The organism is Rhizobium sp. 21-4511-3d, from assembly GCF_053522545.1.
The window spans coordinates 1-57538 of the sequence record NZ_JBNWCF010000018.1 but is presented as its reverse complement, the minus strand read 5'-3'; the positions used below and the strand labels follow the sequence as shown (position 1 = coordinate 57538).

Below are 57538 nucleotides of genomic sequence, written 5' to 3'. Positions count from 1 at the left end.
CAAAGCCCTCGCGCCCGAACATCCCGGCTTCCGTCGCGGTTCCAGTGGCGGCCACGGCAAGCACCGAGCCGATGCCGCTCTCGGGGAAATAGACGTGCTCTAGCTTCTTGCGCGGTTCGGCGATCCGGAATGCACTCGTCAGTCTTACGGGTTCGAGATAAGGTTCAAGCAGACCGAAATCCTCTGCTGTCAGTGCCCTTAGCATTTTATTTCTCAGGTCGCTTTGCTTTACCATATCCGCCGGTCTCATTGTTGGCATCAGTTTGACGATGCCGATCCTGTCTATCATCCGGAGAAATTGGGGTTCGCCAGCCGAACGGCAAGGTGCGGAGAAGTCCCTCCAACCAAGGGCCCCCGGGAGGTATTGGGCCAACGAAAGTTTGCAGCTGCCCCCGGGGACCGCCGCACATAAAGCACCGACAGCATCAGATGGCCTCACCTGGGCGCCTCAAATCCAGGCAAGGAGCCTATAATTTGCGCGGCAAATCAGGAGAATGAACGTGCCCATCCAAACGGCAAAAAATTATCCTGATCAGGCACTTGATCATTTTCCGCACTGCAACATCTGCGCGAGAAACGCCTTTCTCTCCACCGTCGTCGACGCGCTGGGGCGGGCCCCGTATCTTACAGGAGTGTGCAGAATGGAATATGTCGAGCCGAGGAACGTAACCAGCGATGCTTTAACGCGGGTTTGGTCCGTCGCCGAATTTTGCGACCGGCATCGCATCGACGACAGGGAGCGGCAGCGGCTGTTGGGACTGTTCGGATCTTTTGCAACTGCAAGCGAATTGCTTCACAACGCTCGGCGCGAACCCAAATTCAGATAATCGCACGCTCGATCGACGGCTTTCAGGTCTGCCGTGTTGCTCACCTTATCATCGCCGTCCCAGGCATTTTCGCCATTTTCACAGTTTCGTGTGCTGGGAACAACGTCTGGCGACGACCGTTCGCCTTTCGTTGACCTTTGAAGGATCCGAGAATGAAGACAATTGCAAAACCATTGCTACTTGCTGCCCTCAGCGGCGCACTGACCGTGACGACGATGTTTCCCGCTGCGGCGATGCCGGTTCCGGTTGTGAAGCAGACACAGATCAGCAACCTAGAAGACGTCCAATTTCGCCGCCCCGTGAGGCGTGGATGGTATAACGGACATCGCGGTTATCGCTCGTACCACCGAGGCTATCGCCGCCATAGCGACGGTTTCTGGTACCCGCTTGCCGCTTTCGGTGCCGGGGCAATCATCGGCGGCGCTCTCGCGGCGCCCCGAGCCTATGCAGGTTCCAGCCGCCATGTGCAGTGGTGCTCGGAGCGCTACCGCACCTATCGTGCATCCGACAACACCTACGTGCCGCGCGCTGGCGTGCGCGCCGAATGCATTTCCCCGTACAACTAGTGCCAAAGGAGGCCGCCTGACACCAGGCGGCCTTTCTTGCCTCAGGGCCTGCAGGAGATCCTGAACCCTGAGCTCTCTGGCTACGTTTTCAACACACTGTCCAAGCGGACGACGTTGGCTGATTGGGCGATCCTTGATCGCTCCGCCGCCAGGGCTGCTGCCAGGTCTTCGGTCCGAAACGGTTTGGCGACGACCGGCCGCGTCACTTCGGCTCCTGATTCCAGCTTGTCGCTGTAACCGGTCATCAACACGACAGGAAGGCGGGGATGGCTGTGTCCAATCGTTTCGGCAAGCTCGATCCCGGACATCTGCGGCATCATGATGTCGCTGACGATGGCTTCGACTTCTGGATGACGATCAAGGATTTCGAGCGCCTCAGCGCCTCGCCCGGCCGTGAAGATCGTCGCGACGAGACCTTCCAGCCCCAGACGGACCGACTCAAGCGATGCGGGCGTGTCGTCGACAATCAGGATGACTTTGGCGAGTTCTGCCGATGAAGGCTTATTCTGTCTGGAGGTCTTTGGCGCATCGGATTTCGGCAGAAGGAGTGTGAAGGCGCTGCCATGTCCGAGCAGGCTGGAGACCTTGACCGCGCCTCCGGCTGCCAAGGCGAAACTATGAACTTGAGTGAGCCCGAGACCGGCCTGGCCGTTTTCCTTTGTCGAGAAGAAGGGCTCGAACACCCGCACCAGGTTTGCCGCGTCGACGCCCTTGCCTGCGTCTGTGACAGTCAGCGCCACGAAGGCGCCACGAAGCCGCGCATCTTCCAGGCCGGCCTCGGCGACATTCCTGGCCGAGATCGTCACCCTTCCTCCATCCCGCATCGCTTCCCTGGCATTGGTCAGGAGGTTGATAAGGGCAATCTCAAGCCCGGCCGGATCCACGTGAACGGGCCAGAGGTCATCATGGAGTTCAAAATCCAGCGTGACCGTGTCATTAAGAGCCTGGCGAAGAAGCGGTTTGATGGTGGCGAGTTTCTCGTCGAGTTCGACATGCGTCGCACCCTGGTTGGATCGCCTGGAAAATGACAAAAGGCGTTGGGTGATCGCCTTGCCTTTGGTGACGCCGTCGGCCATGTGGCCGAGCAAAAGCGTAACGCGCTGCTCGTCGCCTCTGCGCCGCTTGATGCCTTCGACCCCCGACTGGAAGACCATCAGGAGATTGTTAAAGTCATGAGCAGCCTGCCCCGTAAGCTTGCCGAGTGCGTCCATTCGCTGCCAGTTGGCCATGCTCTCGCGTTCGCGATTTCGCGCATCGATTTCCCGCAGCAGCAGGAATGCCGCAGCGCCTGACAGCAACAGCGTCACGCATGCGCCAGCAATCAGCAGCATCCAGGCCTTGTTGGCCAGTCGATCATATTCTTCGGCGGGGATGCCGACCCTCACGCGCCAGGGTGTCTCTGCAAGTCGTGCCTCGGCAGCCCTGAGGGTCCCCCCGGACGCCAACACTGCGTTGCCGAAGCTGCTGCCGGTAAAACGTGCGAATTCGTCACCGGGCCTGCCTGAGAGTGCGGGCGCGCCGGTCGAGGCAACCAGCCGGTCTTGCCCATCGACGATCCATGCCGGCCAGGTGCCGGGAAGACCGGTCGCGGCCAACAGCTCGGTAACGGTCTGCGGGCCGATCACCGCGGAAAGCACAGCCTGAAGCTTGCCTCTTCTTTCGATGGGGACCCGGATAGCGAAAGCCGCCCTGCCCTTCGGACCGACAACGACGTTCCCAATGACCGGCTCGCCTGTCTTGAGTAGCCTTTCGTAACTCTCGACATCAACAATACGCCGGCTTGCCGATGCATCCAGGGGCGGAAGCGAGAGAACGACATTACCGTCCTGGTCTGATACGCGGATCTGCTGCCATCCCGGCACCCGTTCACGCAGCCGGCGCGCCGTCTCTGCAAAGCTTGAGCGAGAAACCGGAAGATCGAACCTTGGCGAGTCGGCGATCACTGACAGGAGCTGTATCTGGGTATTGAGCTCGCGCTGGACCGTCGCGGCGATCGTGTCGGCCCGTAACCGAACGTCATCATCGAGCGACCGTCGTTGCTCGGTCACGAAGAACCACTCCATTCCCGCGGCCAGGATGATGACCGGTATGAGGGAGGCGCTGAGGAGAAGGAGCGCTGGCCGGACTTTGTTCAAGCGATTTCCCAGATGTTATTCGGCAACGGTTATGACATATGCGAGCAAGCCAAACTTGCAAGCGGGGGCAGACTGCGGACTGCCGCCTGCATTGCCGGCTATTTTATCAGGCCTGACGCAGGAATTTCGAGTGAAATCGAAACGCCGTCGCCGGCCCATTTTCGCTCGATTGCCGCATTCAGACCTTTGAGCGCGGCTCTTTCAAGCGTCGTCCCGAAGCCTTCCCGATCCGTCGGACCAGTCATCTCGGGCGAGCCTTGCTCGACCCACATGAGATGAAGGACACCCTCGGACATAGAAACGTCGATCGAAAGCTGTCCCGAGGGCGTGGAAAGCGCGCCATACTTGGCGGCATTCGTCGTCAGCTCATGGAGAAGGAGCGCGAGCGAGGTCAGCGCGTTACCGCGCAGCGGAGCGTCCGCTCCGCTGATCGCGATATTGGCTTTCTGCCTGTTTTCATGGGGAGCAACGATCGCTTCCAGGAGCGCCTTTACGGTTGTATCAGCCCAGCTGATCCCGTCGCCGCTTCCAAGTTCGGGCAGCGTCAGGTCATGAGCGCTGGCAAGTGCCTGTATGCGCGACCTGAGGTCGCTCTCGAGGTCGGCGGCGCTGGTGGCCGACCGGGCGCTGAGCGAGATCAGCCCGGCCGTGATGCTGAACAGGTTCTTGACCCGGTGATTGATCTCCCGCAACAGCACGTCCTTGTGCCCGGCTGCTTGCCTGAGAGCCTCGGCCTGAAGGGCGAGCTCGTCCCTTTGCGCTGCCAGCTGTTGTCGCTGACGATAGAGTTCGACGAAAACCTCGGCCTTGCTGCGCAGGATGTCTGGCTCGATGGGCTTTTGGATAAAGTCGACCGCTCCGGCCTCGTAGCCCCGAAACCGGCGCTGTCCGTCTGTCGTACCAGCGGTCACGAAGATAATCGGGATGCGCCGGGTCCTTTCGTTTCCACGCATCAGCTCGGCGAGCTCGAAGCCGTTAAGGCCCGGCATCTGCACGTCGACCAGCGCCAGCGCTACATCGTTTTGCAGCAGGATCTCCAGCGCCTGGTCGCCTGATCGGGCCTTGAGAAGCAGGAGGTCGTCGCGCCGCAGCAGCGCCTCTAGGGAAAGCAAATTTTCCTCAAGATCGTCGACGAGGAGAAATGGGACGGGCGCCAACAAGTGATCTAAACCTCTTTTAAAAATTCGCCGATCGCTGCAATCGACATGACATGCGCCGCTGGACACATTGCGATAGCTGCTTCAGGCATGGCGGATGCGAAAGCCGTAAGCGGGTCCTGGATGAGGGCGATCCCGCCGGCAGCGCCGACCGCCTGCAAACCCTTTGCGCCGTCATGGTTGGCGCCGGTCAGCACGATTGCAATAAGAGACGGCCCATAGGCATCGGCAGCGCTCTCGAACAGAACGTCGATGGACGGCCTGGAAAACAGGACCGGCTCATCGCTCGATAGTGACACGGTCTTATCGAATTCAACGAGGAGATGGTAGTCGGGCGGCGCAAAATAGATCGTGCCTGGCTCTATCGGCTGCTTGTCCTCGGCCTCCTCGACGCGCAGGCTGCATTTGGCGCGGAAGAGTTCGGCCATGACGCTGCGCTTGTCCGGCGGGAGGTGAACAACCACTAGGATCGGGATAGGGAAGCTGACAGGCAGGAGCGGCAGTATCGCCGAAAGCGCCTCAAGTGCACCTGCCGACGCTCCGATTACCACGGCTTGCGGCCTGATCGCGCTCATTCTCCCTGCCTTTGGTAGATCTTCTCCTCACGGACGAAGTCTCTGAAGGCACCAGATTGAGGCGAGAAGCGCAGGCTCTCCTTGGCACCAAGCCCCAAAAAACCCTTGCGGGCGAGCGAGTCCTTGAAGAGGCCAAGTGCCCTGTCCTGTAGGTTTCGATCGAAATAGATGAGGACGTTGCGGCAGGAGATGAGGTGCATCTCGGCAAAAACGGCATCGGTTACCAGACTATGGTCCGCGAATACGACATTGCGGCGCAATGTCCTGTCGAAGGTGACCCGGCCGTAGGCTGCCTGGTAATAATCCGAAAGCGAGGACTTTCCCCCGGACTTGCGGTGGTTTTCGGTAAAGAGGGGGACGCGGTCCAAGGGATAGACGCCTGCTTCCGCCGTTTTCAACGCGTCCTGGTTGATGTCGGTGGCGTAAAACAGCGTGCGCTCTTCCAGCCCCTCTTCCCTAAAAAGGATGACCATGGAGTAGAGCTCCTCACCGCCGCTGCAGCCGGCAACCCATAGCTTGATCGATGGATAGGTGCGCAGATGTGGAACGACCTTTTCCCGGATTGCCCTGAAATAGGAGGGATCGCGAAACATCTCGCTCACCTGTACCGTCAGGTAGCGCAGGAGTTGCCCGACCATTTCCGGATCATGAAGTAGGCTTTCCTGCATGGCTGAGAAAGTCGCCAGCCCGAGCTGCTCGCGCGCCTGCTTCAGGCGCCGCTTGATGGAGGCAAAGGCATAACTGCGGAAATCGTAGTGGTACTTCAGAAACAGGGCTTCGAGCAGCAACCTGATCTCGATGTCCTCGACCTTCTCGGGGATCGGTACAAGCGTCATTTCGGCATCCAGACCCGTACCAGCGACAGAAGCTTCGCGACGTCGAGCGGCTTTGCCATATAGTCATTTGCGCCCGCTTCGATGCAGCGCTCTTGGTCGTCCGGCATAGCCTTCGCCGTAAGCGTAATGATCGGCAGTTTCTTCCAAGCGGCATTCTTGCGGATCTCGCGGGTCGCCGTCAGGCCGTCCATGACCGGCATCATCACATCCATCAGCACCAGGTCGATGCCGCCATCGGCTTGCGCTGCGGATTTTTCCAGAGCTTCGAGCGCTTCCCGGCCGTTGCGTGCAATCTCGATTATCGCTCCCCGCGGTTCCAGGATATTGGTGAGAGCATAGACGTTGCGCACATCGTCCTCGACAACGAGGATCCGCCGGCCTTCAAGAAGCGCGTCCCTGTGCCTCGCCTGACGGATCATTTTTTGCCGTTCGGCCGGCAGTTCGGAGATCACCTGGTGCAGGAAGAGGCTCACTTCATCGAGCAGCCGCTCGGGGGATTTCGCACCCTTGATGATGATCGACTTGGAATAGCGCCTGAGCTTCTGCTCGTCGTCCGCGGACAACTCACGACCGGTATAAACGATGACCGGCGGGAATGCGTAGGCGCTCTCCTGGCTCAAGGTCTCCAGGAGGGAATATCCGGACGCATCGGGGAGCGTCAGATCCATGACCATGCAATCGAACGTCTCCTGCCTTAGCCGGTCGAGGCATTCGGCCGCCGTACTTGCTGTCACCGTCTCGACGTCGTGCGAGGCGAGCAGTCGCGCAACAGCCTCGCGCTGCACCGGATCATCCTCGACGATCAGGACGCGACGAACACCCTGGGACAACCGGGCTTCGAACTTCTGGAGCACATCGACAAGCTGATCACGATTGACGGGCTTGATCAAGTAACCGACCGCGCCGAGTGAATAGGCGGTTTCAAGATGGTCGCTGCCGGATACGACGTGGATCGGTATATGGCGTGTCTGAACGTCCTGCTTTAACCGGTCGAGCACCGCAAGCCCTGATTGATCCGGCAACCCGATGTCAAGGACGATGGCACTCGGCTTCAAGTCCTTTGCAAGCGTCACCGCTTCCTCGGCAGTTCCGGCAACGATGGTCTGGAAGCCCATTTCCCGCGACAGATCACGGACGATCGATGCAAAGGCATCATCGTCCTCGACGACCAGCAGGACACGCTTTGTCTCGTCGAGCGAATGGCGGTCGTCCTCGACGCGGCGGATCGGCCTTTGGGGCGCCGCGGGAGGCTCCCTGACAGCGGCAATGATCGGTTCAACGGCTGTGGCGGGACGCATATCGCGCGGTGTCACCTTCGCCGGATCGTATTGTTCGGGCAGGGTCACCGTGAACGTGCTCCCCTTTCCGAGCGTGCTCTCCAAATCGATCGCTCCGCCAAGAAGCCTGACAAGCTGACGCGAGATCGACAGCCCAAGCCCGGTGCCGCCAAACCGGCGGCTGATCGTGCCGTCGGCCTGGTGAAAGGCATCGAAGACTGTATGCTGCTGCTCGCTGGCGATCCCGATCCCCGTATCGGAAACGGAAAACGTCACCTGCCCGCCCGCCGCGCGGCGGATTGACAGCGATACCTGCCCGTCCTCGGTGAACTTTATCGCATTTGAAAGCAAGTTCTTGAGCACCTGTTCAAGGCGTTGCGGATCGGTCTCGATGACGGCAGGGCAGGCGCTGTCGACCTCGATGGCGAAGGCAAGCGCCTTGTCTGCAGCCAACGGCTGGAAGACCTGCCGGAGGTTGCCGGCCAGCCGTTCAAGCGTGACCGTCTCGGGCCTGATCTCGACATGTCCGGCCTCGATCTTCGAAAGGTCGAGGATGTCGTTGATCAGGTTCAACAGGTCGTTGCCAGAGGACTGGATCGTGCGTGCGTACTTGACCTGCTCCTCGGTCAGATTGTCCTGCGGATTGTCGGCAAGAAGCTTCGCCAGAATGAGCGAGGAGTTGAGTGGGGTGCGCAGTTCATGCGACATGTTTGCAAGGAAGTCAGACTTGTACTGGCTCGCCTGCTCAAGTTCGCGCGCTTTCAGACCGACGGCGACATTGGCGCGTTCCAGCTCGTCGCGCTGGGTTTCCAGTTGCTGGGCCTGCTCTTCGAGCTGGGAATTCGTCTGTTCGAGCTCGACCTGTTGCTGCTCCAGCCGCGACTGCTGTTCCTTCAGCGCCCGGCTTTGCTCCTCCAGTTCCTCGTTCGAAACCCGCAGTTCCTCGCTTTGGGTCTGAAGCTCTTCGGACTGGCGCTGTGTCTCTTCAAGGAGATCCTGCAATTCGCTGCGGTATGTGGCCGACCTGACGGCAATGGAAACGGCTTCGGATGCCCGTTCCAGGAGGGCGACGATCCGTTCGTCGACCGGGTGCAGGAAGCCGAGTTCGATCACGGAATTGACGGCGCCATCGACGCTTCCTGGCAGAATTACCAGGTGCTTTGGTTTGTGTGCACCGAGAGCGGAACTGAAGGTGAGGTAGCCGTCCGGGACATTATCGACAACGATTGCCCTGTTTTCGGCAGCCGCCTGACCGAGCAGCCCCTCTCTCAACCTGAATTGCGAGCGAATGCTGGCGGCGTCACCCACGCCGTAGAGCGCCTGTCTCTGGAAGGTGTCGCCGCCGCCAGAAAAGATGGCGCCGGCCACTGCGCCGGAGTAGCGGGCAAGATAATCCAGGATGCTGTTGCCTAGTTTGGCGATCTCCTGATCGCCCATCATCGCACTGGCAAGCCCGACCTCACCGGACTGCAGCCACTGATCCCGGCGTCGCGCAAGCGTGGCCCTGCGAACCAGAAAGCCGATCGTCGCTGTCAGGACCAGGCCGAGAGCAACGGCAAAAACCGTGCTCAACAAAGCGCGTTGCTGTGCCTGTTTCATTTCCACGAAGCGCTTCAGGCGTATGTCAGCTTCTGCGCCTGATATGGCAGCGATCTGAGCGCGGATCGCGTCCATCTCCTGCTTGCCGCTGTCGGCGTTGACAACCGCAAGCGCTGCTTCGAGACCTTGAGAACGGCGCAGATCGATCGTCTGGGCAAGTTCGGAAAGCTTCGCATCGACATGCTGTTTCAACGTCGCCAGTCTCTGGCTCTGCCCGGGATTGGCTCCCGTGAGTTCGCCGATCCTATCGAGCTGCCGCGGGATCGCGCGCAGCGCCTCATTGTAAGGTGCGAGGTAGGTCTCGGTGTTTGTCAGGAGGAAGCCGCGCTGGCCGGTCTCTGCATCCTGTATCTGCGATAGCAACTCGTCGAGCGCAACGATGGCCACATGCGTCTGGACAACCCGTTCGTTCCCATCCTCCAGTGCCTGCAGATTGAAGAACGATACGAACCCGTTGAGAAGGAAGAAGAGCACTGCGCCTGCCAGACCAAGAGCGACAGCAGGGTCGAGACCGAGCGTTGGTTTCGATCGATCCGGCATACGCGCATCAGTCATTCTAACCTCATTGGCATTCGCGGGGCATTCTTGTCATGACGGGAGGCACCCGGAAGACCCCTCGCCCGGACACGCGACGAAATCTAACGGCAGATCTCGTCTGTGGAAGATGCACGCGCAAATATTTCTTGCCAGGCACACAGATTTTTTCCAATCCGCAAGTGCGTTGGCGCACACTCTGCGCCGCAGCCCGGGCTACGCGCCACCAGGGGCCGGTGATCTCATGAAACGAAAGGCTGTCTGGGGCCTGGCACCCGGTAATAGGGTGGACCGCGACGCGAGCGACTAGGCGACGACTGGCAGACCGGCGATCAACTTGTCGAGGGTGATCGGATACTGCCTGACGCGGATGCCTGTCGCGTTAAAGATTGCATTGGCGACGGCCGCCGATACACCGCACAAGCCGAGTTCTCCGACGCCCTTGGCCTTCATCGGTGATGACATCGGATCTGTCTCGTCCATGAAAATGACGTCCTGATGAGGAATGTCGGCGTGAACCGGCACTTCGTAGCTCGCCAGATCATGATTGACGAAAAAGCCGCGACGTGTGTCGACTGCGAGCTCCTCGGTCAATGCGGCGCCGGCCCCCATGGTCATTGCGCCGATGACCTGGCTTCGAGCTGTGATAGGGTTGAGGATCCGCCCGGCGGCACAAACGGCAAGCATACGACGGATCCGCGTCTCCCCGGTAAAGGCATCGACCCCAAGCTCGACGAAATGAGCCCCAAAGGTCGATTGCTGATGCGTCTTGGCGAGGTCACCCCATTCCATCGTATCTTCGCCAACCAAACCGTCTCCCGCTGCCTCCGCGAGCGCCACCGTGCGATTGCCGGACCGGACCTGGCCGTTCTCGAACACCACGTCATCGGAGTTGAAACCGAGTTTGCTCGCCACGGCCTCGCGCAACTTCACGCAGGCCGCATAGACGCCTGACGTCGATGAGTTGGCGCCGAACTGCCCCCCGGATCCAGCGGACACCGGGAACTGTGAGTCTCCCAATCGGACTCTGACCCTGCCGATCCCGACACCCATCATTTCCGCGGCCGTCTGCGCTATGATCGTATAGCTTCCGGTGCCGATATCGGTCATGTCGGTCTCGACCGTCACGATGCCGTCGCTATCCAGTTTCACCCGCGCGCCCGACGGCATGACGAGATTGTTGCGGAAGGCAGCTGCGACGCCCATCCCGACAAGCCAGTTTCCCTCCCGGCGCGAAGCTGTCGCGGGGCGCCTGTGCCACCCGAAGCGCTCGGCTCCCAGGGCCAGGCAGCCGATCAGATTGCGATGAGAGAACGGTCTATCGGGATGTTCCGGATCGACCTGAGTATCGTTGACCATGCGAAATTGGACTGGGTCCATTGCGAGCTTCACGGCCATTTCGTCGATTGCAATCTCCAAGGCCATGAGGCCTGGCGCTTCACCGGGAGCGCGCATGGCATTGCCTTCTGGCAGATCGAGCGCGGCAAGCCGCATGGCAGTCATGCGGTTGGCTCCAGCGTAGAGCAGCCTTGTCTGATTGACCGCAGTTTCGGGGCCGCCACCTTTGAGATCGCCGGACCAGCTCTCGTGGGCGATCGCGGTAATCTTACCATCGCGCTCGGCGCCGATGCGGATCCGCTGGATGGTTGCTGGCCGGTGGGTCGTATTGTTGGGCATCAACGGGCGTGGGAGAGCAACCTTTACCGGGCGACCAACCTCCCTTGCCGCGAAGGCGGCGAGGACGGCGTCAGCGCGCAGGAACAGCTTGCCACCAAAACCGCCACCGACGAAGGTTGACATAAGGTGAACCTTTTCCTTGTCCACGCCGAGCGTCGTTGCGAGGTCGCTCCGCCACCAGTCGATCATTTGGCTCGACGTCCAGACGGTGAGCTGGTCTCCGTCCCATGAGGCGACCGACGCATGTGGCTCCATCATCGAATGGGACTGGTCTGGTGTGGTATAGGTTTCATTGAGGCTGACGGGTGCCGATCGGAACGCCCCTTCGAAGTCGCCAACTGCGGTATCCGGTTCAGTAGACTCGTCGGGCTTTTGTGCCGACGCCATAGCAGCCCGCAGGTCAAAGGTACCGGCCTCCGCTTCATAGTCGATTTTCAGGTCAGTGGCAGCCGCGCGCGCCTGTTCAAATGTCTCGGCGACCACCACGGCGACAGCCTGATGATAATGTTGAATCTCGGCGCCGCCAAAGAGCGTGGCGGTGTTGTACTTGCCCTTGTCGAGGTCACCCACATCGAGCGTCGTGACGATGCCGAGCACACCGGGCGCCTTGCGTGCGTCGCTGGCGTCGATCGCCCGGACCTTACCCTTGGCGATCGCTGCGCCAACGGGGTATCCATACGCGTAAGGCGCGTTCGGCTCGTTCCACTCATAGGCATAAATCGCCTTACCCGTGGTCTTCAGCTCGCCGTCAATCCTTATGGTCGGCTTGCTCACCACCTTGAGCTGGTCGATCGGATTGGTGGTTGCCGGCTTGTCGAACTGCATGATTATCCCCTTGCCTGCGCAATGACGGCTGCGAGCGCTCGCTCTACCAGCTCGAGCTTGAAGCGGTTCTGTTCGGTCGGGCGGGCATCTGCCATCAAGGCGGCGGCAGCGGCTTTGGCTCCGTTTTTGAGTTCCTTGTCCCCGTCCTCGACACGCCATGGCTTATGGGCGACGCCACCGGCGGCGACGCGACCGCTGCCATCGGGCTGAATGACGGCACCGATCGAAACAAGCGCAAATGCGTAGGATGCACGGTCTCTGACCTTCCTGTAGATGTGGGCGCCGCCGGCTGGAGCCGGCAGGACAACGCTTGTGATCAACTCGCCGGGCTCGAGAACGGTTTCGATGTGGGGCGTCTCGCCCGGAAGCCTATAAAATTCACCGATTGGTATTGCGCGCGCCGAGCCATCTGCCTTGACGGTCTCGACGACAGCGTCGAGCGCGCGCATTGCGATCGCCATGTCGCTCGGATGCGTGGCAATGCAGGCATTGCTGATGCCAACGACTGCATGCTGGCGGGTGAAGCCGCCTATCGCCGAACAGCCGCTACCGGGCTGGCGCTTGTTGCAGGGCTGGTGCGGATCGTAGAAATAGGGACAGCGCGTGCGCTGCAAGAGGTTGCCTGCGGTGGTTGCCTTATTTCGAAGCTGACCGGATGCTCCTGCCAACAGCGCTCGCGACAGAAGAGCGTAATCGCGACGCACGACCTCGTGTGAGGCTAGTGCGGTGTTGCGTACCAGCGCTCCGATCCGAAGACCGCCTGCCTCCGTCGGCTGAATCTCATCGAGCCCAAGTCCGTTGACGTCGATCAGATGGGCGGGACGTTCAATCTGAAGCTTCATCAAATCGAGCAGATTGGTCCCGCCGGCAATGAATTTCGCCTCCGGATTTTCCGCAGCCGCCCTTGCAGCGGACGATGCAGAGCTAGCGCGCTCATAGGTGAACGGTCTCATGGGTTGATCCCTCCGACCTCTTCGATCGCTTCCAGGATATTGGAATAGGCACCGCAGCGGCAGATGTTGCCACTCATGCGCTCGCGAATCTCCGCATCAGTAGGGCGGGGTGGTCTCGTCAGCTCTTCGGTGACGTGGCTTGGGATGCCGGCCCGGATCTCTTCAAGTACGGCGACAGCCGAGCAGATCTGGCCAGGCGTGCAGTACCCACATTGAAAGCCATCATGTTTGAGGAATGCGGCCTGCATCGGATGGAGTTGACCGGGTCTCCCCAGTCCCTCGATTGTCGTGATATCGTCGCCCTCGTGCATCACGGCGAGCGTAAGACAGGCATTGATACGCTGGCCACCGACATGCACGGTGCAGGCGCCGCACTGCCCATGATCGCAACCCTTTTTTGTCCCGGTGAGGTGCAGATGTTCGCGCAGCAGGTCGAGAAGCGTCGTCCGGTTGTCAACGTCAAGCTCATGCCGCTCGCCATTGATGGTGAGTGACACAGGGGTCGAATATGTCATCGTGTCTCCTGTAGATTGGGCCAACGCACCTCTTTTGGCAGTGCCGGTGGCCATGACAGTGCCTTTGGAAGAGATAAGAAGCGCCACGCGACAAAGTTCCAGTGTGATCGACGCGTCAGGAATGACCGCTGCGGGCCAATCGTGCGCCGAGCGAGAGGTGCACTTGAGCCGGCAGCTTGGTCATGGGTGTCGCTTGCGCTTGCACCGGCTGCCGATAATCCGTGCAGAGGGTTCACCGCCTCGCGGTCCACGATATCCCTGACATCTTTCGCGGGTGCAAGAGCCCCGCGATAGCGAATGACGGGATTTTTCCGCGGTAAGGGTTTCAACGCATGTGCTGGCGGTCGAGCTGGCGACCGATAGACATCCCGTGCTGCGGCGTATTCTGAAGCGCTATTCCTGTATCGGTCATGCTGCCCTCCTGAGAACGATTGGTGCATCCAAGGGCCGTGATCAAGATTAGTGATAAGACAACAAGTATCTTCATGAGATGTTCTCGATGGTTGGGGCGCCGGCCGATGGCCGCGCCTAACTATATCCATCCCTTAACCCGCGCCGCGACTGATGGTTCCGCGTCCGCGGCAGGGTCGCGCGAGCATAAGTCAGTCTCGCGTTTCGATAAGCGCGGCCGACAATTTCTGACCTCGATATGGAAAAATCGACCGATCTTGACCGGATCTTGTGGTGCAGGAACAATAGGGTTAAGTGCTTTTCACCATAGCGCACCTAACACGTCCTACATGCTCGTAGTATAGAGCCTTTTCCAACGACGACACGGAGGCAGAAATGCGAAAGACCTGGAGCGTCAGCCGCGGCCCGATCGCCGCCACGCCGGCCGATGTCGAAAAGGCGAGCGCGATCAACGCCATGCTTTGCGAGCCGATTGGCATACTGCCGAAGGCTCCGGGCGATCCAATCCGTCCATTTTCCCTCGGCCTGTTCAATCACATCAAGACGCGCTTGAAACCCGAGTTCGGCGTAAGCGCCTTGCGGCGCGCCACGGCCTTCTACATTTTCTCAAAACGCTATTATTTCGCGAGCGCGCAGCCAGATTCGATGCGGCACGACATCGACGGCAAGCCTGTAGCGCCACTGACCGCGGCTGACCGGGCGGCTGCACAGAAATCCTTTATCGAGGTGAAGAGACGCCTTGAGGAGCGTCGCGACGGTGCGGTAGGTCGAACGCGGGCCAAGGAGGATGGCGATGGGCAGCGACCAAAGGCGGGTGAACGTGCGCTTCGGCTATAGCTTTCAGGAATGGCCGCCCTAACTCGTTTTGATGTCAAGCGAGGGGAATGCTGCGATGAACACGCACATATTCGATAAAGTCATAGCGGAACTGGAAGGGTTGCAGGCTCAGATCGCGGCCATCAATGCGCGTCCATTCATGCCTGATGCGCCGTCGCCGATTGCAATGCACACGAGACATTCGAAGAAAACCCGATCTGGCGATACAGGGGCTGCGGCGCGCGTCCAAGACGCCACAAAGAGGCTAACGAAACAGGGTTGATCTCTCCTGATATGTCGCGCAGCAGGAAAACCGATCGTCAGGATTCCGGCCCCCTGCTTTGAAGTGCCTTCGACGAAGCCGCTAGGTCATCGTCTCCGGGACAACCGGGAATATGATGAAAGCTGGTGCAGTGTCGCAGATGCCAAAACCGATGCGGCAAGCGAGAGTAGCTTCTGCGGACTTCAAGCTTCGCGGCGCTATGATGGAATCAGGGCGCTAGACACTCTTCGCAGATGCCGCAGCCGTCTTCGTCGAGAATGGACTTCGAACGACCGCAGCAGATGCAGGTGTGCTCGATGTCACTAAATATGGCTTCCGGCGGCAGGATCTCGATCTCCGATGCGGCAGTCAAGTCTACGGTCTCGTCTTCCATCTCGAGTTCTCCAGGTTCGAGGTTTCATCTGAGATGGGGAGCCGATCCGTTGAAACAAGATGCCCACACAGCTGGCCAGCGACTTCGAGCAGTCGATGCGATGGCCAAGCAATCATGGCTACCAAACTTCGCAATCAAGTACTAACTTCCACCAGCACTCACATCATCCGGGACCATGGCCTCTGGCGTCTGGAGCAGGTCGCAGTGCCCCTTTGCTTCCACATGAGCAGCCGAAGCCCGGTCGAACCCCCGGCGCTCGGTACGCAACCGTACCGCGCAGCGCCTTTAAGGTAATATTTGCAGTCCCGGCCTAGATTGTCCTGAGAATTTCAACGAACCATCGTCTCATGCCGCTACCAAAGTTCCCAAAACCGATCCTTTTGACGAAGGCCGCCCTAGGCACGCTCGCCTTCGTCTCCGCCCTCGTCATCTTGTCCGGGCTCGTTACGATTGCCTTCAGCGAAATGAGACGGGACGCCAACTGGATTGACGACGCGCGAGCCGGTCAAGCTGCAAGAGCGGCGATCAAGTCCTTCCAATCACGGCTCGGAGCGACCGTACGCGACAATGCGATCTGGGACGACGCCTACTTACGGATGCAGTCGCCCGCCGGTGCAGCCTGGGCCTACGAAAACTGGGGGAAAGTCAGCGCCGATTACCCACTATACGACGTCGCTATCGTCTTAACGCCCACCCTCGGCGTCTTGAGCGCCTATAAAAAGGGCATCGCGTTCGATCCGATGAAGGACTTCGGGGCAGGACTGCTTCGCCTGGTGGCAAATTCTGCGGCAACCGAACCGGCTGCGTCCACCGCTTTCATTCCCACGCAAGAGGGCCTTTATGTCGTCGCTGCCGATCGTATCCAACCTTACGACAGCAGGCCAGAGGTCTCGACACTGCATACCCTGGTCTATGCGAAGTTACTCACCCCGGACGTGGTCGGCCAGCTCGAAACGACCTTCGACATAACGGGTCTTCGACTGGCGCCCGCGCCTTTGCAGGAAGAGCTCAGCATGCCGCTGCTGGGGCCCGACGGACGCGCTGTGGCCTATTTCGAATGGCCGAGCCGCCTGCCCGGCGACCAAGCCTTTGCGCACGTCCATGGCTACTTGATTGCGGCCGCCATGGTTTTGGCATGCATTTTCGCCGGACTGTTGCGCGTGGGCATTCGCACTGCCGGCCGGCACAAGAACGATGCGGAGAGATTTCGCCTCCGCGCGTCCCATGACGATCTGACCGGACTGGCCAACCGCACCGGGCTAGCGGAAGCCTTCGACAAGAGGCAGCTTCCCGCGGCATTGGCGATTGTTGATCTTGACGGGTTCAAGGAGGTCAACGATGCCTGGGGACACGACGTCGGCGACAGTCTGATCCAAGGCGTCGCGGCGCGGCTTCGCGAGGCGGTGCCCGAGGGAACGGTCGCAAGGCTGGGGGGCGACGAGTTCGCCCTGCTGACCGATCCGGGCGAAATGTCAACGGTCGCGGCCCGCGTCCTGACAGTCATGGAGCGCGAGTTCGTTATCGATGGTCGCACGATCGAGGTGGGTGCAAGTATCGGCTTTGCCTCTCCCGAGGATGGATGCGATCGGCTGGAGCTGATGCGCCGTGCCGATATGGCGCTTTACCACGTGAAGGAGAATGGCCGCGGTCACGCCGGATCCTATCTGCCAGAGCTCGACCGGGACCGAGCGATGCGAACCGGCCTGGAGGACCGCCTGAGGAAGGCCATCGCCGCAGGCGAAGTGCAACCCTTCTTCCAGCCGCTGGTCGGTTCGAAATCCAGGGAAATTAAAGGCGTAGAAGCCCTTGCGCGGTGGCGGACCGAAGCAGGGCCGGTAAGTCCCGAGGTGTTCATCCCGCTTGCCGAACGTTCCGGTCTCATCGATGATCTCGGCAAACTGATGCTCAGACAGGCGCTCGGTGCGGCGATGCAGTGGAATGGCATTTACGTGTCGGTCAACGTCTCCCCGAGCCAGCTTAAAAATCCGCGCTTCGCTGAAGACGTCATCGCCATCGTTTACGAAACTGGTTTTGATCCTCGGCGACTGATGCTCGAGGTCACCGAAGGTGTGCTGATCGCCAATCCAGAACAAGCCAAAAGGAGCATGGAAGCCCTCAGGAAGCTCGGCATAAAATTCGCCCTCGACGACTTCGGATCCGGCTATGCAAGCATCGGTGCCCTTCGGGAGTTCGGTTTCGATCGGATGAAAATCGATCGATCCCTGGTCGTGGAACTGGACGATCCCAAGGGATTGAAGATCTTGAATGCGACGGTCGCGCTTGCCGATGCTCTAGGAATATCGGTCACGGCGGAAGGCGTCGAGACCGAAAAACAAGCCGACGCCCTCTTCTGCGCCGGTTGCGACCAGCTTCAGGGATACCTCGTTGGGCGACCGAAGGACGTCCTGCAGTTCAACGCTTTCGTCGCCAATCGTCTGGCGACGGCATAGACGTCGCTTGCGACCTGCGGCACATGCATCGATCAAGCAGCTGTCGATTTGGACCATGAACGACCAAACGTTCCCGCCGTAAGCCGTGTACCGGCCAGCATAGCCGCAATTGCTGCGATCGTTAAAGGCAGGCAACGATCGGCCCGGGCCAAGTCGGCAATTTCCGAACGTCGCACATTCGGATTTTCCGCGAATGGCTGTGCGCGCCGAGCTGCGACACGCAAACCACACTCCCTGATTCAGCACGATCGTGTCGGTTGCAGCCGCCGCCGCCCTGCACGTACTTTTGCGCAAATGCTGGGAGACAGCATGAAGCTGCCTCCCGCAAGGTCAGTTGATGACCTGGATTACCTTTCGCGACGACGGCTCGACGATAACCCGCTCGTCGTTGACGATGGCGTAGGAGTATTTCGGATTTTCTGGCACGGGTGTGACGACAACTGTTTCAGGAAGCGGCTGGCCGACGACCACCTTTTCCTTAACAACAACCTTGGCCGAGGGAGCAGGCGCTTCGCGGACATAGGTTACAACCTTTTCGGGGGGCGGATCGATCGCGGTGCCGACGACGGCGCCTGCGACACCTCCCACAGCCGCTCCAACCGGTCCGCCGACGATTGCGCCGGTGACCGCGCCGCCGGCTGCACCGTTAACGGTCGATGACTGGGCAAAGGCACCGCCGGCGATCACACTCACGGCTGTCACAGCGCCCAAGAAAAGCTTCGTAATCATGATTTTGTCCTCCTTTCCTATCCGCGGTCTTCCAACCGCTCAACAGAAACGGCGATCACAAAACCCGGTTCCGCACCCCGGACCTCGGTCCCATTCCGATTACGACCATGGTCCGGGGATCTCGCTGAAAGCCTGTGCTAAAGACTTTCAATGAAGAGGAGTTGGAAGAATGCATCGTCGTGAACTCGGAAGGCGACGGCTAGCCATGCGTCTGCCGAAAGTGCGCAGCAGGATCATGCACGCTGCCCACCCTTGGCAGCTTGAGCTCTTCGAGGCTTATGAACTGGCTGTCGAATATCGAGAGCTTATGCGGATAAACCCTTCCGAGGCCGGTCTGTTCGAAGAATACTGCCAAACATGTCTCGACATAGAGCGTGACGTCACCCGGGTGATGTCCGGCGCACCCTCTTCTTGAAGCGGGAGGCGTTCGCTACGACGCTCCTGGAGGACATCTTGAATTCAATCAGCATTGCCATCGTCGACGACCACCCGCTCTTTCGGGAAGGCGTCTCGAGCGCACTGTCACGCTTTGACGATCTCATCATCGTCGCGCAAGGTGAAAGTGCGGCGGACGCCTTGGTGCTCGCAGCAACATACCGGCCCGCGATCCTTCTGCTCGACATAACCATCCCCGGCGGTGGGGCTATAGAGGCGATCCGGAGCATTATCGCAGGCAGTCCCGAGACCAAGGTAGTGATGTTGACCGCAAGTGAAGAGATTGAAACACTTGCGTCGTCCTTTCGCCATGGCGCTTCCGGATACGTCGTCAAGGGCGTCGGGCTGCGCGAGCTTGCACAGGCGCTTCGTCGAGTCGCTAACGGCGCGCGCTACATCTCCCCGCTCATGTCCTCGCGGCTGGCTGCGATCTCGGCAGGCGGACCGCGACTGCAGAACAGGCTGACGAAACGGGAACGGGATATCATCTGGCTTGTCGTTGAAGGGCTGATCAACAAGCAAATAGCACTTCGCTTGAACCTCCAGGAGAAGACGATAAAGCATCACATGACCAACATCCTGAAGAAACTGGGCGTGACAAACAGAACGGAGGCTGCGCTGCGCTGGCGAACTTTGGCCGGCCCAACCGATATCTACGAGGCGTTGTCCGCGGGCACCGGCAAATCCGCGATCTGAGCGTCTCGTGAAGGCCAGGGCGGAGGAGCCGTCGGAAAGCCGTTCCGGCATCCGCTTTAACCGGGTCACTCGTTTTTTGGCTTCCACTCGTTGCAAAACAGCCCTTGATGTAATCAAAGTGACGTTTCGATGCAGGAGCGTCCTTGGTGGCAGAACAATTCACATCAGACATAGCTGCGGTTCAGTCGATCGCCGCCGTGCCAAGCATCCTCGACGTCGTGTGCAGGACAACGGGAATGGGATTTGCCGCCGTTGCAAGGGTAACGGAGGATCGCTGGATCGCCTGCCAGGTACTGGACCACGTGAACTTCGGCTTGCCGGCCGGGGGCGAACTCAAGATCGAAACCACCATCTGCAACGAAATACGCGACCATCGCCAGGTCGTGGCGATCGACAACGTCGCCGAGGACGCGACATATTGCGACCATCACACCCCGCGGATGTACGGTCTCCTGAGCTACATATCCGTGCCTATCGTGTTGTCGAACGACACATTTTTCGGTACGCTCTGTGCCATCGACATCGCGCCGGCCAAGGTGAACAACCCGCAGGTTATCGGCACATTTAAGCTTTTCGCCGAGCTTATCGCCCATCATCTTGAAGCCAACGAACAGCTCAGGGCAGCCAAGGACGACCTCGTTGACGAGCGCGCGCTCTCGGAATTGCGTGAGCAGTTCATCGCGGTCCTTGGCCACGACTTGCGAAACCCGATGGCTGCACTTGATGCCGGTATAAACCGCCTTCTGCGGAAGGGATGGGACGACAACTCCCCCGACATGTTGCGCCTGATGAAGGCAAGCATTGTGCGTATGGCAGGGCTGGTCGACAACGTCATGGATCTGGCGCGCGCTAGGCTGGGTGACGGCATCACCCTCGATATGGATTTGGACAGGGATCTCTCCGAGACCCTCGACCAGGTCATCGGCGAGTTCAAAACCGCTCAGCCCGACCAGGTGATCGAGACGACCGTCATCCTGCCGCGCATCGGACTGCCAGTCGACCACGCACGTATCGCCCAAATGTTTTCGAACCTTCTTGGCAATGCGCTGACCCACGGATCCCGGACGGACCCTGTCAGGATTATCGCAGGAATCAGCGGCGAAACCCTGTGGCTCGACGTCATCAATCGCGGCGACGCTATCCCGTCGGAAAGGATTGCGACGCTGTTTCGGCCATTCCATCGTGGAAACGACACGAGCCGTGAGGGTCTCGGCCTTGGGCTCTACATCGCCTCGGAGATTGCCAAAGCGCATGGTGGCACGCTGACGGTGACTTCAGGTCCCGAAACAACAGTTTTCAGGTTCGAGATGCCCGTCATCGGATGACCATTTGTGCCGCCTTTGCGGCTGCCCAATAGTCCTCCAACACAGCGCAGGAGGATGCAAAACCGAGGCGCGGAGCGTCATGACGCGTGAAGGCTGGCATTAGGGGTCCCGCGCGGCAAGTCCTCTCGTAGCTGCGCTGCCCAATGTTTAGCTGCTATCGTGCTGCCCGCGACATGAGACTCGCCACCTTTCACCGACACAATCGCAAGCGATGCTTGAATGCGCACTGCTGGCACTCGTTTTGGCAAAGGAAACGCCCGGAACCATGTAGAGCCGTCCTCGTTGCTTTCGCGTAAGGCAGGCCATGCGCGATGACGGCTCTTCAGGGCGCGACGTTTCAAATGGGCTGATCCTGCCACACAGCGACAAAAAAGCAGCCCGACCGCCGGATGGACGGAGTTACGAGGCCGAAATGACAGCGACGTCCTTGCCTGCCCTATCCGCCGCGTTCCTCATGAGCATGTATTTCAGAAGCTACTTCGGCGTGGTCGGTCCGGCCCTCACCGCTGAACTGGGCCTGTCGCCGCAACAGTACGGCTGGCTCGCATCGGCGTTTTTCGCATCTTTCTCGATCCTGCAGATCCCGGTCGGAATGTCGTTTGACAGGTGGGGCGTGCGCTTTCCGATGGCAGCGATGATGGCCTGCGGAGCCGCAGGGGCTGCGCTGATAGCATTAACGCCCGGGTACCAGGCGGCGATCATGGGCCAAATTTTGATTGGCGTCGGTTGCGCGCCGATCTTCATGGGTGTCCTGTTTTATGTCGGACGGACAAATTCACCGGCGAAGGCGGGACGGCTTGCTGCAACCGTCAGCGGAATCGGTTCGATGGGCGCGCTGATCTCGGCCTCGCCACTATCTTGGTTCGTTGAGGTATTCGGCTGGCGATCTGCATGCTGGGCGGCCGCATCAGCCATGGCGGCGAGCGCAATTGCTGTTTGCGTCGCGCTCGGCAAGACGCCCTCAGCCGCGAGCGAAGCGCCGGCCGCTGAGCACCGCAGATCGATTGTGCCACTGCTTTACCTCGTTCCCATCTGCATGACGCTCTCCCTTGGCGGAACGTTTCGCAATGCTTGGGCCGCGCCATATGTCACGTCCGTCTTCGGCACACATACGGCAATAGGTGAAATCCTCACAGCGATCAGCATTGTTGGCATCGTCACAAGCGTCGTCCTTCCCGCAGTCCTCGCCCGTGTTGAGGGACGCAGGATTGTGATCTTCGCCTATGTCGCGGGCGTCATCTGTGCCGTCATGCTGTCCGCAGGGCCGGATGGCAGTTTCCCTGCAGCCTGTGCCGGGCTGTCCCTCCTTTATGCTATGGGGAACGTGCACCCGCTCATCATGACAGAAGCCCAGGCCCGCATCCCTTCGCACATGCGCGGCATTGCGCTTGGAGTGCTGAACACGCTGGTCTTCTTGGGCGTGTCGGTAGCCTCGGTGGTGTTCGGGCAGATCGCAGGACTGTCGCTGGCGCCAACAACAACCTATCGCCTGATCTTCGCCGCGACCGGCCTGGCGCTCGCCATCGCTTTGTTGTCATATGTCATCGTCCCGCGATCGGATCGAACCCCGCGCGCCCACACCGACAATTCGCGTCAAGACGCTGCGACCCGGGCGAACAGTGCGACCGGCAGCGACTGAAAGCGAAAAAGCGCGGCTAGCGGTTCGACAGGCCTGATCGGCAAGCTCAGCGGATTGACTTTGGCAATCGCGTCTCCCCGGGTAGCAGGGCTTCGGATCGACTTAGTACTTTGTGCGATATCGTTCGACACCCCGACGAAAGAGGAGGGTGTTCTGGAGCCTTTTCCGCTTTTGCCACTCCTCCGGGTCCTCGCCGGATCCCCGCGTCGCAGAGGCTGCTCGGCTGAAGTCAATCAGCCGAGAATAATTTCGCACGCATGCTGTCCATAGGGCAGGATGCGCGCTAGGTTCGCCAAATGGATGATACGAAACAATATCTTGAAGGCCACGCATTCGTTGGTGGTGGTGAAGCCGGCGATGCCATCCGACAGATGGATTGGGGACTGACGCCGCTCGGACCAATCCGGGCATGGTCAGCGGAATTGAAGGCTAATGTCCAGACCGTGCTAGCGTCACCGGTTCCGATGGTGGTTCTGTGGGGACCGGAAGGCATTCTCATCTATAATGACGGTTATGCAGCTGTATGCGGCCCTCGTCACCCCGCAGCTCTTGGCGGAAAACTTCTTGAGGTCTGGCCTGAGGCTGCAGACTTCAACGCTCATGTGATAGCAGCTGGATTGCGTGGTGAGCCGCTTAGCTTCCATGGCCAAGAGCTCGAACTCTGGCGACATGGCAGAGCTGAGCAGGTGTGGATGGACCTGGAATATCTGCCGATACGGGATGCCGCGGGCAAGCCGATCGGCTCCCTGGCGATGGTGTTTGATATCACCCACCGCGTGCTCGCCGAGCGTCGCCTGGCGCAGAGTGAAGAGTTATACCGCTTCCTGGACGAACTTGGTCAGGCAGTTGCGGGCCTGCATGATGCAGATGAAGTTCTCGCCGTCACGACGCGCCTAATAGGCGCACATTTGAGCCTCTCAAACTGCGCCTATGCCGATATGGATCCTGATGAGGATGGCTTCACCATCCGTGGTAACTGGCACGCACCGGGGTCTCCCTCGATCGTCGGGCACTATAGTCTCTCCGATTTCGGAACTCTAGCGGTGCAGGAGCTGGCCGCCGGCCGGCCGCTGATCATCAATGACAATCTTGCCGAGATCGCGCCCGAGGAGGCAAAAACCTTCCAGGATATCGGGATCACTGCAACGATCTGCATGCCGCTGGTGAAAAACGGTCGGCTGACCGCTTTGATGGCAATCCATGACAAGGCACCGCATCGATGGTCCGACTACGAATTGACGGTCATCCGCGAGGTCACGGAGCGATCGTGGGCCCATGTCGAGCGTGTGGGTTCTGAAGCAAACCTTCGCGCGAGTGAAGAACAGCTTCGCCTGGCCGTCGATGCAGCTGAAATCGGCCTTTGGGATGTGGACGTGGTTGCTGACACCTTGTTCTGGCCGCCCAGGGTCAAAGCGATGTTTGGCATCTCGCCCGACGTCCCCGTTTCGATGCAAGATTACTACAGCGGCCTTCATCCTGAGGACCTCGAACGAACTTCGGCTGCTTACGCGGCAGCGGCAGATCCCGCCGTGCGCGCCGTCTACGACGTGGAGTATCGGACGATTGGCAAGGAAGATTCAGTCGTCCGCTGGGTCGCGGCGAAAGGGCGTGGCGTATTTGAAGGGGAGCGCTGTCTACGAGTGATCGGAACCGCGATTGACATTACCGAGCGCAAGAAGACTGAGCTTGCCCTACGCGACCTCAACGAGACGCTGGAAGCGCGGGTCGCTGAGGGGCTGGCCGAACGCAAGCTTCTGGCTGATGTCGTTGAGAACACGACAGCAATCATTTTCGTGGCGGACCAGGACTTCCGTTGGCTGGCGATGAACAGGGCGGCAAGCACCGCGTTCGAGCAGGTCTATGGCGTGCGCCCGGTGATCGGAGCATCTATGCTAGAGGCGCTCGATCACCTCCCCGAGCATCGCGAGCATGTGCGCCGGACCTGGTCGAGGGCGCTCGCCGGCGAGGAGTTCACGCTGGTAGACGAGTTCGGAGATACCGCATATTCCAAGCGTTGGTTCGAACTCAATTTCAACGTGCTGCGAAACACTGCGGGTCGCCAGATCGGTGCCTACCAGATTGTGTATGACATCACAGGGCGCTTGGCGGAGCAAAGGCGCCTGGCGGAGGCGGAAGATCAACTTCGACAGGCGCAGAAGGTCGAAGCGCTCGGTCAGTTGACCGGCGGCGTCGCTCATGACTTCAACAACTTGCTGACCCCGATCATCGGCTCTCTCGACATGCTGGTGCGCAGGCAAATTGGGACCGATCGCGAGCGCAAGCTGATTGGTGGCGCATTACAGTCGGCCGAGCGCGCCAGAATACTCGTCCAGCGACTTTTGGCGTTTGCTCGGCGCCAGCCGCTGCAGCCGCTACCGATCGACGTGACGACGCTTGTCGCCGGGATGGGAGAGTTAATCCGAAGCACGACTGGCCCTCAGATCCAGGTTGTCATTGACGCAAGCCAGGACCTTCCGGCGGCCCGAGCCGACCAAAATCAGGTCGAGATGGCCCTTTTGAACCTTACCGTGAACGCCAGGGACGCCATGCCGACAGGCGGCACGCTGCGCATCAGCGCGAGCGCTCGCGAAATCCATCCGCAGAAGCCTGAAGATCTGAAGCCTGGCCGCTACGTCGTTATCTCTGTTGCCGATACCGGCGAGGGAATGAGTGATGAGGTCCGAGCGCGCGCAATCGAGCCATTCTTCTCGACCAAAGGCTTAGGACAAGGAACCGGACTGGGCCTTTCAATGGTGCACGGCCTTGCACAGCAACTTGGCGGCGGCATCCGCATCTTTAGCCGGGTGGGTGTTGGCACGAATATTGAGCTCTGGTTACCAGAGGCCGGTGACGCCCCTGTCAGTCTTGCGACCAATGACCCCGGCGGCACGACGTCGATCGGCCATCGAGGGACGGTGCTGCTCGTCGACGATGAAGATTTTGTTCGCATTAGCGCGGCCGATATGCTTGAGGAGATCGGCTTTGATGTCGTTGAAGCCTCCAATGGCGAGGCTGCGTTGGCATCGCTGGACAGCATCGCAGATTTAAAGCTCGTCGTGACGGATCACTTGATGCCGGGCCTGGATGGGGTCGAACTTGTGAGGCGTGTTCAGCTGCTGCGGCCTAATCTGCCTTGCCTGATCGTCTCTGGATATGCCGACGTCGAGGGGATCGCACCGGATCTACCCAGGCTGACGAAGCCGTTCAAGGTTGAAGACCTTAGAGAAGCTCTTATTGCGTCGGGATTTGGAGCAAATTGAGTTCTGGCCAACTGCACATCCTCGACCAAGCTCCCCGGCTTCAGTTGCTGGTGACCTGACCTGTGGAAGGTGCGGGTATCACCACTCCGGCATAGTGGACGGGATTGTCGGTTTTGTCTCGAAAGCAACGCCCGAAGGCGCGCACGGCATTGTACTTTCCCAGCAAGCCGAGCGTGCGGTAAAATTGCTCCGTGGGATGCTCCGCGATGATTGCATCGCTGATCTGCTTCGCCAATGACGCCCGGTCGTCAGGGTGCACACGCTCAAGGTAGGTTCTGATAGGAAGCCCCCTCTCCGTCATGGACGGGTCTAGCCCGAAAAGCGACGCAACGGCGCTGTCGGCATAGACAAGATCGCTAGAAAGGTCCCAGGTGAAGAGGCCCGGGTCAGGCATGCGCTCGGTCGTAATCGACGTCGAAAATTCGAAGCTGTCCGTCATCCCCACCACCAAACTTTCCAGGTGAGAATGCCATCTCGCATAACAACTTCAAGGCGGCGAATCGCGAACATCCGGACTTTTTGTGCACCTTATTCTGACATGGGTACGGCATAGATGTCCTTCAACGACCGCAAGAGCTTCAACACACCCGGGTGGCCAGTTGAGTAAAAGATGCTCTGCGCCTCACGGCGGGTGACGACAAGCCCGCCCTCCCGCAGGATCGACAAATGTTGTGATAAGGCTGACTGGCTGATTTCAAGTCGCTCACCCAGTTCACTTACTCGGATTTCCTCGTTGGAAATGATCGAAAGAATTTTCAGGCGGACCGGGTTGGCCATGGCAGAGAGAAGTTTCGACTTTTCAATCAGATCTGGATGCATCATGGACATTTTTGTTGTTGGGCGTGCAGTTGCGGCGCAAAGCATCGGTCAACGTCCGACTTCTTCAGCGCTTCGTGTCTATAGGCGCTTTGCAGAAAGCCTTGCAACCGCTTATTGATTTGCTGCATCCGATCAGACGAGCTCGGCACGTGACGCGGCGTAAGTGGCGGAAGCTAGCAGGATTGAGCGCCCGGCACTTTCGGTAGCGCTGTTGCAGATCAATCTTTTTGGGAAGGTCATCGGTCGTTTCCGCTGGGGCGGGCTGTCCAGAAAGACCGCGAGGAAGATGATGCTCTTTGAGGAGAAGGCGGATGCAAATGTGCTGCACGACATGATCAGCTTTGCGAGCAAGCAAAAACTGCTTTATCGCCCGAGACGCGAATTCGGACTTTTTCGAAGGGAAACCCAACCGCACGCGTTCGGCTCTGCCTCGCCTCGACAACCCGTCGCCAGTGTCTAGCAAAGTCCGCGCGCCGGCCTCGCGCGGGCTTTTCCTTTAGGCCTGCGGAACCAACAGACGTTCGGTGTGTCTGGCCATCGGCATCTGATTGTTGGTGACACGATCGGGTGTCAGGCTCTTTCAGTCGATGCAAGAGCGTGCCCACGTCTTTGACCTGGGCAGGGCAGCGGCGTCCAAGTTAGCATTCAGCGCTGACCTTTTTGCATGCACCCAGATCGGCTCAAAGAAACCTGTGCGATTTGGCAATTGCAAAACCTCCATTGCGGGCAGCAGGTTTCCGAGTGTCGCTCGAGGCCCCCGCTCCGCATGCAAGATGGCGTTTGCGTGAAGCAGTCTTGGAGATGCCGCTGAGGCGCAATTAACACGGTTGCAAATGTAAGTGCTCTGTCACACCTAAAGGAGATCGCCCCACGGATGGGGCTGGGTTGAAGCCTGGGGTTTGCAGGGCGATCTCAGTGGCAATTGGATTCAAACCACTTGCCGGAGAGCAACGTACACCTTCTGCGGGTGATGTCGAGAGTTCGCTACCGTACCAACATGCCGGCCGTCCATCCGTGCCAGTGCCATGAGCGTCACGCGCGCAGCAGGGTGTTGCAACAAAGCACGCAGGCTTATCGCAGTACGGGATTAATAGCCTTCGTTGTCACCGACCGCCTCCAACCAAGATCCCATCGCCCCAGGGCCCACTGTTCGTCAACGGTATCAAAATCGCGAACACATCAGGAGAGCGCGCTGCAATTAGATCTCGGCCGTCTCGTTGAAACCTGCTCGGCTCGCTACAGACACCGGCGCTCGGAAGTCCTCGACGTACCGCCGGCTTATCATGTATACAAAAAGGCCACCGCGAGGAATGCGCCGATCGCGGTGGCCCAAGTAGCACTTCATGAAAAAGAACCGCTTCACGAACCACGGAAAAGCGGTGCTCGATTATTTACCAAAGGCTTCAATCCCAATCAAGCGATTGCTGGTAAACCAGATGTTGAAGGATCCCGTCAGCCTCTCGACCGAAAAGCCGGCGCAGCTTGACGCAGCAACAAGGCGCTCCCGTTTGACGAGCGCCAACAGGTTTTGGCAGAACCAATATCCACCATTTGAAGACTCGCCGGCCGTAGAGTCACAAGCAGGTGGAGAAGTGGGGCTCCTATCCGTCGTGACGTCATTGTAACAGGCTGCCTTGCAAAATCGGCATGCATGAGAGTGCCGTTTGTCTGTTTGCGAGGCGAAAGGCCGTACATGGAGGACGGCACCCGAATAACCGACCTTAGACGCCAGACATAGTGACAGAGATTTTGCTTTGGTGCAAAGCCACTAAATTTCGCTGATCCTTTCCGAGACTGGCGGGCCGCTATGGCTTCGTAGACCATGAAACGACCAGGGAAGGATGATCAACGAAGTCTTTGGGGCATACCCGCGGTCAAGACATCTGACCGATAGATCGGTTGTCGACCGGCCCAAGCATTTCATCGAAAGCTTCGCTCAATCGGCCGACGTTTGTGATTACCCCATCAAATGCGGCCCTTCTGACGACGGACCAGTTGAATCCTGATGCCGGTGTCTTTAAACGCCGCTTTGATAGCGGCGGCGACCGCAACCGCGAGGGGTAACATGGCGAGTCAGAACAGTCTGGAAGAGATGGAAAGCGAAGAGGCCGGTGGGTTTCGCGGCTTTCTCCGGCGATATCGCACGCAGCTCGTGGCAGCCGCGACGCTGGTCCTGTTCTGCATGGTCGGCTATGCCATCATGCAGCTTACGGATGAAGTCCGCTATGACGACGTCGTCGAAGCGCTTGCCGATACCCGCGTCAGTTCGATCCTGCTCGCGCTTCTTTTCACCGGTCTCAGCTTCTTCGCGCTGATCTTCTATGATCTGAACGCCATCGATTATATCGGCAAGAAGCTGCCCTTTCCGCATGTGGCGCTGACGGCCTTCAGCGCCTATGCGGTCGGCAACACCGCCGGTTTCGGCGCGCTCAGCGGCGGCGCGATCCGTTATCGCGCCTATTCGCGCCTCGGCCTGACGCCCGAAGATATCGGCCGCGTCATCGCCTTCGTGACGCTGTCTTTCGGTCTTGGCCTTGCCAGCGTCGCGGCAATCGCGCTGATGATCATCGCCGATGAAATCGGACCGCTGATCAATACCAATGCGCTGCTGCTGCGGATCATTGCCGGTGCGATCCTGGCCGGACTTGCTTTCGTGGTCTATCTCGGTCGCGACGGCAGGGCCGTCAATCTTGGCCCGATCGCTGTCCGCCTGCCGGATTCACGCACCTGGTCACGCCAGTTCCTCGTCACCGCCTTCGATATCGCGGCGTCGGCGACCGTACTCTACGTTCTCCTGCCGCAGACGGCGATCAGCTGGCCGGTGTTTCTGGCGGTCTATGCGATTGCCGTCGGTCTCGGCGTTCTCAGCCACGTTCCGGCTGGTCTCGGCGTTTTCGAAACCGTCATCATTGCCTCGCTCGGCAGCGCGGTGAATATCGATGCGGTTCTCGGTTCGCTGGTTCTCTACCGCCTGATCTATCATGTGCTGCCGCTGCTGATCGCGGTGCTTGCGGTATCGCTGACCGAGCTTCGCCGCTTCGTCGATCATCCGGCCGCATCGAGCATCCGTCGCATCGGCGGACGCCTGACGCCGCAGCTGTTGTCGGCGTTTGCGCTGATCCTCGGCGTCATGCTGATCTTTTCGAGCGTCACGCCAACGCCAGACGAAAACCTCGAATTCCTGGCCAACTACCTGCCGCTGCCGATCGTCGAAGGCGCGCATTTCCTGTCGAGCCTGTTCGGCCTGGCGCTCGTTGTCGCCGCCCGCGGTCTTGGCCAGCGTCTCGACGGCGCCTGGCTGGTCTCGGTGGTCTCGGCCGTGCTGGCGCTGGCGCTGTCACTCCTGAAGGCGATCGCGCTTGTCGAGGCGATCTTCCTGGCGATCCTGATCTTCAGCCTGTTCGTCAGCCGCCGGCTCTTCACCCGCCATGCCTCGCTTCTCAACCAGACGCTGACGGCGGCCTGGCTGATGGCGATTGCCGTCATCTGTGTCGGCGCGGTCGTCATCCTGCTGTTCGTCTATCGCGACGTCGAGTACAGCAACGAGCTCTGGTGGCAGTTCGAATTTGCCGCCGAAGCGCCGCGCGGCCTGCGCGCCGTGCTCGGCATCACCATCATCTCCTCGGCGATCGCGATCTTCAGCCTGCTGCGTCCGGCGACCTTCCGCCCGGAACCGGCGACAGAAGAGGCGCTGCAGCGCGCCGTCGATATCGTCAAGGCGCAGGATTATGCCGACGCCAATCTCGTTCGCATGGCCGACAAGAGCATCATGTTCTCCGAGAAGGGCGATGCCTTCATCATGTACGGCCGCCAGGGCCGCTCCTGGATCGCGCTGTTCGGACCGATTGGAAATCAGGAGGCCGCTCCCGAACTCGTCTGGAGCTTTGTGGAGGCGGCGCGCGCCGCGGGTTGCCGCGCGGTGTTCTACCAGATCTCTCCCGGGTTGCTCTCGCACTGCGCCGATGCCGGATTGCGCGCCTTCAAGCTCGGCGAGCTTGCCGTTGCCGATCTCGGGGCCTTCGAGATGAAGGGCGGCAAGTGGGCGAACCTTCGCCAGACGGCAAGCCGCGCCCAGCGCGATGGCCTGAGCTTCGAAGTCATTCCCGCCGACGGCGTACCGGCCATTCTCGGTGATCTCTCGGTGGTCTCCAGCTCCTGGCTCGAAGACCACAATGCCAAGGAGAAGGGCTTCTCGCTCGGCGCTTTCGAGCCCGACTATGTCAATTCGCAGCCGGTCGGCGTGTTGAAGAAGGACGGCAAGATCGTCGCCTTCGCCAATATCCTCGTTACCGAAACCAAGTCCGAGGGCACGATCGACCTGATGCGCTTCTCGCCGGAAGCGCCGAAGGGCTCGATGGACTTCCTCTTCGTACAGATCATGGAATATCTCAGAGCCGAGGGCTACAAGCACTTCAACCTCGGCATGGCACCGCTTTCGGGCATGTCGAAGCGTGAAACGGCGCCGGTATGGGACCGTATCGGCAGCACCGTCTTCGAGCACGGCGAGCGCTTCTACAATTTCAAAGGCCTTCGGGCATTCAAATCAAAGTTTCATCCGCACTGGCAACCGCGCTATCTTGCGGTTTCAGGAGGGGGCAATCCGATGATCGCGTTGATGGATGCGACCTTTCTCATCGGCGGCGGATTGAAGGGAGTCGTCAGGAAATGATCGTTTGCTGAAATAAAACGCGGTTGGCCTTGGTGCCCGCGGGACACGGCTCGGATTCATTGCGGGTGTCAAGGAGATTAGCGTCGGACAATGCCACGGGACGCGGCCGTCGGCTTGGTCAACTGGCGAGCTGGACATCGCGCAGGTCACCGAGCTAAGAATCGCCATACCCGGGCGTTCAAAACGCCAGCTTCGAAAGCCACCTCGCTCGTGAACGGTCATACATACCAAGCCCGCCGACTGCGATAGAGAACGTCAAGCGGCATTACGGATGCAGGGCAGATATCTCGGTCGGTTAACAGCCTTCCGCGTTGCTTTCGGTCCAGGAGTCACTCACACCGGCATCGCCCATCCGCGTCTTGCCCCCAGATTTACCATGCGCCCAACTTCACGCGCGACGCGTCCTCTATTCGCCAGCCAAAGAACCATGCCTCTGCCCGGAACAGCCAGCTTTCCTTCTCGATTTGCGATCTGGCGTTTTCAAGATATGGAAGAACAGGGTTATCGCGCTCGGAGCGCCCCAAGATCCTCGCATTAATGCCCCGCTGTTGCCAATCGAGAATCGCGTCAACGTCAAAGCCCATCCAGATCTCCATGGTTCACGTGACGCCTGAGCCTTGCGTCCGGGCAACTTCTGTGGCCCGCGGCTTGCGCGAAACTTGCATGTTGCCGATCATTCGGCCAAAGCTGCGCGACGGTACGCTAACGTACTGGCAAGTAGCACGCGACGCAGGTATGATCGAATGCCAAACTTGACAGAAATGCCGCACGCACCGTTTTCTGTTCCCAACGCCCAGGCTTCAATAAGGACCCACGCCTGCAAAGCCGAGCGTTAATCCTGCAAGGGTGCTGGTCCGCCTCGGAACGGCGACGTCCCCTGGACGAAAGCAAACCGTCCCCCGAACCGATAATCTTGCGGGAAGGGTTTTGAAATCGAGGACAATAGCCCGGAAGTACACTGTTGCGAGCGCTCGATGCGGCCAAGCGAAGAGGTGCTATGGTGTTTGACAATGAAAAGCCACCAACTCGGCCTTTGCGGACCGTGTCATTGAGGATCAGATCGCCGCGACTGCACCGTCAGGTTTGGCCTTCTCCTTTCGGCGGGGATCGCAAGATATGGCTGGAATATCAATAGTAGGCTGGTCAGTCAGCTGCCGCAAAGCAAGGGCGAAGCGAGCCTAGCGCTTCGCAGGTTCGTTCAGCCTGTCACTGATCGCCTTGCCGGGGCGAAATGTTGGCACCCACTTTTCCTCGACAAGGACCGCATTACCGTTGCTCGGATCGCGACCCGCTCGTGACGGCCGATATCGCACCTGGAAAGCACCAAATCCGCGTATCTCCACACGTTCTCCTCTTTCGAGCGCCTCTGCAATTCTCTCGAGGATCGTTTCGACGATCTTCTCGGCGTCCTGCCGATAAAGGTGAGGGTTACGAGCCGCAACAGCATCGATAAGTTCAGATTTAATCATCTCGATAATCCCGTCCAGTCACTCGTGGCCAGTATCCTGTCATTCCCACCAAGTGTCATTTACATCGCTATTTATGACCGTAGCTGGAGGAAATCCAAGATTTTGTCGAAGCCGAGACCAGTCCATCCCCCGCAAGCGCAGCTTGATTTTCGAAATCGGAAACCATCAGATCTCGACGCGAGCCTCTCGGCGCAGCCGCCGAAAGTCATTCGGTTCCCCGCAGCCAATTTCGACGGTGGTGGCTCGTAATGAGGGTCGACACGCGTCCTTGCACTTTGCTTGTCAGCCGGTTGAATTGGCAGAGGCCGATCTCATCCGTTTGCCAGTAGCGCATGGACATCGATTACGGCGGTCGGACCGCGGAAAGTTGGCTGGATACCGTCTGCAAGGATCGCAATGTACCCGCCCGTGGTTTCGAGAATAGCGAGCTGTGCGCCATTGCAGTCACTGGAGCCCGCTAGGCGACCGAGGTCGTACACTGGGATAACCTCGCCCTTGTAGCAACTGTAGCCGGATGGGCCATGGGCGGAGCGCCTAAAGCTGCTCCATTCCTCCGTGAGCGCAACAATGCGACCTCCGTCGAACTCGAAGCACCTGTCTGCCAAGCGAGCGACACTGACTCCCGGCGTGTGAATTCCAAAAAACACGATCCGCTGCCTCTTATGCCAAATTCTAAAGCCAACACATCGGCAGCAGCATTCGCCGCTCGGCTCATTCATGAGGCCAGCTTTTGCCCGACGTCCGACTTCTATTGCAAACCCTGTAACTAAGCCTTGCTGAATACTCTCAATTTTGAGCTAATAACCAATATTCGGGTTGAAGCCCTAACGATCGGAACGCTTTTTTAATGCTTCCTCCCTAATTCTGGGGCTCATATGACGCGCTGCTAAAACAGAAATCACTCGCGCGCTAAGTCGAGGAAGAAGTTCGATGGGACTTACCATAGCTCAAAAGCTTACGGGATTTGCAGTGATCGTTAGCCTTGGCATCGGCGGCGCCTTGGCGTTTCAGACCATAACAATGTCGCGGCTGAGGGTGACGGGGCCAGTCTACGACGGCATCATCGAAGGAAAGGACCTCGTGGCAGACATCCTGCCGCCTCCCCTCTTCTTTGTCGAACCATATATGCTAGCCAACGAGGCAGCAGTTCAGCCCGAGCTCGCAAAAGCGGCCTTCTCCAAGCTCGAAAGTCTAAAGCGGGTCTCCGCAGACAGAGCGCAACACTGGCGTGGCTCCAACCTTCCAGCCAAGCTCAAGGGAATTCTCGACGGCGATGTTCTCACGACGGGAGACCGGTTCTGGAGTATCATTGATAATGATTACCTTCCCGCACTCGCAGGCGGAGATCAGATCACGATCAACAGCGCGCTCGACAAGCTCTCGGCCACGTTCCATGCCCATGAGGCGGCTGTCCTGAGACTGGTGGATGCGGCAAACAAGTTCGCGGCGGAAACCGAAAGCAGCGCAGATAGCGAGGCAACAGGTCGCAGCGCATTGGCTTTGGCTTTCGGAATCGCCGCACTCGTTCTCTTCCTCGGCGGCGTTCTCTACCTCCGAGTGGCGGCAATAGGGGCAGTCACATCAATAACGAAACGCATGTCTGCCATGGCCGCAGGCGACTTGGCGCAGCCCATTCCATACGCGCAACGGCATGACGAGATCGGCCAAATGGCTGGCGCGCTGGCGATCTTCCGGCAGGCCGCGATCGACAAAATGCGGCTCGAAGAAGAGGCCAATTACAAGCATGCCAAATCCGAAGCAGAACGAGCCGAGCGAGAAGCGCGTACCACCGGCGAGGCGGCAGAGTTAGAACGGATCATCACGACGCTTGGTGCAGGCCTCGCGCGTCTTGCTGACTGCAATATCCGCATGACGATCGACGAGCCCTTCCAAGGCGAGTTCGAGCGCCTACGCCACGACTTCAACACTTCCATCGGCGCGTTCCAAGCGACACTGGAACAAGTTCTCGGACAGACCCGGCAGATCAACGAAAATGGCGAAGAAATGCGCGCCGCTGCGGACAACCTATCGCGTCGGACAGAACAGCAGGCTGCCGCTCTGGAGGAGACTTCCTCTTCGCTCGAACAAGTCACGACTACGGTCAGGCTATCGGCGGAACGGACCCTTGACACGCGCAAGCTAGTGCGTGAGGCGAAGGACTGTGCTTCAACGTCCGGCACAGTTGTCAAGCAGGCTGTCGATGCCATGACGAGGATCGAAACTGCCTCAAACGAAATTGCACAGATCATTGGCGTGATTGACGAGATCGCCTTCCAAACAAACTTGCTCGCCCTCAACGCAGGCGTCGAAGCTGCCCGGGCTGGCGAATCCGGGAAGGGGTTCGCGGTCGTCGCGCAGGAAGTGCGTGAACTTGCCCAGCGCTCCGCTCAAGCCGCCAAGGAGATCAAGGCACTCATCGTCAATTCCAGCAGTGAGGTATCGGAAGGCGTGAAGCATGTCGGTGATGCAGGCCGCGCGCTGGACCTTATCGAAGATTTCGTTATTCGGATCGATCGTAATATCGACGCTATCGCTACCGCTGCCAGTGAACAAGCCGTCGGTCTGCAGCAGATTGCTTCGGCTGTCAACGAGATAGACCAGATGACCCAGCAGAATGCGGCGATGGTCGAGGAGACAAGTGCCGTCAGCCATTCTCTTGCAGACGGCGTCCGCAGACTAACCGAGCTTGTGGGGCGCTTCAAGCTCAATCGAAGAAAGGCGATCCGCGAACCGGGTTCCTCGGCGAGTGGATACTCAGGGCAACAGAACGCTAGGAGTTGGACAAACGCGGCTTAAACGCCACGGCCCTGCGGAGATGCTGATACCGCGGGGCCGCTTTCAGACTGACTGACATTCTATGCCAGTGTGACGATGACCTCAGACCTTCTTATCAAGCTCGAAAGACTACCCGCGCCCGCTCTCCTGGTCGGAGCAGATAACCTCATCGTCTTCGCAAACTGGAGCGCGCAGGAGCTACTCCTCGACATCGATGTCACAGATATGCCGATCACAGGATTCCTCCGGGACTGGAAGAATTATAGTGCAATGGAGATTAATCCCGCGACGATGATCGTGGAGGTACTCCTAAAGACGGGTCAATCGATGTCGATGCCCGCCGCCTTCTTCACGACGAAATACCGTTCGCAACCTGTATCCGGAGTCGTGCTTGTGCCGAGCGCGGGATCCCAGATCTCGGCCCATTGGCTCGGTTGAGAATCCAGGCTGCCGATCCGACTTGCGGATCGTTGCGAACGGGTAAAGCCAGCGAGTTGCGCCCGCTCCTCCGTGCCGAGCTTCCTTAGCTGAAGCTCGAATTTTCCAAGAACCGCTCGCCTTCGTCATTGTCGATGTCTTCGGCGGCGACGGCTGTCTTGAGACCCACGTTCTCCAGCTTTCGGAAAGACCAATCGACAAACGCCGAAGTATCGTGCGCATTCTCAAATGCGTCGTTTTGATTGGGTCCTGCGTCGTGGAAGATAGTCGCATTTCAAGGTTGGCCGTCATGCAACAATCGGCAGAATGCCATGCCCAGCACTGTCCTGCAGCAACGCGCGGATTACAAGGATCTCGCCGAGAGCCCCTTCAAACGCCGCGACGCAGGCGGGGTCAAACTGCGTTCCGGATCTTTGCCGGATGTGAGCGCTGGCCTGACTGATCGACCAAGCTTCCTTGTAAGGACGTGCAGTCGTCAGCGCATCGAAATTGTCGGCAACAGCGACAATGCGCCCAGCGATGGGTATATCTTCACCGGCCAGACGATTGGGGTAACCTTGCCCGTCCCACCGTTCGTGGTGGGTCGCCGCGATCGTTGCGGCCAGGCGCAGCAAGCTGGACTTCGATTCGCGAAGAATGTCGCAACCCAACATCGTGTGACGCTGCATCGACGCGAACTCCTGCTCGGTCAGCTTCCCCTTCTTCAGAAGCACCGCATCGGGGATTCCGACCTTGCCGATATCGTGCATAGGCGCGGCAAGCCTGATGTCCGAGCATTCCTGCTGCGAAAGGCCCAGCGCCTGGGCGATCAGCTGCGAATATTCTCCCACTCGCTTTGTATGCAGCCCCGTTTCGGCATCCTTGAAGCTGGCGGCGATGGAAAGACGGTCGATGATCTCCTCTTCGCGCTCGCGGATCTCGGCTGTCGCCTTGCTGACTTCCTTACGGAGCCACTCGGCCTTGTCCGCCAGCTTGTTGCGAGCGTCCACCAGCGAAAGGAGATTTTTGATCCGAGCCTGGAATTCGAGCGGGTTGACGGGCTTGTTGAGAAAGTCGATCGCGCCTGCATCGAGACATGCCATTCTGGTAGCCATGTCGGTATCGGCCGTAACCATGACAAACGGCTTTCCCTTATAGCGTTCGAACATCTCGATCTCGCGTAGGAGTTCGACGCCGTTGTAGCCAGGCATCTGAAAGTCGATGACGGCGATGTCGAAATCGACCCCAGGCATGGAGGCCAAGACTTCTGCCGGGTCGCAGAATGGAAGCGGCTCGCAGTCCGGAAGCTTCTCAACGAGCTTCGTCAGCAGCGCAAGGTTTGTCCTGTTGTCGTCAACGAGAAGAATACGCATTCATTGCTCCTTAAGCGGCATGCATGCGCCGCTGTTCATCGACCGCTCTTTTGATGTCGAGCAGCTCGCTACTGGTAATGACGGTGTCCTGGCGCAGCCTTTGTGCCATGTCGGCGATGGTCTGCATGCCAACATTGCTGGCGGCGCCCTTCAGGGAATGAAGCTGTCGGTCGATGCTTTCTGGTCTCCCACCGCGCATGTTGTCGGCGATATCCGAGAGGATGGCGGCGGCATCGCTGAAGAAGGTATCAAGCAGGTCGTCAAAGACATCCCTTCCCAAAACGTCGATGATTTCCTGCTGCCTGTCGTTGACGCTGCTGGCGGCAGAGATGCAGGGCGCCTTGGCTTCGAGCGCGTTGATGATCGACCTCAGCACTTCCAGCGTGATCGGCTTCGGTCTGAAGTCAGTCATGCCTGCGCCTGCGCAAAGCGTGCGGTCTTCGTCCGAAGCGTTGGCGGTCATGGCAACAATAGGAACAGTTGAAGACGTTCCTCCCAGGCTGCGGATCTGGCGCGTCGCTTCGATGCCGTCCATGTTCGGCATCTGCATGTCCATCAGAATGAGGTCAAAGTTTTCGTCATGGACCTTTTGCAAGGCCTCGCGTCCATCGTTCGCTACGACGACAGACTGACCGAGATGGCGAAGGAAACCGCAAGCGACCTGCTGGTTTACGAGGTTGTCCTCGACGAGAAGCACCCGGAAGGACGGACGTTTCTCACTGAGATCGCCGACCACCTCCTCAGTCTTTGCGGCGGCCGGAGGAGCTTCCACCGCCAAAGCCGGAATCTCGAACCAGAACGTACTGCCTTCATCCTTTCGGCTGTGCATGCCGATCTCGCCGCCAAGAGCGTCGACGATCTCCTTGCAAATGGTGAGGCCAAGCCCTGTGCCGCCGTATTTGCGGCTGATGCTGGCATCGACTTGGGAGAACGGCTTGAATAGCTTCTTTTGCCCAATTTCGTCGATGCCGATCCCTGTATCGCTGATGGATATTCGAAGCCGCGCGTTCCCTTGATCGTCTTCCACACCCGACATCTTCACGACAACGGCACCATTGCTGGTGAACTTGATCGCGTTGCTGAGCAGATTCAGAACGATCTGCCGAACCCTGGTCGCGTCGGTCAAGATCAACTTCGCTGGTCCGGCGCCGCTGATGTCGGTGACAATCGTGTCGCCGTGCTCGGCGGCTCGGTCCCGCATCATTTCTATCGCGCTAGACAGTAGCTCACGAACGTCCGTGGGGGCCGGACTTACATCGATGCGTCCGGTCTCCATCTTGGCGAAGTCGAGAATCTCGTTGAGGATCTCCAGAAGCGTCACGCCCGATCGTCTGATCGTCTGAACACTGCCTCTTACAGCCTCCGGAAGAGCACCCAGTTCCAGGAGCTCTGCGGTTCCGAGAATAGCGTTGAGTGGGGTGCGCACTTCGTGTCCCATCGTCGCCATGAACTGCGATTTAGCACGGTTGCCGGCTTCGGCCGCGGCGTAGGCGTCTGTCAATTCTCGTGCCATGCCCTCGAAGGCAAGCGCCGCGGCTCGCACGGAGCGGAGCTGCCGGCGCAAAGAGAAGACGAGCACACCGATCGAGCCAGCAAGGAGCACGGTGACCAAGCCCGTGCGGATCTGCAAAGACTCTAGGTCATTGCGCGCATCGGCGCGGTCTGTGCTGACTTTGTTGTTGGCGCTGGTCAGCAGGCTCTCGGTTTTACCGACAAGATCGTCCAGCCCACCGGCAAAAGCGCTAAGATGGCTAAGGTCAGCCTCGTGTCCCTTTGCCAGTTCGTCGAACCAGGCAGCCTGCATGAGCACCATCGGCTCTATCGTGGCGACGAGCATCCGCAGTTCCGGATTGTCCTGCAGCCGCAAATCGAAGTTAGCGCGTTTAAGAATGCTCATCCTCGAGTAGAGGATGTCATACCGCGTCGACAGGCTCTTAAACGCGGAGGCCGACAGATCAGCGCGCGCCACCATCACATTGGTGACCTCACGCAACGTGCGTGCTTCGCGGTCGAGTTGATAGACGGACCAGAGGGCATTTTCCCTGACCCCGTCCTGTAAGGCCTCGTATCGTCCGTAGATGCCCGAAAGAAGATAAATAAGGCCGATCAGCAGCATCGCCGCAAAGGCTTGAAGGAGAGCGGTGGCCTTGCTGACCCGCCTGATGACGTCTCCGTTCTTCCGGGCACTTTCGTTCATCACTCGGCCTCGATCGTCTTTATCTGCCAGACAGAGCGGGAGAAGTACTTTTCGTTATAGAGCGAGCTGTCCTTGTCGAAGGGATAGACAAGAAACAACGGTCCCTTTTCACGCACCGACATTGGCTGGCCGTCCATGCGTGTTGCAAGCATCGTGTCGAGGCCGGACGCATCTTCGACCGGAACCTCTGCAGCGTAATCGTTGAGTGCGACGACTTTCAGACGGGTCGCATGCGCTCCGGCAGCGTCAAGGACGGCGCGAAGCAGTGGTCCAGAAAATTCCACCTTGCCTGTGGTCCAAGGTGTTTCCATGCTTCCCCTGCGCCCCTGCAGTGCTTCTAGCATTGCCAGATCAAACTGAGCGGTATTGTCGACATTGGGATGATCGAGCTTGCCTTTGACGGTGAGAATTACCTCTCCTTGGGGCAGTTCGAGCGAAAGAGAAACGGCAGGCATCGCAGCGGCAAGCGCCACCGAAAGAAACAGTATTCTCATGAAGATAGCCTTGGATTGGCAGGTCGTGCCAGGGACAGCATTCATTCGTCCAGCGAGTCGGTGAAAGGGTCACCGTCGGGAGCAGACATCATGTCAGCTTCGGCTACTTGGCCGGGACACCCCAAATCTAGGTGTGATATCTCAATGAATCATGAATCTAATAAAGCAGCTTCGAATGAAGCCCTTATTCTGGGGCAGCGTCGCTTGCCAGGGTTAACAATGCATTGAAAGAGAGCTCAGGCGATGAGCCGCCTACGGATGGCGTCGGCGATCGCCTGGGTTCTATTGGCAGCCCCGATCTTTTTGGTCGCCGACTTGATGTAGCTGTTGACGGTATCGAGCTGGTAACCTGTCGCCTTACCGATGCCCTCGCTTGTCAATCCGAGGCTGGCCTGGCTCAGGCAGGCGATCTCGCCCTTCGAGAGCTTCATCTGATCGGCGGCAAACCTGTCCAGAAGCGGCTTTGTGAAGGTTGTATGGATTGCTTCCGCCACAAGCGACAGGAATGCGACCTCGTCGTCGTTGAAAGGAACCTCGCGCGTTACTCCGACCGCCCCGTATACGGTCTCATCACGCATGATCGGAATGAGTGTCCGGTTGTGCACCCCGAAAGTGCGCTTCAAGTAGAGCAGCCGCTGAGGTGTCTCGTGATCCGGTGCAACCTCATGCTCCCTGACGACCGAGTTGGCTGCGCGAGCAGCGTGAATGAATGGATCATTTTTGAATATCTGGTCTTCCATGTAAGCCTCCACGAAGGCCGGGGGAAGATCGGTGTCGATGGAAAACCCTTGGCCGAACCTATAATGATCGACGTCCAGTCCAGAAATGAAGATGTAGTCGAACGGGACCGCGTGACGCAGCCGGTCGATCATGTCGATGCGCCCGAAGTACCGATGCCGAGGCACCGATCTCAGATCCACGTAGTCGTCCAGTGCCTCGGGGTCGAGGACGGAAAGGGCGCTGACGGGCATGGCGGCGGCTCCGATTTGTCGGTTACCGACTATTGGCGCTCAGATCCTAACAAAAGGTTAAATTGCCAATGAGGCTCGTAATCTCCTTCGCTGCGTTGGCGCAACATCGCGCCATTTGACGCACCGCGCCGGCTATGACAGCAAACTACATTCTGGCCTCCCTGGCACGGGCAGCCTCCACACCAGCATTGAGAGCGGGGAGCATCGTTTGGAAGGCAATCTCAATAGCATGTCGATGATCGCTCCTCATCTCGCACCTACGCGCGCGGCGATTTTTCCACCAGCCGGCCGAAAGGTGTCTCTCTTCTCACGCGCGTAACAGCCCATGCTCAGCCAGCCGTGTGATGGGCTCCATCACAGCTGTCACTGCGCTGGTGTCGATCACCGCATCTCCCCATGGCCCTCCGTCGCCGCTCCCACATACGCGATCCCGGCAAAGAAGCTTGTGATCCGGATCATCTGATGTTTCGGATCAGGGTGGAGCCTGCAGACTTCGGAGATCAGAGCCGCGCAGGTCGTTTGCACTGCGATCAGGCTCTGCGCCAATTGCCTGGTCTGATCCACTAGCTGGCCGAGGATTTCTCCAACCATCTGCGCTGAGGATCTGCCCGTTATCCAACGCGCTCCCAGCTCCTAGAATTCTTGCCACTCGGATGGTGCGGCGCCCCCGACGACCTTTAGAGAAGCCCGCACCGACGCGTCGAAAAGCTGCGGACGCCGAGGATCACTTCGACCCCGCCATATGTCGCCCACCTTGAAGGTGCCGACCAGGGAAGAAAGACGAGACGCCTCCTCGGAAAGTTTGCTGGTTGCAGCCGACGACTGCTCGACCATGGCGGCATTCTGCTGCGTGATGGTGTCCATGTTGCCGACAGCAGCGTTAATTTCGTCGATCCCCGTCGCCTGCTCCTGAGACGATTTTGCAATCGACACCATGTGTCCATCAATGGCTGTCACCTGATCTCCGATACTTCGCAACGCCGCTCCGGTCTTATTCACGAGACCGACGCCTTTAGCGACATCAGCTGATGACTTGCCGATCAGCACACTGATCTCCTTGGCTGCCTTGGCGGACCTCTGCGCAAGTTCTCGGACTTCCTGCGCAACGACCGCGAAGCCCTTGCCCTGCTCTCCGGCGCGGGCTGCCTCTACACCTGCGTTCAGCGCAAGGAGGTTAGTCTGAAACGCAATTTCGTCGATGACACCGATGATCGCCGTCATCTCGTGGGAGGAAGTTTCAATCTCGCTCATGGCGGTGACCGCCTGCTCGACGACGGTTCCTGACTGCGCAGCCTCTGCTGCCGATCGCCGGACAAGCGCCTGGACCTCCTGGGTTCGATCCTGCGCCAGCTTGGAGATCGTGCTGATCTCTTCCAGAGCGGCCGCGGCCTCTTCAAGCGCGGTCGCCTGTTTCTCCGTCCGCTTGGCCATGTCGTTGGTTGCTGCCGAGATCTCGTGGGATTGGCTGGAGACCAGTTCGACTGTTCGCCGGATCTCGGAAATTGCTGCCCCGAGACTATCTAGTGACGTGTTGTAATTGTCTTTCAGCGACTGGAAGTTGGCGGCGAGCTCGCTGTCGATCGGAGCTGTGAGATCTCCCGAAGCAAGTGTAGCAAGGGCGCGATCGAGTGCGGACAGCGCGAATTGCTGTTCGTCCTTGAGCTGAAGCTGCTCGCACTCCGCTTTGGTCCTTTCCTGTTCGAGAACCTCCAGATAAACAGAGATCGCGTAATCCATGTCAACTAAGGCCGCCTTGACTACGGCTGAAATCCCGTCACCAATTTTCTCGCGCTTGCCTCTCGCCATGAAGCCCGGCAGCTCGGCATCCACAACCGATCGAATGATACTCTCCAGGATTAGCGCATATCCGCCGATGTACCACCGTGGCTCCAAGCCAAGTCTTGCGTGGGTACGGCCGACTGCCGTCACGGCGTCGACGTAGCCGCTGTCAAATGTCGCCGATGCGATGGTTTCCCAATGTCTGACCTGACGCTCCTTAGCGTGCTGAATGTGGGCTTCACTTGCAAAGAACTTTGCAGTTTCCGGGTTCACCTTGGCCTTCGCGTAGAAGACATTCAGTGCCATGTCCAAGGAAGCCTCGATAGTCGTTGCAAGCCCAGACAGCGCTTCCCGCTGCTTCTTATCTAGACCGACGAAATCAAGACGCTCTACGAGCTTTGCATGTGAACTTTGTGTCATATGTTTCTCCAGAACTTGTGCCCGCCTACATTACGGGCGCGGTTAACGGTCTGGTCGTCGATAGCGTAGCGGTGCTTCTCCGGCCGGGTCATGATATTAGGTGACAGTCTTGCTTCGGATCGGCGGGCTCGTCGTGGCGACTTCCACGGGCAGACACAGATGAGTTTCCAATCTCGCTCTTCAATCATTTCTTCTTCCGGGCGCAGAACGTCACGCACATCGTGCAGGCGTCTGTGGTCACCTCGCCTTTATTGGTTGGTTTTATGGGTTCATCCCATTTGCCCAGTTGATACTGGCCTCCGGGCGGCGCTCACGTCACTGGGGCGCGTTGCCGAGCACGCCCGCGACACTTGAGAAAAGGCTGTCGAGGTTGCCACCGAGTGATGTCGCTCCTGCAACCAGTGCCAGCGAGAGCAAAGCCGCTATCAATCCATATTCTATCGCAGTCACGCCGTTTTGGTTGATGGGAATAGAATTGGCGAACTTGCTCATGTGGCTTCCCAAGCGATGCTTCAAGGCATTAGCGTTGCCTTGCCCCAATAGTAGGGTTTGATAGTTTCATATTCGTTAACGCTAAATCGCGCCTTGGTTGGTCTAGCAGATCAAGTTACGGCCAATGCCACCTTGGTACGCGAGTTCTGAGCACGCGAAATTCCTTCCGTCGCAGAGGCGCAGGAAAACTCGTTTGCCGAAGCCGCTCACGCCTGACATTGTCCGATGATCTCCCAAGATCGAGCGGTCACGGCGCCGACCAAGACCGCTCAATCTGGTTGCGGGATGTATCTGACGTTCCTTTGACCCACAACACGGCCGCGAGCATTCCTAGCATTCCAATCAGGATCAAAAGCAGCAGCCTCGATAACAAGGCGTCGATGATGGTTCGGAAGATGGCCACGAACGTGTCTCACAGGTTGTCGAGCACCCCACCTGTCCAGCGGGGCATCAAGAGCTCGCCTATGGCTTGAAGCGGCTCAGCATGTGGTAGGCGACAGTGATCTTGGTCACGACGCCCTGGATGCCTCTGACAGACTCCGCGGCGACCCGAGCAGCGTCTTTTTCGATTTCGCTGTCAACTTCACCACATAAGGTGACAATTGCTCCGGAGACAGATGCCTTAACGGCAGGTCGCAAAAGTCCGAGCTCTGACTCCAGGCGGCTCTGCACAGCCGTCTGAAGAGCTTCGTCGCCCGAGGCGGTGCAGTCTTTTGGGACATCAAGCAGCGCGCGCATCAGGTCCCGTCGACTTATAATTCCGACGAGCTTTCCGGCATCAACGACTGGCACGTGCTTCACCCCGTGGGCTTGAAGAAGCTCGGCAAGCTGACTCGCCGTAGCAGTCGATGTGGCACTGATCACTGGCGACGTCATGACGTCTTCGATACGCCAGCTCCTGGCCTTGATGTAATCAGCGAGCGCGCTGTCGCGGTCACGCGTATGGGGGACAGGATGCCGTGCCCATGAGGAGGCTACGCGGCGAAGCAAGTCGCCCTCGGTCACAATCCCGACGACGCGGCCGAGGGCATCAAGCACCGGCACGGCACCGATGTTCCTCAGATTGATGATCTCGACCGCGTCGCGAACGTTGTGCCCTTCTTCGATCGTCGTTACTGGGCTCGTCATGATGTCTTTGGCCAGCATCGCACTCTCCATCGCTTCAAAGGATTGCAGTAGAGCGGCCTTTCAAGGCGTTGTGCTTTGACGTGGATCAACTTAATCCGCACTTTGGGTAAAGAGACCTGACGTTCCGCCTCAAGGGGACACGTGGATCGTCCCCGGTGGACGCTGCAGGAACTGAATACGCCAGGTAGAGATCGTCCCTCAAGAATTTGACCAAGGACAATGGACCGGCGTTGCAACTAGGCCATTTTGTCGTGGAAGCGATGATGCTTCGCTGTTCCATAGGTGGATCATGAGCCATACGGTACGAAATCTTATGTGCTTTGCGGGCGTGGCAGTCTTTGCGCTTCTCGCATTCTCTCTGTACCAGTCGATCCGATCGCCGGTGCCGGTTGTGACCCCTCCTGCCGCGTCACAGACTGAAACTCCTGCAGGTCAACCAGCGCCGACGCCTCCTGCGAATTGATATAGAGTTGCTCTCGTCATACGCACTGCTATCGGGCCAAAGCGCTTCATGTATATAAGCGATCTTTTGGTTGGAATGTCGCGATTTGCCGACCCGGTTGCTACCGTTGGGGCGGGATTGGTCGGGTGAGAAACCGACGCACTGCTCGCAACTTGACCTTCGTCAATGACGCGACTGGCCCAGCTGTTTCACAACAAGCTTAATGCCGCGCGTCCGTTCAGCCGGCAAAGCAAGGAAGGAGATTTGCAATGTCGACAACCGTGCTAGAGCAGCAGAAGTGGCCGGAGTTCTTCCAGAACCTGCCGCGAACCATCACCGCGGATCAGATAAAAATAGAAGTCATTGGTGCGACTATCGGTAGCCAGACGCTCGCATCGCATAGACATCTGCACGGAGTGACCTTCGAACCAAAGCAATCTTTGCTCGAAATTCAGATGGAGGGTATGACGCACGTCATTCGAGATCCCCGGGAGATCTTTATTGATGAACAGGAGGGTAAAGTTGTGGCTATCCAGGTGATCGGCCCGGACGCGCTTCAGCACATCCTGACATTCGCCTAGATCAGTCCAGGATCGCATCTTCGGCGGCCTTGCCCATCCGTTGCCCTAAAGCTTCGTTCTCCTCGGGCAAAGAGTGCGGGTTTGGCGCGCATACGGTCATGCGAGCAGCAGTTACGGCGTGAACGAAGGCCTCCCTTGCGGCATACGAGGAGACATGGCCGGCAATTGCGGCGGCACAGATCTCCTTCGCGAATGCATGCAGGGTTTTTGGTCCTCTCCAGTTCTTCGACAGAAATAACAGTGCCGCCTTTGGGTTTTGGATGGCTTTCGGAGTTTCGATGCCAGCCTGAACGAAGACCGGATGCTTCCAGTCGTGTGCCCCTTGCGCTGTCTCGTTGGTCATTTGCCCGGCTCCTTTGCGTCAGCCGTTTCACGAACGGAAAAGCCAATTCCTTAATAAGGCGGATTTTCGGCAAGGGGCATTGATGCCGGTCAACCAGGATGTGTGCTGCTTGCAACTTTCCGATATTCACGCACCAGCCCTATGAAGCAGGCTCGATACGATACTTTTTCCGGAACGCGGCTGACGCCCTTCAGACTGAAAACGCTTGCAGCGCCTGCAACGCCTTTCGCCTTTCGCCTTGACGCAGCGCAATGTAACGAGGCCGGGACAGGTGCATTCTCGACGATGAGGCAAGCAGCCTTGGTCAAGTTCACGGAGGAAGATATGACTGATTTGAAAATTCGGCAGGATGTGCTCGATGAGCTGGCGTTCGAACCGAGCGTCGACGCTGCAAATATAGGAGTGTCCGTTGAAGACGGTATAGCAACCTTAAGCGGGCATGTGACTTCTTACGCCGAAAAACTCGCAGCCGAGGATGTCGCGATGCGTGTTAAAGGTGTGCGCGCGGTGACTGTGGACATCGAAGTGCGTTATCCTGAACGCAAGCAACACGCCGACGACCAGATCGCCTCCCGAGCGCTCGACATCATAACTTGGAACACGGCCCTGCCAGAGGGGCCGATCCACGTCAAAGTCGAGGGCGGCTGGGTCACCTTATCCGGTGATGTTCATTGGCAGTTCCAAAAGACTGCAGCGGAGGAAGCGGTCCGGAAGCTTGGAGGTGTGCGCGGGGTCATCAACCTCATCGCTGTCCGCCCCGGGCCGACCGTCACTGACGTGCGTGGCCGCATCGAAGCGGCGTTGCGGCGCAACGCTGAGGTTGACGCAGGAAAGATCTCCGTCGAGGTGCATGATCGCAGAGTTGTCCTGGAAGGAGGAGTTCGCGCCTGGAACGAACGCGCAGCCGCCGAGCGCGCAGCGTGGTCCGTACCCGGAGTTTCGGCGGTCGAGAACCACATTCGGATTACCTGAATTGCAAAGCAAACGGCACGGACGCTACGATCGGTTTATTGCGGCAGCCCGCGCCTCGCCCCCGCTGCGGACCGGCATTGTGCATCCATGCTCTGCTGAAGTGATCAGTTCCGTCGTTGGCTTGTCGACCGCAGGCATTTTGGATCCTGTCCTAATCGGCCCACCACAGAAGATCACTGACGCCGCAAAGGCAGCCGGCGTCAGTCTTGAAGGGTTACAAATCAAATTCGTCGAACACAGTCACGCTGCGGCTGATCTCGGTGCCGAACTCGCTGCAAGTGGCTCGATCGACGCTCTCATGAAAGGCAGCCTCCACACCGATGAATTGTTGCAAGCCGTTGTGGCAAGCCATCGCCTGAGGACAGAGAGGCGAATGAGCCACGTATACGTGATGAATATCACAGCATATCGAAAATTACTTGTCGTCACTGATGCGGCGATCAACATCAGGCCTGACCTGGAGCAGAAGCGTGACATCTGCCAGAATGCGGTCGACTTCTTGCACGCGCTCGGGGTCCGCCAGCCCAAGGTCGCGGTCCTGGCTGCCGTAGAGACTGTGAACAGCGAGATGCCGGCGACGATCGATGCCGCCTGCCTCACCGTCATGGCTTCGCGCGGCCAGATCCGTGGCGCGGTGATTGACGGCCCACTGGCGCTCGATAATGCAATAAGCGTTGAGGCGGCACGGATCAAAGAGATTAGATCAACAGTTGCGGGTCACGCCGATATTCTGCTGGTACCAGATCTTGAGGCCGGGAACATGCTCGCCAAACAACTCGTTTACCTCGCCGGGGCCGACGCCGCGGGGCTCGTGCTCGGCGCCAAAGTCCCGATCATACTGACAAGCCGCGCAGATCGCCCATCATCTCGTGTAGCGTCTGCCGCCATTGCCAAGTACATTGTGAATTCCAAGCGTCTTCTGGGCCGCTCCGGCAGTGCCGGCTGGACCTGAAAACGGTGATCAGAAAATGGATCTCGGCGTCGCCTGAACGTCACTCGATCGCTGCACAGGCGCACTATGGAAAGATCAACGGACAACTGCTTCTTCGGGAAGGACCGGCGGGTCGATCAGTTGGAAAACAATCGGTTGAACGAATTATCCTCAAGCAGCCACCGCGTTACGCCCCCGAATAGCCATTCGCGAATACGACCGTGGCCATAGGCGCCGGCAACGATTACGTCAGCGCCTATGGAGCGCGCAACGGTGGTGATCGTCGCTCCATCGGTCAAAGTAGGGCGCCATTCGCTCATCAGTCTGGCGGGGATGCCGTGCGCGATCAGACATCTGATGACGTCCTCGACCGAACCGTCCTTTTCACCCTCCTCAGCGACGGAAAGCACGACGACATCCCTTGCCTTGACAAGAAGAGGGAACGCATCTTTGACTGCATGTCTTGCTTCTTTCGTGTTTTTCCAGGCGATCAGCACGACCTCTCCAGAACATGGTCTCATCAATGCGCTCGGCAGGAAGACGGGCCGACCCGCTGAAACCAGGAAACGCCCCACGTCGATCGTGCGTCTTTCGTCGAAAGACTGCCAAGGTTCGGGAGGAAAGATAATCGCCACGTCGCATCCGCAGATGCGATTGAGCATCACAGCGGTAGGATTGGCAATCTCGCTCGTCCAATTGAACTCCACTGAGTTGGGCCGGTGCTCCTGTGCCCTGGCCTTCAGTTGTCTTTGCTTTTCCTGGATAGCTTGAAGATCCATCATAGTGGATTGCTCGCCGAGCCCCGACTGCGGTTTTGTATTCAGGTCGGAATCTGGTTGCGCTGCTGTGATGAACCGAACCTCAGCACCAAAGTTCGAGGCGAGGCTATAGACGAACGCGGCGCGCCGGCCTGCTTCCGAGCCGATGTCGATGTGAGCCGTTATTGTCTTCCAGGTCATTTTCGCGTCCTTGAACGGTGAGGCTCCAGCTTTGCTTAGAAGAGCGACCCTTTCATTGACAGTGGTCAAATCCCCAGTGCTTCATCGCCTCCCACCGGTGAGCTTTCAGCCATTCTTTGATCCGGAACAAGGTCTGTCATCTGAATTGAGTTCAAACTTTCAATAGAGGTTTGGCAGCTATAGAGGATAAACCGATGAAAAACGTTCGAATTTCAAAGGGTGCTCTGGTTCTCGTTTGCGACGGCGGTCGCGCAATTCTCCTACGAAATGAAGGAGATGCGAACGCAATCAATCTTGTCGTGGTCGAGCACCTGGCGGACGGTGCCGGACGCACGAGTTCACTCGGATCAGACAGACCAGGAAAGATCGGAACGCCTAGCGCAAGAACACGCCGGGCAGCGTTCGACGAAGCCGATCTTCACGCCGAAGCCGAACGGCGTTTCCTGTCGCAAGTGGCGACGAATGTGGCCCATCGGTGTGATGAGGACAAGATACCTGGCATCGTCGTTATATCGCCGCCGAGGGTCTTGGGCCTGGTGCGCGAACTTCTGCCCGAAAAGACAAAACAATTGGTCCTGGCCGAAATCGCAAAGGACCTCGGCAAGAAACCGGTTGCAAGTATAGAAGACTATTTATCAAGACTTGGTTGATGGCTGCGGAGCATTGCACCGCCAAAGACCATCGCAGCGATTTCCGGAACTCCATCATGGCGACCGCCTCCACCGCCAGTTCTGAATGTCCGGCAGGTCTTCGCCATATTGCCGAACGAAAGCGTGATGGTCTTCGAGTTTTGCCTTCAGAGCCACGAGGACGTGAGGGACCTGCTCTGCAAGACCCGGAACGCGGGCGATGGCTTCAATAGCAAGATGATAGCGGTCCAGTTGGTTCAGCACGGCCATGTCGAAGGGGGTCGTTGTCGTTCCCTCCTCCACGAAGCCGCGGACATGGAAGTTGCTGTGATTGGTGCGTCGGTAGGTCAGTCGATGGATGAGATAGGGATACCCGTGATAGGCAAAAATCACCGGCTTATCGCGCGTAAATAACGCATCGAAACGAGAAACTGGGAGGCCATGAGGGTGCTGCTCTGGATCCTGAAGGGCCAGCAGATCGACCACGTTTACGGTCCGAATTTTCAGATCAGGGATTGCCTCGTGCAGCAGCATGACTGCAGCGAGCGTCTCCATGGTCGGCACGTCACCGGCACAGGCCATGACGACGTCCGGCGAAATTGTCCCCTGCTCAAAGCTTGCCCAGTGCCAGATGCCGGCTCCCGCCTCGCAGTGAGCGATTGCCTCGTCCATTGGCATGTATTGTGGCTCGGACTGTTTGCCGGCAACAATAACGTTGATGCGGTCATAGGTCCTGAGACAGTGATCTGAGACCCACAGCAGTGTATTGGCATCCGGCGGTAGGTAGACGCGAACGACGTCGGGCTTTTTGTTGGCTACGAGATCGACGAAGCCAGGGTCTTGATGAGAAAAGCCATTATGATCCTGGCGCCATACATGCGACGTCAGCAGATAGTTCAAGGATGAAATCGGCTCGCGCCATTCGATTGTACGAGAGACTTTCAGCCACTTTGCGTGTTGGTTGAACATCGAATCGACAATGTGGATGAAAGCCTCGTAACATGAGAAGAAACCATGTCGCCCGGTCAGCAAATAACCCTCTAGCCAGCCTTGGCAGAGATGCTCGCTCAACACCTCCATCACACGACCATCACGGCCAAGATGCACGTCATAATCTTCAATATCCTGCATCCAAATTCGAGTGGTCGCTTCGAACACTGCGCCCAGGCGGTTCGACTCCGTTTCGTCTGGCCCGAAGATGCGGAAGTTGCGATCCCTTGCGCTCGACCGCATGACTTCACGAAGATAGCGACCGAGCACCTCGGTCGACTGGACCTGCGGCATTCCGCGGTCTTCGACCTCAACGGCAAACGCCCGGAAATCCGGCAGCTGCAGCTGGCGGCGCAACTTTCCGCCATTGCCATACGGGGTCGCCCCCATCCGTTTTGCACCTTTTGGTGAGAGAGCGCGCAGTTCCGGCAGCAAGCGTCCCTCGCCGTCAAACAGCTCTTCCGGTCGATAGCTGCGCATCCATTGCTCAAGGATCTGACGGTGGCCAGCATCGTCCCTGCAGTTGTTGACAGGCACCTGGTGTGAACGCCAGAAGCCCTCGACCTTCTTGCCATCCACTTCTTTCGGGCCGGTCCAACCCTTAGGCGTTCTCAGGATGATCATCGGCCATCTCGGTACTCCAACCGGATCATCGGCCTCTCTTCCATGGCGCTGCAAGACCTCGATCAGATCGAACGCTCGATCCAGGGCAGCGGCCATCTTCGCATGCATACTTGCAGGATCACCTCCTACGACGAAGATTGGCTCGTAGCCCAGGCCGTCGAACAAGCGCTCCAGCTCATCATCGCTCATTCGCGATAAGATCGTCGGGTTTGCAATCTTGTAGCCATTGAGATGCAGTATCGGCAAGACCGCGCCGTCGCGTGACGGATTGAGAAACTTGGTCGAGTGCCAGGCCGCGGCAAGGGGGCCGGTCTCCGCCTCGCCGTCACCCACGACACAGGCCACAACGAGATCGGGATTGTCGAATGCAGCTCCGAACGCGTGGACTAAAGCGTAACCAAGTTCTCCACCTTCATGTATCGAACCGGGTGTCTCCGGGGCAACATGGCTGGGAATGCCTCCCGGAAAGGAGAATTGTCTGAAGAGCTGGCGCATTCCATCGGCGTCCTCGCCGATCTGCGGATAGACTTCTGTGTAGGTGCCTTCAAGGTAAACGTTTGCAACCATCCCAGGTCCCCCATGGCCGGGACCACAGACGTAGAGGACATCCCGATCTCGAAGATTAATGACCCTGTTGAGATGCACGTAGACGAAGTTTAGTCCAGGCGTCGTTCCCCAATGACCAAGGAGACGAGGCTTGATGTGACGCGGTTGCAACGGCTCCCGCAGCAACGGGTTATCCATGAGATAGATCTGACCGACTGACAGATAATTCGCTGCCCTCCAGTAGCGGTCCATAAGTTCGAAATCTACCATTGGCGCGTCTTTCTTAACCTCGTTCTTCATCATGGCTTCCTCTCAAAATCGCTTGCGCTAAGATGCTGACTGCTTCATCAGCGATGACCTGCTCCTCGTCAGTGCCTATTACCATTGCGGTAACATCACTATCGCGGGCACTGATCACCATCGTGTTTGCTTTGTTGGCGGTCTCGCTCAACGAAAGCCCCATCCATGAAAGATGGCGGGCGACGCCCCTGCGGATTTCAGGCTGATGCTGCCCAATGCCTGCAGTGAACACGATCGCGTCGACCCCTCCAATCGAGACGGCGAGCCTGCCGATTTCACCCGCTATTCGAAAACAGAAGAGGTCTACCGCCTCTCTTGAGGCAGGCTGGCAATCCTCCAACAATACCTTCACGTCGCCGCTCTTGCCGGACACGCCGAGCAGTCCGCATTTGTGGTAGAGGAAATTTTCGAGATCATCGGCATGCCGGTAGTCGTGGCGTAGCAGATGGATGACAGCGCCCGCGTCGATCGCCCCCGGTCTGGTCGCCATCGGAACTCCGTCGAGGGCAGAAAAACCCATGCTCGTGTCAATACTAACGCCATCGACCATACCGCAGAGGCTGGCGCCGCTCCCAAGGTGGGCACAGATAACCCGACTGCTTGCAAGATCCGGATCGAGCCTGCGCAGGGCTCCTGCAATGTACTTATATGACAGCCCATGAAAGCCGTAGCGCCTAACGCCGGCGTCATGAAGTTCGCGAGGGATTGCAAACCTCGATGCCAAAGAACTTTGAGACGCATGGAAAGCTGTATCGAAAGAGGCTGTCTGAGGCAGACCAGGATAGATTTCCCAAACCGCCCGTGCAATTTCGAGTGCCGGCGGAAGATGCATTGGTGCAAAAGGAGCAAGCGCCTCGATCGAGGCCAGGACATCCTTGCCAAGTTGAACCGGCTGATCGAATTTCGGTCCGCCGTGGACAATGCGATGGCCTGCAAAGACCGGTATCGCGCCATCTGGAAGAAGGTGATCGACGACCGCCTTAATCTGAGACTTGCGGGTTGATGCTCCGGACAACCTGACGGTCTCGGCTCGATCATGAATCTGGAACGAGAAATTTTCGCCATCGCCGAAGCTCATGGCACCCCCACCGATGCGAACACCCCGACCATCGGCCAGCCTGAAGAGGCCAAGCTTCAAACTCGACGACCCAGCATTGAAGGTCAACGCGTATCTATCCATCCGCCGATCTCCCGGGTGGCTGTGCCAGACGCGTGCGCGCCTCAGCCAGCGCTGCTTCAAACAGCTCCCGAGCATAGCCCATCGCCGCCTCCTGTTCGTCTTTCGACAGCGCAAACGGCGCGCATCTTTTCTTGAGCTGTACAAAAACAGCTTTTTTGACGCTACGGATCGTGTCAGCTTGCTTTGAAGCGAGCAAAGCACCCAGACACTCGAGGGCCACGACCTCAGAGACAACCAGCCTGCCTTGTATCTCGCCGATGGTTGGAATAGCAAATCGCTCCCCGCCCCGCTTCCAGTCACGTTCGGTGATCAGCATCGCCTTTTCCCTTCGTCTTGCTCAAAGGAACCTCATCTGCGTCGAGAGCGGCGCGCAGCCGCCTCAAGACGATCGCCCTGCCTTTGTCCTGTGCAATCGATTTCAATCTGTCTGAGAGATCGAGCACGAAATCCTGGAGGTCATTATTCCAATCCGCGTGACCGGGAATTGACGGCTGGACGCGCGGGGGAGCGTTGGCACCGATCAGCCGGGCACCAGTTGGCGAAAGCTCGAACGAATCGTCAAGGGATGGGCAGTATGTCGTTACTTGCGTCCGGGACGCCAGCCGGTCGCACATCACCTTTCGCGCAGCGTCCTCACCGTGCACGAGGAACAGACCTTTCTTGACACCGCGTTTGCCAATCCAGTCATCGAGCTCGCTGGCGTCGGCATGACCGCTATAGGCGTCGAGCGTCCGAATTGCAGCGCTGACATGGATCTCTTCGCCTTGAATGCGTACCGTGCTGGCACCGTCCTGTATAATTCGTCCAAGTGTTCCGGCGGCCTGGAAGCCGACGAACAGAACCGTACATTCTGGTCGCCACAACCAATTTTTTAGACGGTGGCGGATCCGGCCTGCTTCGCACATACCGCTTGCGGCGATTATGATATGGAATTCCTTCACGAGATCGAGCGCCTTCGACTGTTCCGCGCTCTCGGTGAACCGTACGTTGGATGCGTTCAGAGCGCGAATGAACGCTGACCCGTTGGGAAGCTCTGCCGCATGCCTCTTGAACGCTTCAGACGCTCGTGACGCGAGGGGCGAATCTATCACCACAGGGCATCGCGCCACCACATGTTCGTCCATGAGCGTAACGAGATCGGTCAGTACTTCCTGTGTTCTCTCAACGGCGAAGGATGGGATCAGAAGCACCCCGCCCAGGTCCGAGGCCTTGACAACGATATCTTTCAGCCGATCCCTTCTCTCGCTCATTGCGTACTGCTCTCGCTCGCGGTCGCCGTAAGTGCTTTCGCAAATCAGGTAATCCACCCGATCGGGGCCGGTGGGACGCGTCTCAAACAGTTTGTTCGCCGCACCAACATCGCCGGAGAACAAAAGTCGGATCAGCTGCTCTACGCCCATGCACTCGATCTCGATTGAACCAGAGCCCATCAAATGCCCGGCATCCCATATTCTAAACCGAAGGTCTGGCGCGACCTCACGCCACTCGCCGTAGGGAATTGGGACAAACTGCGGCATCATTCTTCGCGCGTTGTCCGCGGAATAAATGGGCTCAACGGTGCCACGCCCGCGCCGGCGGTTGCGTCGGTTGAGCTGCTTTACCTCGGATTCCTGTATGTGCCCGGAATCTTGCAGCATGATGGCGCAGAGATCGATTGTCGCTACAGTTGCGAAGATCGGTCCGGAAAATCCTTCCTTTGCAAGCTTTGGCAAGAGTCCTGAATGGTCGATGTGAGCATGTGTGAGAACAACTGCGTCAAGTTCGGCCGGTATAAACGGGAACGGCTTGTAATTCAGCTCCTTTTCCGACTTTGCACCCTGAAACAATCCACAGTCTACAAGTACACGCGCGGATGGCAATTCAAGCAGGAAGCAGGACCCTGTCACACAGCCTGCAGCGCCATAGAAGTGAAGGATTGGAAACGCCATGGTAACTCCCCGTCGTCATAAAAATGATAGTGGGATGGTCAGCGGCGCGCGTTGACGAAGGTCAATCAGGACCTGGCACGCTCTTACAGCCAATGGTGACTAACCTGCGGAGCGAAGGCGACGCATCCGAGCGTGATGGCAAGCACGCAGACAGCGGCAAAGCGGGCGCTAAATCGGGCAGGCGCGAGCAATCCTGCCAATGCAACCTTGCCTAGGGCGTTTGCTGCCATTGCGCTCAGGATAGCCTGGGCGACGACATCTGGGCCAATCTGGCGAGTTCGTCGAAGCGCTGTCAAAACTGCCACATCTACGTCGAAACTCCCAGCTATTGCTGAGGTGAAAGGAACGGCCGGGGTCCCAAACCGTTCTGTCAGAACCTCGCTCAGCATAAGCGTCGCAACAAAGATCGCAGCGAAAAGTGCCAGCGATCGAACTTCGAAGGGATTTTCAGGCTTGAGACTAACGTCTGCGACCTCCGATGAGCATCTGGCGAAGAACCAAGACCCAAAGACAAAGGTTACCATCCCTGTCGTCGCCGCCAGCGCGATCTTCGGCAGCACAGCAGGACTGATGACCGCAGCCAGGAAGAGGACGCGCACAATCGAGATTGAAGCTGCCAGGCACGCAGCCCCCACCAGTTGCCTCACGGCTGAAGAGCCATTTGCCGACCGGGCCAAGGTGAGAGTAACGGCTGTCGAGGACACGAGTGCGCCGGCTGCGGCTGCGATCATCCTGCCCTCCCGTTCACCGAAAAGGCGAACCGCAATGTAGCCGATGAACGAGATGGTGGCCGTTAACACCGTAAAGAGCCAAACCTGGAAAGGGTTCACCGCCGCGATCCCGCCAATTTCCCTGTCCGGTAGGAGCGGCAGCACGACAGCAGTCATAAAGGCAAGCAATAATGCGGATCGCAACTCCGGCCACGTCAAACGCTTGAGGAAGGCGTGAAGAAAGTCCCGGCTCGCCAGCAAGGCTGCCAGGGACGTGCCGCCTGCGGCCGCAGCCGTCGGACTGCCTGCGACGGCCATAGCGCCGAAGCCGAAGACGCAGAGTGCGGCGATCACGGAGGTAACGCTGTAATCGTCGTCGTCCATTGCTTCGCGCAGTCTGAAGAGACAAAAGATTACCGCGAAGGTTATGAAGCTGCAGGCAAGCAGCAGGGGAGACGATAGTTCGCGTGAGAGAGCTGCCATTGCACCGCCAAGCAGGCCGGAAATTCCGAAAGTTCGAATCCCGCCGGTCCTGCTACCCTCCGGAGCATCCCGCTCCTTCCAGCCCCGTTCGAGGCCTACGAGCAGGCCGATGGAGAGTGCCAGAGCCAATCGTTCAATTGCTAGATCCATGGCACTTCTCGTTCGAAGAGTTGGGCTTCATGCTTCAAGGCAACCATCGCGCAATCTCGCGGATGGTGGAGAGGTAGGCCCCATCCCTCTCCACCATCTTGGACGCGAGACCCCTCCGTTCAGGCAGCCTTGATCTCGATCTTCTTGTCCTTCTTCAGACGTTCCGGTGTCTTTGGCAGGATAATTTTGAGAACGCCCTTGGCAAATGTCGCCTCAACGCGATCGCTGTCGACGCCACGTGGAAGTTCCAAGCTCCTTTGGAAGGTGCCAAAGCGACGCTCCGACACGTAGTAGTCCTTTTCTATGTCCTGTCTCTCCTCGCTCTTCTCGCCCTTGATGGTGAGGACGCCGTCTGCGAGCGTGACATCGAGGTTCTTCGGCTCTACCCCAGGAAGTTCGGCCGAGAGTTCGAAAGCTTTGTCCGTCTCGACAAGATCGATGGCCGGAACGCCACGGCCGAAGGCGCTCGGCACACGTGCGAACGCTCGATCCAAAATCGAAGGGCTGCCGAAATCACTGAACACGCGATCAATTTCTGCGCGTAGACCATCGAGGGGCCACCAACGATCGGTCGGGACCGGCGCTTTGGCCTCGGTCTTCACGGCTAGCTTCGTTGCTGTGTCTGCCATCTTCTATCTCCATCCATTAGCTCCGCCCTTACGGCGGCGACGACACATTCAAATACCTGCCCCATTGCTGGTCCTTGACGAACGTCAACTGCGAGAGCGATTTACCAAATCGCTCGAACAACGCCTTGCTTGATCGAGAACAAATGCAGTGTTGATTTCCACTGAGAGCTGACCCGGCGCAGCGTAATATTTCCATTGAGAATTGACCCATGTTTCAACCGTCCCTCGCATGTTTTCAGCGGGGG

Annotated in this window: 48 protein-coding genes and 1 pseudogene (1 of these 49 cut by a window edge); 18 read left to right on the top strand and 31 right to left on the bottom strand. The window is 58.5% G+C overall.

Annotated elements, in window-relative coordinates; genetic code table 11:
• Window positions 1-235 carry the start of a Crp/Fnr family transcriptional regulator gene (locus tag ACQZ5H_RS28725; protein WP_449099704.1) on the bottom strand. The gene continues 476 nt to the left of window position 1, outside the view, so the window shows 235 of its 711 coding nt (coding positions 1-235); it begins with the start codon at window positions 233-235; its stop codon lies beyond the left edge, outside the window.
• 406 nt (window positions 236-641) lie between these two features.
• Here ACQZ5H_RS28725 and ACQZ5H_RS28720 point away from each other — a divergent pair, with 406 nt between their 5' ends.
• Together ACQZ5H_RS28720 and ACQZ5H_RS28715 are read left to right on the top strand one after the other, a co-directional pair.
• Window positions 642-827: a hypothetical protein gene (locus tag ACQZ5H_RS28720; protein WP_449099747.1), complete on the top strand. Its 186-nt coding sequence runs from the start codon at window positions 642-644 to the stop codon at window positions 825-827.
• Window positions 828-979: 152 nt separating this feature from the next.
• The gene (locus ACQZ5H_RS28715) at window positions 980-1393 is read left to right on the top strand and encodes a BA14K family protein (RefSeq protein WP_148194896.1); all 414 of its coding nucleotides are present in this window, start codon (window positions 980-982) and stop codon (window positions 1391-1393) included.
• A gap of 80 nt (window positions 1394-1473) precedes the next feature.
• On the opposite strand, the gene ACQZ5H_RS28710 is transcribed toward ACQZ5H_RS28715, so the two are convergent.
• The 8 genes from ACQZ5H_RS28710 to paoA form a co-directional block, all read right to left on the bottom strand.
• A complete protein-coding gene (locus tag ACQZ5H_RS28710; RefSeq protein ID WP_449099703.1) occupies window positions 1474-3528 on the bottom strand; it encodes a response regulator in 2055 nt (684 codons plus the stop codon).
• 98 nt (window positions 3529-3626) lie between these two features.
• Window positions 3627-4688, bottom strand: coding sequence for a sensor histidine kinase (locus ACQZ5H_RS28705; RefSeq protein ID WP_449099702.1), 1062 nt, complete (start codon window positions 4686-4688; stop codon window positions 3627-3629).
• Between the two features lie 5 nt (window positions 4689-4693).
• Window positions 4694-5260, bottom strand: coding sequence for a chemotaxis protein CheB (locus ACQZ5H_RS28700; protein WP_112720343.1), 567 nt, complete (start codon window positions 5258-5260; stop codon window positions 4694-4696).
• Window positions 5257-6096 (bottom strand): CheR family methyltransferase, encoded by an 840-nt coding sequence (locus ACQZ5H_RS28695; protein ID WP_112720342.1) that lies wholly within the window; start codon window positions 6094-6096, stop codon window positions 5257-5259. The genes ACQZ5H_RS28700 and ACQZ5H_RS28695 overlap by 4 nt, the downstream gene beginning before the upstream one ends.
• Window positions 6093-9527 (bottom strand): response regulator, encoded by a 3435-nt coding sequence (locus tag ACQZ5H_RS28690; protein WP_449099701.1) that lies wholly within the window; start codon window positions 9525-9527, stop codon window positions 6093-6095. The genes ACQZ5H_RS28695 and ACQZ5H_RS28690 overlap by 4 nt, the downstream gene beginning before the upstream one ends.
• Before the next feature lie 285 nt (window positions 9528-9812).
• A complete protein-coding gene (paoC, locus tag ACQZ5H_RS28685) occupies window positions 9813-12008 on the bottom strand; it encodes an aldehyde oxidoreductase molybdenum-binding subunit PaoC (protein WP_449099700.1) in 2196 nt (731 codons plus the stop codon).
• 2 nt (window positions 12009-12010) lie between these two features.
• Window positions 12011-12961 (bottom strand): FAD binding domain-containing protein, encoded by a 951-nt coding sequence (locus tag ACQZ5H_RS28680; RefSeq protein ID WP_148194899.1) that lies wholly within the window; start codon window positions 12959-12961, stop codon window positions 12011-12013.
• The gene (gene paoA / locus ACQZ5H_RS28675) at window positions 12958-13599 is read right to left on the bottom strand and encodes an aldehyde dehydrogenase iron-sulfur subunit PaoA (RefSeq protein ID WP_449099746.1); all 642 of its coding nucleotides are present in this window, start codon (window positions 13597-13599) and stop codon (window positions 12958-12960) included. Before paoA ends, ACQZ5H_RS28680 begins: the two co-directional genes overlap by 4 nt.
• 663 nt (window positions 13600-14262) lie before the next feature.
• Here paoA and ACQZ5H_RS28670 point away from each other — a divergent pair.
• Window positions 14263-14724, top strand: coding sequence for a ProQ/FINO family protein (locus ACQZ5H_RS28670; protein WP_449099699.1), 462 nt, complete (start codon window positions 14263-14265; stop codon window positions 14722-14724).
• 470 nt (window positions 14725-15194) lie between these two features.
• Here ACQZ5H_RS28670 and ACQZ5H_RS28665 read toward each other — a convergent pair whose 3' ends face one another.
• Window positions 15195-15359 carry a hypothetical protein gene (locus ACQZ5H_RS28665; RefSeq protein ID WP_203431510.1) on the bottom strand — a complete coding sequence of 55 codons (165 nt, stop codon included), beginning with the start codon at window positions 15357-15359 and terminating at the stop codon, window positions 15195-15197.
• Between the two features lie 347 nt (window positions 15360-15706).
• Between ACQZ5H_RS28665 and ACQZ5H_RS28660 the strand changes: the two genes are divergently transcribed.
• Window positions 15707-17809, top strand: coding sequence for a bifunctional diguanylate cyclase/phosphodiesterase (locus ACQZ5H_RS28660; RefSeq protein WP_449099698.1), 2103 nt, complete (start codon window positions 15707-15709; stop codon window positions 17807-17809).
• A gap of 330 nt (window positions 17810-18139) precedes the next feature.
• On the opposite strand, the gene ACQZ5H_RS28655 is transcribed toward ACQZ5H_RS28660, so the two are convergent.
• Window positions 18140-18538 carry a DUF1236 domain-containing protein gene (locus ACQZ5H_RS28655; RefSeq protein ID WP_449099697.1) on the bottom strand — a complete coding sequence of 133 codons (399 nt, stop codon included), beginning with the start codon at window positions 18536-18538 and terminating at the stop codon, window positions 18140-18142.
• Window positions 18539-18707: 169 nt separating this feature from the next.
• Here ACQZ5H_RS28655 and ACQZ5H_RS28650 point away from each other — a divergent pair, with 169 nt between their 5' ends.
• The 5 genes from ACQZ5H_RS28650 to ACQZ5H_RS28630 all read left to right on the top strand — a co-directional run bounded on the left by ACQZ5H_RS28650 (window position 18708) and on the right by ACQZ5H_RS28630 (window position 25893).
• On the top strand, window positions 18708-18953 hold the full coding sequence (locus ACQZ5H_RS28650; protein WP_449099696.1) for a hypothetical protein: 246 nt from the start codon (window positions 18708-18710) through the stop codon (window positions 18951-18953).
• 38 nt (window positions 18954-18991) lie between these two features.
• Window positions 18992-19669, top strand: coding sequence for a response regulator (locus ACQZ5H_RS28645; protein WP_449099695.1), 678 nt, complete (start codon window positions 18992-18994; stop codon window positions 19667-19669).
• A 146-nt stretch (window positions 19670-19815) separates the two neighbouring features.
• Window positions 19816-20994 (top strand): GAF domain-containing sensor histidine kinase, encoded by a 1179-nt coding sequence (locus ACQZ5H_RS28640; RefSeq protein ID WP_449099694.1) that lies wholly within the window; start codon window positions 19816-19818, stop codon window positions 20992-20994.
• A gap of 304 nt (window positions 20995-21298) precedes the next feature.
• Window positions 21299-22633, top strand: a complete 1335-nt coding sequence (locus ACQZ5H_RS28635) for an MFS transporter (RefSeq protein ID WP_449099693.1) — start codon at window positions 21299-21301, stop codon at window positions 22631-22633.
• Between the two features lie 296 nt (window positions 22634-22929).
• Window positions 22930-25893 (top strand): PAS domain S-box protein, encoded by a 2964-nt coding sequence (locus tag ACQZ5H_RS28630; RefSeq protein ID WP_130284416.1) that lies wholly within the window; start codon window positions 22930-22932, stop codon window positions 25891-25893.
• A 40-nt stretch (window positions 25894-25933) separates the two neighbouring features.
• Here the strand turns inward: ACQZ5H_RS28630 and ACQZ5H_RS28625 are convergent, their stop codons facing one another.
• Window positions 25934-26332 carry a PAS domain-containing protein gene (locus ACQZ5H_RS28625; protein WP_130284418.1) on the bottom strand — a complete coding sequence of 133 codons (399 nt, stop codon included), beginning with the start codon at window positions 26330-26332 and terminating at the stop codon, window positions 25934-25936.
• Between the two features lie 89 nt (window positions 26333-26421).
• Window positions 26422-26757 carry an ArsR/SmtB family transcription factor gene (locus ACQZ5H_RS28620; protein ID WP_354541188.1) on the bottom strand — a complete coding sequence of 112 codons (336 nt, stop codon included), beginning with the start codon at window positions 26755-26757 and terminating at the stop codon, window positions 26422-26424.
• 166 nt (window positions 26758-26923) lie between these two features.
• Here ACQZ5H_RS28620 and ACQZ5H_RS28615 point away from each other — a divergent pair, with 166 nt between their 5' ends.
• From ACQZ5H_RS28615 to mprF, 3 genes are all read left to right on the top strand, one after another.
• Window positions 26924-27172, top strand: a complete 249-nt coding sequence (locus ACQZ5H_RS28615; protein WP_449099692.1) for a hypothetical protein — start codon at window positions 26924-26926, stop codon at window positions 27170-27172.
• A gap of 883 nt (window positions 27173-28055) precedes the next feature.
• A complete protein-coding gene (locus ACQZ5H_RS28610) occupies window positions 28056-28337 on the top strand; it encodes a hypothetical protein (RefSeq protein WP_449099691.1) in 282 nt (93 codons plus the stop codon).
• Between the two features lie 440 nt (window positions 28338-28777).
• The gene (mprF, locus tag ACQZ5H_RS28605) at window positions 28778-31381 is read left to right on the top strand and encodes a bifunctional lysylphosphatidylglycerol flippase/synthetase MprF (RefSeq protein ID WP_449099690.1); all 2604 of its coding nucleotides are present in this window, start codon (window positions 28778-28780) and stop codon (window positions 31379-31381) included.
• A 371-nt stretch (window positions 31382-31752) separates the two neighbouring features.
• Here mprF and ACQZ5H_RS28600 read toward each other — a convergent pair whose 3' ends face one another.
• Window positions 31753-31965, bottom strand: a complete 213-nt coding sequence (locus ACQZ5H_RS28600; protein ID WP_112720273.1) for a CrpP-related protein — start codon at window positions 31963-31965, stop codon at window positions 31753-31755.
• A 594-nt stretch (window positions 31966-32559) separates the two neighbouring features.
• Entirely contained in the window at window positions 32560-32850 is a 291-nt protein-coding gene (locus ACQZ5H_RS28595) for an integration host factor subunit beta (protein WP_112720274.1), read from the bottom strand.
• A 930-nt stretch (window positions 32851-33780) separates the two neighbouring features.
• Here ACQZ5H_RS28595 and ACQZ5H_RS28590 point away from each other — a divergent pair.
• Window positions 33781-35646 carry a methyl-accepting chemotaxis protein gene (locus tag ACQZ5H_RS28590; RefSeq protein ID WP_449099689.1) on the top strand — a complete coding sequence of 622 codons (1866 nt, stop codon included), beginning with the start codon at window positions 33781-33783 and terminating at the stop codon, window positions 35644-35646.
• 75 nt (window positions 35647-35721) lie between these two features.
• Entirely contained in the window at window positions 35722-36063 is a 342-nt protein-coding gene (locus ACQZ5H_RS28585) for a hypothetical protein (protein WP_449099688.1), read from the top strand.
• A gap of 287 nt (window positions 36064-36350) precedes the next feature.
• Here the strand turns inward: ACQZ5H_RS28585 and ACQZ5H_RS28580 are convergent, their stop codons facing one another.
• The 8 genes and pseudogenes from ACQZ5H_RS28580 to ACQZ5H_RS28545 form a co-directional block, all read right to left on the bottom strand.
• The gene (locus ACQZ5H_RS28580) at window positions 36351-37415 is read right to left on the bottom strand and encodes a response regulator (RefSeq protein WP_130284430.1); all 1065 of its coding nucleotides are present in this window, start codon (window positions 37413-37415) and stop codon (window positions 36351-36353) included.
• 10 nt (window positions 37416-37425) lie between these two features.
• Window positions 37426-39612, bottom strand: a complete 2187-nt coding sequence (locus ACQZ5H_RS28575) for an ATP-binding protein (RefSeq protein ID WP_130284432.1) — start codon at window positions 39610-39612, stop codon at window positions 37426-37428.
• A complete protein-coding gene (locus tag ACQZ5H_RS28570) occupies window positions 39612-40151 on the bottom strand; it encodes a molybdopterin-dependent oxidoreductase (protein WP_449099687.1) in 540 nt (179 codons plus the stop codon). The genes ACQZ5H_RS28575 and ACQZ5H_RS28570 overlap by 1 nt, the downstream gene beginning before the upstream one ends.
• 191 nt (window positions 40152-40342) lie before the next feature.
• Window positions 40343-41077 carry a helix-turn-helix transcriptional regulator gene (locus tag ACQZ5H_RS28565; protein ID WP_112720281.1) on the bottom strand — a complete coding sequence of 245 codons (735 nt, stop codon included), beginning with the start codon at window positions 41075-41077 and terminating at the stop codon, window positions 40343-40345.
• A 67-nt stretch (window positions 41078-41144) separates the two neighbouring features.
• A pseudogene (locus tag ACQZ5H_RS28560) lies at window positions 41145-41300 on the bottom strand (methyl-accepting chemotaxis protein); the annotation flags it as partial.
• 410 nt (window positions 41301-41710) lie between these two features.
• On the bottom strand, window positions 41711-43276 hold the full coding sequence (locus tag ACQZ5H_RS28555; RefSeq protein ID WP_130284434.1) for a globin-coupled sensor protein: 1566 nt from the start codon (window positions 43274-43276) through the stop codon (window positions 41711-41713).
• A gap of 315 nt (window positions 43277-43591) precedes the next feature.
• The gene (locus ACQZ5H_RS28550) at window positions 43592-43768 is read right to left on the bottom strand and encodes a Flp family type IVb pilin (RefSeq protein WP_130284436.1); all 177 of its coding nucleotides are present in this window, start codon (window positions 43766-43768) and stop codon (window positions 43592-43594) included.
• A 462-nt stretch (window positions 43769-44230) separates the two neighbouring features.
• Complete coding sequence (locus tag ACQZ5H_RS28545; RefSeq protein ID WP_449099686.1) at window positions 44231-44914, bottom strand: CBS domain-containing protein; 684 nt, start codon at window positions 44912-44914, stop codon at window positions 44231-44233.
• Window positions 44915-45607: 693 nt separating this feature from the next.
• On the opposite strand from ACQZ5H_RS28545, the gene ACQZ5H_RS28540 reads away from it, so the two are divergent.
• Window positions 45608-45919, top strand: a complete 312-nt coding sequence (locus ACQZ5H_RS28540; protein WP_112720285.1) for a DUF5335 family protein — start codon at window positions 45608-45610, stop codon at window positions 45917-45919.
• A 1-nt stretch (window position 45920) separates the two neighbouring features.
• Here the strand turns inward: ACQZ5H_RS28540 and ACQZ5H_RS28535 are convergent, their stop codons facing one another.
• Window positions 45921-46262 carry a DUF982 domain-containing protein gene (locus ACQZ5H_RS28535; RefSeq protein WP_112720286.1) on the bottom strand — a complete coding sequence of 114 codons (342 nt, stop codon included), beginning with the start codon at window positions 46260-46262 and terminating at the stop codon, window positions 45921-45923.
• 324 nt (window positions 46263-46586) lie between these two features.
• Between ACQZ5H_RS28535 and ACQZ5H_RS28530 the strand changes: the two genes are divergently transcribed.
• Window positions 46587-47234, top strand: a complete 648-nt coding sequence (locus ACQZ5H_RS28530; protein WP_165402773.1) for a BON domain-containing protein — start codon at window positions 46587-46589, stop codon at window positions 47232-47234.
• Window position 47235: 1 nt separating this feature from the next.
• Window positions 47236-48186 carry a bifunctional enoyl-CoA hydratase/phosphate acetyltransferase gene (locus ACQZ5H_RS28525; protein ID WP_207225221.1) on the top strand — a complete coding sequence of 317 codons (951 nt, stop codon included), beginning with the start codon at window positions 47236-47238 and terminating at the stop codon, window positions 48184-48186.
• Between the two features lie 116 nt (window positions 48187-48302).
• Here ACQZ5H_RS28525 and ACQZ5H_RS28520 read toward each other — a convergent pair whose 3' ends face one another.
• Window positions 48303-49124, bottom strand: coding sequence for a universal stress protein (locus tag ACQZ5H_RS28520; protein ID WP_130284444.1), 822 nt, complete (start codon window positions 49122-49124; stop codon window positions 48303-48305).
• Between the two features lie 194 nt (window positions 49125-49318).
• Between ACQZ5H_RS28520 and ACQZ5H_RS28515 the strand changes: the two genes are divergently transcribed.
• The gene (locus tag ACQZ5H_RS28515; protein ID WP_130284446.1) at window positions 49319-49774 is read left to right on the top strand and encodes a host attachment protein; all 456 of its coding nucleotides are present in this window, start codon (window positions 49319-49321) and stop codon (window positions 49772-49774) included.
• A 54-nt stretch (window positions 49775-49828) separates the two neighbouring features.
• On the opposite strand, the gene ACQZ5H_RS28510 is transcribed toward ACQZ5H_RS28515, so the two are convergent.
• From ACQZ5H_RS28510 to ACQZ5H_RS28485, 6 genes are all read right to left on the bottom strand, one after another.
• Window positions 49829-52213: a phosphoketolase family protein gene (locus ACQZ5H_RS28510; protein WP_449099745.1), complete on the bottom strand. Its 2385-nt coding sequence runs from the start codon at window positions 52211-52213 to the stop codon at window positions 49829-49831.
• A complete protein-coding gene (locus tag ACQZ5H_RS28505; RefSeq protein WP_130284448.1) occupies window positions 52197-53393 on the bottom strand; it encodes an acetate/propionate family kinase in 1197 nt (398 codons plus the stop codon). Before ACQZ5H_RS28505 ends, ACQZ5H_RS28510 begins: the two co-directional genes overlap by 17 nt.
• Window positions 53386-53709, bottom strand: coding sequence for a hypothetical protein (locus ACQZ5H_RS28500; protein ID WP_449099685.1), 324 nt, complete (start codon window positions 53707-53709; stop codon window positions 53386-53388). Before ACQZ5H_RS28500 ends, ACQZ5H_RS28505 begins: the two co-directional genes overlap by 8 nt.
• Window positions 53690-55321 carry an MBL fold metallo-hydrolase gene (locus tag ACQZ5H_RS28495; RefSeq protein WP_449099684.1) on the bottom strand — a complete coding sequence of 544 codons (1632 nt, stop codon included), beginning with the start codon at window positions 55319-55321 and terminating at the stop codon, window positions 53690-53692. The genes ACQZ5H_RS28500 and ACQZ5H_RS28495 overlap by 20 nt, the downstream gene beginning before the upstream one ends.
• Window positions 55322-55404: 83 nt before the next feature.
• Window positions 55405-56664, bottom strand: a complete 1260-nt coding sequence (locus ACQZ5H_RS28490; protein WP_130284452.1) for an MgtC/SapB family protein — start codon at window positions 56662-56664, stop codon at window positions 55405-55407.
• Window positions 56665-56783: 119 nt separating this feature from the next.
• Window positions 56784-57293: an Hsp20/alpha crystallin family protein gene (locus ACQZ5H_RS28485; RefSeq protein ID WP_449099683.1), complete on the bottom strand. Its 510-nt coding sequence runs from the start codon at window positions 57291-57293 to the stop codon at window positions 56784-56786.
• Window positions 57294-57538: the final 245 nt, after the last annotated feature.

What these genes read in the sequence shown, in the direction of transcription:
- ACQZ5H_RS28720 (WP_449099747.1), top strand. Translation starts at nt 642, where the DNA reads ATGGAATATGTCGAGCCGAGGAACGTAACCAGCGATGCTTTAACGCGG.
- ACQZ5H_RS28715 (WP_148194896.1), top strand. Translation starts at nt 980, where the DNA reads ATGAAGACAATTGCAAAACCATTGCTACTTGCTGCCCTCAGCGGCGCA.
- ACQZ5H_RS28700 (WP_112720343.1), bottom strand. Translation starts at nt 5,260, where the DNA reads ATGAGCGCGATCAGGCCGCAAGCCGTGGTAATCGGAGCGTCGGCAGGT.
- ACQZ5H_RS28695 (WP_112720342.1), bottom strand. Translation starts at nt 6,096, where the DNA reads ATGACGCTTGTACCGATCCCCGAGAAGGTCGAGGACATCGAGATCAGG.
- ACQZ5H_RS28690 (WP_449099701.1), bottom strand. Translation starts at nt 9,527, where the DNA reads ATGACTGATGCGCGTATGCCGGATCGATCGAAACCAACGCTCGGTCTC.
- paoC (WP_449099700.1), bottom strand. Translation starts at nt 12,008, where the DNA reads ATGCAGTTCGACAAGCCGGCAACCACCAATCCGATCGACCAGCTCAAG.
- ACQZ5H_RS28680 (WP_148194899.1), bottom strand. Translation starts at nt 12,961, where the DNA reads ATGAGACCGTTCACCTATGAGCGCGCTAGCTCTGCATCGTCCGCTGCA.
- ACQZ5H_RS28670 (WP_449099699.1), top strand. Translation starts at nt 14,263, where the DNA reads ATGCGAAAGACCTGGAGCGTCAGCCGCGGCCCGATCGCCGCCACGCCG.
- ACQZ5H_RS28665 (WP_203431510.1), bottom strand. Translation starts at nt 15,359, where the DNA reads ATGGAAGACGAGACCGTAGACTTGACTGCCGCATCGGAGATCGAGATC.
- ACQZ5H_RS28660 (WP_449099698.1), top strand. Translation starts at nt 15,707, where the DNA reads ATGCCGCTACCAAAGTTCCCAAAACCGATCCTTTTGACGAAGGCCGCC.
- ACQZ5H_RS28655 (WP_449099697.1), bottom strand. Translation starts at nt 18,538, where the DNA reads ATGATTACGAAGCTTTTCTTGGGCGCTGTGACAGCCGTGAGTGTGATC.
- ACQZ5H_RS28650 (WP_449099696.1), top strand. Translation starts at nt 18,708, where the DNA reads ATGCATCGTCGTGAACTCGGAAGGCGACGGCTAGCCATGCGTCTGCCG.
- ACQZ5H_RS28635 (WP_449099693.1), top strand. Translation starts at nt 21,299, where the DNA reads ATGCGCGATGACGGCTCTTCAGGGCGCGACGTTTCAAATGGGCTGATC.
- ACQZ5H_RS28630 (WP_130284416.1), top strand. Translation starts at nt 22,930, where the DNA reads ATGGATGATACGAAACAATATCTTGAAGGCCACGCATTCGTTGGTGGT.
- ACQZ5H_RS28625 (WP_130284418.1), bottom strand. Translation starts at nt 26,332, where the DNA reads ATGACGGACAGCTTCGAATTTTCGACGTCGATTACGACCGAGCGCATG.
- ACQZ5H_RS28620 (WP_354541188.1), bottom strand. Translation starts at nt 26,757, where the DNA reads ATGCTTTGCGCCGCAACTGCACGCCCAACAACAAAAATGTCCATGATG.
- ACQZ5H_RS28610 (WP_449099691.1), top strand. Translation starts at nt 28,056, where the DNA reads ATGAAAAAGAACCGCTTCACGAACCACGGAAAAGCGGTGCTCGATTAT.
- mprF (WP_449099690.1), top strand. Translation starts at nt 28,778, where the DNA reads ATGGCGAGTCAGAACAGTCTGGAAGAGATGGAAAGCGAAGAGGCCGGT.
- ACQZ5H_RS28600 (WP_112720273.1), bottom strand. Translation starts at nt 31,965, where the DNA reads ATGGGCTTTGACGTTGACGCGATTCTCGATTGGCAACAGCGGGGCATT.
- ACQZ5H_RS28595 (WP_112720274.1), bottom strand. Translation starts at nt 32,850, where the DNA reads ATGATTAAATCTGAACTTATCGATGCTGTTGCGGCTCGTAACCCTCAC.
- ACQZ5H_RS28590 (WP_449099689.1), top strand. Translation starts at nt 33,781, where the DNA reads ATGGGACTTACCATAGCTCAAAAGCTTACGGGATTTGCAGTGATCGTT.
- ACQZ5H_RS28585 (WP_449099688.1), top strand. Translation starts at nt 35,722, where the DNA reads ATGACCTCAGACCTTCTTATCAAGCTCGAAAGACTACCCGCGCCCGCT.
- ACQZ5H_RS28580 (WP_130284430.1), bottom strand. Translation starts at nt 37,415, where the DNA reads ATGCGTATTCTTCTCGTTGACGACAACAGGACAAACCTTGCGCTGCTG.
- ACQZ5H_RS28575 (WP_130284432.1), bottom strand. Translation starts at nt 39,612, where the DNA reads ATGAACGAAAGTGCCCGGAAGAACGGAGACGTCATCAGGCGGGTCAGC.
- ACQZ5H_RS28570 (WP_449099687.1), bottom strand. Translation starts at nt 40,151, where the DNA reads ATGAATGCTGTCCCTGGCACGACCTGCCAATCCAAGGCTATCTTCATG.
- ACQZ5H_RS28565 (WP_112720281.1), bottom strand. Translation starts at nt 41,077, where the DNA reads ATGCCCGTCAGCGCCCTTTCCGTCCTCGACCCCGAGGCACTGGACGAC.
- ACQZ5H_RS28555 (WP_130284434.1), bottom strand. Translation starts at nt 43,276, where the DNA reads ATGACACAAAGTTCACATGCAAAGCTCGTAGAGCGTCTTGATTTCGTC.
- ACQZ5H_RS28550 (WP_130284436.1), bottom strand. Translation starts at nt 43,768, where the DNA reads ATGAGCAAGTTCGCCAATTCTATTCCCATCAACCAAAACGGCGTGACT.
- ACQZ5H_RS28545 (WP_449099686.1), bottom strand. Translation starts at nt 44,914, where the DNA reads ATGCTGGCCAAAGACATCATGACGAGCCCAGTAACGACGATCGAAGAA.
- ACQZ5H_RS28540 (WP_112720285.1), top strand. Translation starts at nt 45,608, where the DNA reads ATGTCGACAACCGTGCTAGAGCAGCAGAAGTGGCCGGAGTTCTTCCAG.
- ACQZ5H_RS28535 (WP_112720286.1), bottom strand. Translation starts at nt 46,262, where the DNA reads ATGACCAACGAGACAGCGCAAGGGGCACACGACTGGAAGCATCCGGTC.
- ACQZ5H_RS28530 (WP_165402773.1), top strand. Translation starts at nt 46,587, where the DNA reads ATGACTGATTTGAAAATTCGGCAGGATGTGCTCGATGAGCTGGCGTTC.
- ACQZ5H_RS28520 (WP_130284444.1), bottom strand. Translation starts at nt 49,124, where the DNA reads ATGACCTGGAAGACAATAACGGCTCACATCGACATCGGCTCGGAAGCA.
- ACQZ5H_RS28515 (WP_130284446.1), top strand. Translation starts at nt 49,319, where the DNA reads ATGAAAAACGTTCGAATTTCAAAGGGTGCTCTGGTTCTCGTTTGCGAC.
- ACQZ5H_RS28510 (WP_449099745.1), bottom strand. Translation starts at nt 52,213, where the DNA reads ATGAAGAACGAGGTTAAGAAAGACGCGCCAATGGTAGATTTCGAACTT.
- ACQZ5H_RS28505 (WP_130284448.1), bottom strand. Translation starts at nt 53,393, where the DNA reads ATGGATAGATACGCGTTGACCTTCAATGCTGGGTCGTCGAGTTTGAAG.
- ACQZ5H_RS28500 (WP_449099685.1), bottom strand. Translation starts at nt 53,709, where the DNA reads ATGCTGATCACCGAACGTGACTGGAAGCGGGGCGGGGAGCGATTTGCT.
- ACQZ5H_RS28495 (WP_449099684.1), bottom strand. Translation starts at nt 55,321, where the DNA reads ATGGCGTTTCCAATCCTTCACTTCTATGGCGCTGCAGGCTGTGTGACA.
- ACQZ5H_RS28490 (WP_130284452.1), bottom strand. Translation starts at nt 56,664, where the DNA reads ATGGATCTAGCAATTGAACGATTGGCTCTGGCACTCTCCATCGGCCTG.
- ACQZ5H_RS28485 (WP_449099683.1), bottom strand. Translation starts at nt 57,293, where the DNA reads ATGGCAGACACAGCAACGAAGCTAGCCGTGAAGACCGAGGCCAAAGCG.